At 40.7% G+C, this 56,747-nt stretch carries 64 protein-coding genes (2 of these 64 cut by a window edge); 52 read left to right on the top strand and 12 right to left on the bottom strand.

Annotated features, from left to right (window positions below; all coding sequences use genetic code 11):
* Positions 1–1,916: the 3' portion of a glycine--tRNA ligase subunit beta gene (glyS, locus tag CXM95_RS10455; RefSeq protein WP_101699147.1), read on the top strand. The gene continues 157 nt to the left of window position 1, outside the view; the window shows 1,916 of its 2,073 coding nt (coding positions 158–2,073); its start codon lies beyond the left edge, outside the window; the stop codon is at positions 1,914–1,916.
* A 329-nt stretch (positions 1,917–2,245) separates the two neighbouring features.
* Here glyS and rlmD read toward each other — a convergent pair whose 3' ends face one another.
* Positions 2,246–3,622 (bottom strand): 23S rRNA (uracil(1939)-C(5))-methyltransferase RlmD, encoded by a 1,377-nt coding sequence (gene rlmD, locus CXM95_RS10450; protein ID WP_101699146.1) that lies wholly within the window; start codon positions 3,620–3,622, stop codon positions 2,246–2,248.
* A gap of 114 nt (positions 3,623–3,736) precedes the next feature.
* On the opposite strand from rlmD, the gene recX reads away from it, so the two are divergent.
* The 4 genes from recX (at position 3,737) to CXM95_RS10430 (ending at position 7,426) form a co-directional block, all read left to right on the top strand.
* Positions 3,737–4,531 carry a recombination regulator RecX gene (gene recX / locus CXM95_RS10445; RefSeq protein ID WP_008378247.1) on the top strand — a complete coding sequence of 265 codons (795 nt, stop codon included), beginning with the start codon at positions 3,737–3,739 and terminating at the stop codon, positions 4,529–4,531.
* Positions 4,524–5,675, top strand: coding sequence for an A/G-specific adenine glycosylase (gene mutY / locus CXM95_RS10440; protein WP_101699145.1), 1,152 nt, complete (start codon positions 4,524–4,526; stop codon positions 5,673–5,675). The genes recX and mutY overlap by 8 nt, the downstream gene beginning before the upstream one ends.
* A 93-nt stretch (positions 5,676–5,768) precedes the next feature.
* Positions 5,769–6,302, top strand: coding sequence for a nucleoside tri-diphosphate phosphatase (gene ntdP, locus CXM95_RS10435; protein WP_005225863.1), 534 nt, complete (start codon positions 5,769–5,771; stop codon positions 6,300–6,302).
* A gap of 161 nt (positions 6,303–6,463) precedes the next feature.
* Positions 6,464–7,426 carry an N-acetylmuramoyl-L-alanine amidase family protein gene (locus CXM95_RS10430; RefSeq protein WP_101699144.1) on the top strand — a complete coding sequence of 321 codons (963 nt, stop codon included), beginning with the start codon at positions 6,464–6,466 and terminating at the stop codon, positions 7,424–7,426.
* Positions 7,427–7,483: 57 nt separating this feature from the next.
* Here CXM95_RS10430 and CXM95_RS10425 read toward each other — a convergent pair whose 3' ends face one another.
* A complete protein-coding gene (locus tag CXM95_RS10425; protein WP_101699143.1) occupies positions 7,484–7,927 on the bottom strand; it encodes a GNAT family N-acetyltransferase in 444 nt (147 codons plus the stop codon).
* Between the two features lie 142 nt (positions 7,928–8,069).
* Between CXM95_RS10425 and CXM95_RS10420 the strand changes: the two genes are divergently transcribed.
* The 8 genes from CXM95_RS10420 (at position 8,070) to CXM95_RS10385 (ending at position 17,245) form a co-directional block, all read left to right on the top strand.
* The gene (locus CXM95_RS10420) at positions 8,070–9,185 is read left to right on the top strand and encodes an AI-2E family transporter (protein WP_008378242.1); all 1,116 of its coding nucleotides are present in this window, start codon (positions 8,070–8,072) and stop codon (positions 9,183–9,185) included.
* A gap of 112 nt (positions 9,186–9,297) precedes the next feature.
* Positions 9,298–10,674, top strand: coding sequence for a hemolysin family protein (locus tag CXM95_RS10415; protein WP_005235523.1), 1,377 nt, complete (start codon positions 9,298–9,300; stop codon positions 10,672–10,674).
* A 238-nt stretch (positions 10,675–10,912) separates the two neighbouring features.
* On the top strand, positions 10,913–11,929 hold the full coding sequence (locus CXM95_RS10410) for a lipoate--protein ligase (RefSeq protein ID WP_005235525.1): 1,017 nt from the start codon (positions 10,913–10,915) through the stop codon (positions 11,927–11,929).
* 10 nt (positions 11,930–11,939) lie between these two features.
* Positions 11,940–12,665 carry a methionine ABC transporter ATP-binding protein gene (locus CXM95_RS10405; protein ID WP_101699142.1) on the top strand — a complete coding sequence of 242 codons (726 nt, stop codon included), beginning with the start codon at positions 11,940–11,942 and terminating at the stop codon, positions 12,663–12,665.
* Positions 12,652–13,320: a methionine ABC transporter permease gene (locus tag CXM95_RS10400; protein WP_086332439.1), complete on the top strand. Its 669-nt coding sequence runs from the start codon at positions 12,652–12,654 to the stop codon at positions 13,318–13,320. The genes CXM95_RS10405 and CXM95_RS10400 overlap by 14 nt, the downstream gene beginning before the upstream one ends.
* Positions 13,321–13,325: 5 nt before the next feature.
* The gene (locus CXM95_RS10395; protein WP_101699141.1) at positions 13,326–14,141 is read left to right on the top strand and encodes a MetQ/NlpA family ABC transporter substrate-binding protein; all 816 of its coding nucleotides are present in this window, start codon (positions 13,326–13,328) and stop codon (positions 14,139–14,141) included.
* A gap of 192 nt (positions 14,142–14,333) precedes the next feature.
* On the top strand, positions 14,334–15,914 hold the full coding sequence (locus tag CXM95_RS10390; RefSeq protein WP_008378231.1) for a peptide chain release factor 3: 1,581 nt from the start codon (positions 14,334–14,336) through the stop codon (positions 15,912–15,914).
* A 665-nt stretch (positions 15,915–16,579) separates the two neighbouring features.
* Positions 16,580–17,245 (top strand): hypothetical protein, encoded by a 666-nt coding sequence (locus tag CXM95_RS10385; RefSeq protein ID WP_233499041.1) that lies wholly within the window; start codon positions 16,580–16,582, stop codon positions 17,243–17,245.
* A 244-nt stretch (positions 17,246–17,489) separates the two neighbouring features.
* Here the strand turns inward: CXM95_RS10385 and CXM95_RS10380 are convergent, their stop codons facing one another.
* Both CXM95_RS10380 and CXM95_RS10375 read right to left on the bottom strand, forming a co-directional pair.
* Positions 17,490–18,548, bottom strand: coding sequence for a WxL protein peptidoglycan domain-containing protein (locus CXM95_RS10380; protein WP_101699140.1), 1,059 nt, complete (start codon positions 18,546–18,548; stop codon positions 17,490–17,492).
* Between the two features lie 19 nt (positions 18,549–18,567).
* Complete coding sequence (locus CXM95_RS10375) at positions 18,568–19,050, bottom strand: hypothetical protein (RefSeq protein ID WP_005235554.1); 483 nt, start codon at positions 19,048–19,050, stop codon at positions 18,568–18,570.
* A 1,031-nt stretch (positions 19,051–20,081) separates the two neighbouring features.
* Between CXM95_RS10375 and CXM95_RS10370 the strand changes: the two genes are divergently transcribed.
* Positions 20,082–20,549, top strand: coding sequence for a hypothetical protein (locus tag CXM95_RS10370; RefSeq protein ID WP_101699139.1), 468 nt, complete (start codon positions 20,082–20,084; stop codon positions 20,547–20,549).
* 473 nt (positions 20,550–21,022) lie between these two features.
* Positions 21,023–22,342, top strand: coding sequence for a helix-turn-helix domain-containing protein (locus CXM95_RS10365; RefSeq protein ID WP_223347168.1), 1,320 nt, complete (start codon positions 21,023–21,025; stop codon positions 22,340–22,342).
* A 161-nt stretch (positions 22,343–22,503) separates the two neighbouring features.
* Here the strand turns inward: CXM95_RS10365 and CXM95_RS10360 are convergent, their stop codons facing one another.
* Both CXM95_RS10360 and CXM95_RS10355 read right to left on the bottom strand, forming a co-directional pair.
* Complete coding sequence (locus tag CXM95_RS10360; protein WP_008378223.1) at positions 22,504–22,815, bottom strand: DUF1827 family protein; 312 nt, start codon at positions 22,813–22,815, stop codon at positions 22,504–22,506.
* A gap of 151 nt (positions 22,816–22,966) precedes the next feature.
* Complete coding sequence (locus tag CXM95_RS10355; protein WP_034878864.1) at positions 22,967–25,228, bottom strand: ATP-dependent Clp protease ATP-binding subunit; 2,262 nt, start codon at positions 25,226–25,228, stop codon at positions 22,967–22,969.
* A 271-nt stretch (positions 25,229–25,499) separates the two neighbouring features.
* On the opposite strand from CXM95_RS10355, the gene CXM95_RS10350 reads away from it, so the two are divergent.
* The 7 genes from CXM95_RS10350 to CXM95_RS10315 all read left to right on the top strand — a co-directional run bounded on the left by CXM95_RS10350 (position 25,500) and on the right by CXM95_RS10315 (position 31,648).
* On the top strand, positions 25,500–25,691 hold the full coding sequence (locus CXM95_RS10350) for a hypothetical protein (RefSeq protein WP_005235564.1): 192 nt from the start codon (positions 25,500–25,502) through the stop codon (positions 25,689–25,691).
* Positions 25,692–25,851: 160 nt separating this feature from the next.
* The gene (locus CXM95_RS10340; RefSeq protein WP_003126335.1) at positions 25,852–26,118 is read left to right on the top strand and encodes a phosphocarrier protein HPr; all 267 of its coding nucleotides are present in this window, start codon (positions 25,852–25,854) and stop codon (positions 26,116–26,118) included.
* Positions 26,118–27,845, top strand: a complete 1,728-nt coding sequence (ptsP, locus tag CXM95_RS10335) for a phosphoenolpyruvate--protein phosphotransferase (RefSeq protein ID WP_008378209.1) — start codon at positions 26,118–26,120, stop codon at positions 27,843–27,845. The genes CXM95_RS10340 and ptsP overlap by 1 nt, the downstream gene beginning before the upstream one ends.
* A gap of 265 nt (positions 27,846–28,110) precedes the next feature.
* Positions 28,111–29,121, top strand: coding sequence for a glycosyltransferase (locus CXM95_RS10330; RefSeq protein WP_005235568.1), 1,011 nt, complete (start codon positions 28,111–28,113; stop codon positions 29,119–29,121).
* A gap of 31 nt (positions 29,122–29,152) precedes the next feature.
* Entirely contained in the window at positions 29,153–30,385 is a 1,233-nt protein-coding gene (locus CXM95_RS10325) for a glycosyltransferase family 4 protein (RefSeq protein ID WP_005235570.1), read from the top strand.
* Between the two features lie 73 nt (positions 30,386–30,458).
* On the top strand, positions 30,459–31,334 hold the full coding sequence (locus CXM95_RS10320) for an NAD(P)-dependent oxidoreductase (protein WP_101699138.1): 876 nt from the start codon (positions 30,459–30,461) through the stop codon (positions 31,332–31,334).
* A gap of 83 nt (positions 31,335–31,417) precedes the next feature.
* Entirely contained in the window at positions 31,418–31,648 is a 231-nt protein-coding gene (locus CXM95_RS10315) for a YkuJ family protein (RefSeq protein ID WP_005225886.1), read from the top strand.
* 68 nt (positions 31,649–31,716) lie between these two features.
* Here the strand turns inward: CXM95_RS10315 and CXM95_RS18995 are convergent, their stop codons facing one another.
* Positions 31,717–32,151: a hypothetical protein gene (locus CXM95_RS18995; RefSeq protein ID WP_233499040.1), complete on the bottom strand. Its 435-nt coding sequence runs from the start codon at positions 32,149–32,151 to the stop codon at positions 31,717–31,719.
* A 47-nt stretch (positions 32,152–32,198) separates the two neighbouring features.
* Complete coding sequence (locus CXM95_RS18990) at positions 32,199–32,657, bottom strand: GIY-YIG nuclease family protein (RefSeq protein WP_233499039.1); 459 nt, start codon at positions 32,655–32,657, stop codon at positions 32,199–32,201.
* 320 nt (positions 32,658–32,977) lie between these two features.
* Here CXM95_RS18990 and fabT point away from each other — a divergent pair, with 320 nt between their 5' ends.
* The 23 genes from fabT to CXM95_RS10190 all read left to right on the top strand — a co-directional run bounded on the left by fabT (position 32,978) and on the right by CXM95_RS10190 (position 50,796).
* Positions 32,978–33,418 (top strand): fatty acid biosynthesis transcriptional regulator FabT, encoded by a 441-nt coding sequence (gene fabT / locus CXM95_RS10305; RefSeq protein WP_008378199.1) that lies wholly within the window; start codon positions 32,978–32,980, stop codon positions 33,416–33,418.
* Between the two features lie 9 nt (positions 33,419–33,427).
* Entirely contained in the window at positions 33,428–34,390 is a 963-nt protein-coding gene (locus CXM95_RS10300) for a beta-ketoacyl-ACP synthase III (RefSeq protein ID WP_101699137.1), read from the top strand.
* Between the two features lie 52 nt (positions 34,391–34,442).
* Positions 34,443–34,667, top strand: a complete 225-nt coding sequence (locus CXM95_RS10295; RefSeq protein ID WP_005225890.1) for an acyl carrier protein — start codon at positions 34,443–34,445, stop codon at positions 34,665–34,667.
* Positions 34,668–34,790: 123 nt separating this feature from the next.
* A complete protein-coding gene (gene fabD, locus CXM95_RS10290; RefSeq protein ID WP_101699136.1) occupies positions 34,791–35,714 on the top strand; it encodes an ACP S-malonyltransferase in 924 nt (307 codons plus the stop codon).
* Positions 35,715–35,723: 9 nt separating this feature from the next.
* Positions 35,724–36,461, top strand: coding sequence for a 3-oxoacyl-[acyl-carrier-protein] reductase (fabG, locus tag CXM95_RS10285; RefSeq protein ID WP_016620362.1), 738 nt, complete (start codon positions 35,724–35,726; stop codon positions 36,459–36,461).
* 12 nt (positions 36,462–36,473) lie between these two features.
* A complete protein-coding gene (fabF, locus tag CXM95_RS10280; protein WP_016610185.1) occupies positions 36,474–37,712 on the top strand; it encodes a beta-ketoacyl-ACP synthase II in 1,239 nt (412 codons plus the stop codon).
* Positions 37,713–38,195, top strand: coding sequence for an acetyl-CoA carboxylase biotin carboxyl carrier protein (gene accB, locus CXM95_RS10275; protein WP_101699135.1), 483 nt, complete (start codon positions 37,713–37,715; stop codon positions 38,193–38,195).
* Between the two features lie 4 nt (positions 38,196–38,199).
* On the top strand, positions 38,200–38,628 hold the full coding sequence (gene fabZ, locus CXM95_RS10270; protein ID WP_005225895.1) for a 3-hydroxyacyl-ACP dehydratase FabZ: 429 nt from the start codon (positions 38,200–38,202) through the stop codon (positions 38,626–38,628).
* Positions 38,629–38,635: 7 nt separating this feature from the next.
* Positions 38,636–40,000: an acetyl-CoA carboxylase biotin carboxylase subunit gene (locus tag CXM95_RS10265; RefSeq protein ID WP_005235585.1), complete on the top strand. Its 1,365-nt coding sequence runs from the start codon at positions 38,636–38,638 to the stop codon at positions 39,998–40,000.
* 12 nt (positions 40,001–40,012) lie between these two features.
* Complete coding sequence (gene accD / locus CXM95_RS10260; RefSeq protein ID WP_005235586.1) at positions 40,013–40,882, top strand: acetyl-CoA carboxylase, carboxyltransferase subunit beta; 870 nt, start codon at positions 40,013–40,015, stop codon at positions 40,880–40,882.
* Positions 40,875–41,660: an acetyl-CoA carboxylase carboxyl transferase subunit alpha gene (locus CXM95_RS10255; RefSeq protein ID WP_005235587.1), complete on the top strand. Its 786-nt coding sequence runs from the start codon at positions 40,875–40,877 to the stop codon at positions 41,658–41,660. The genes accD and CXM95_RS10255 overlap by 8 nt, the downstream gene beginning before the upstream one ends.
* 190 nt (positions 41,661–41,850) lie before the next feature.
* Complete coding sequence (locus tag CXM95_RS10250) at positions 41,851–42,696, top strand: transporter substrate-binding domain-containing protein (protein WP_005235588.1); 846 nt, start codon at positions 41,851–41,853, stop codon at positions 42,694–42,696.
* 22 nt (positions 42,697–42,718) lie between these two features.
* Entirely contained in the window at positions 42,719–43,408 is a 690-nt protein-coding gene (locus CXM95_RS10245; RefSeq protein ID WP_005225900.1) for an amino acid ABC transporter permease, read from the top strand.
* Positions 43,409–43,424: 16 nt separating this feature from the next.
* A complete protein-coding gene (locus CXM95_RS10240; RefSeq protein ID WP_005235590.1) occupies positions 43,425–44,150 on the top strand; it encodes an amino acid ABC transporter ATP-binding protein in 726 nt (241 codons plus the stop codon).
* A 360-nt stretch (positions 44,151–44,510) separates the two neighbouring features.
* Positions 44,511–45,035 (top strand): YqeG family HAD IIIA-type phosphatase, encoded by a 525-nt coding sequence (locus CXM95_RS10230; RefSeq protein ID WP_008378174.1) that lies wholly within the window; start codon positions 44,511–44,513, stop codon positions 45,033–45,035.
* Between the two features lies 1 nt (position 45,036).
* Positions 45,037–46,155, top strand: a complete 1,119-nt coding sequence (gene yqeH / locus CXM95_RS10225; protein ID WP_008378172.1) for a ribosome biogenesis GTPase YqeH — start codon at positions 45,037–45,039, stop codon at positions 46,153–46,155.
* Positions 46,156–46,170: 15 nt separating this feature from the next.
* Positions 46,171–46,482 carry a ribosome assembly RNA-binding protein YhbY gene (gene yhbY / locus CXM95_RS10220; protein ID WP_101699134.1) on the top strand — a complete coding sequence of 104 codons (312 nt, stop codon included), beginning with the start codon at positions 46,171–46,173 and terminating at the stop codon, positions 46,480–46,482.
* Positions 46,483–46,494: 12 nt separating this feature from the next.
* On the top strand, positions 46,495–47,136 hold the full coding sequence (locus CXM95_RS10215) for a nicotinate-nucleotide adenylyltransferase (RefSeq protein ID WP_101699133.1): 642 nt from the start codon (positions 46,495–46,497) through the stop codon (positions 47,134–47,136).
* A complete protein-coding gene (gene yqeK / locus CXM95_RS10210) occupies positions 47,126–47,725 on the top strand; it encodes a bis(5'-nucleosyl)-tetraphosphatase (symmetrical) YqeK (RefSeq protein WP_008378167.1) in 600 nt (199 codons plus the stop codon). Before CXM95_RS10215 ends, yqeK begins: the two co-directional genes overlap by 11 nt.
* 11 nt (positions 47,726–47,736) lie before the next feature.
* Positions 47,737–48,078, top strand: a complete 342-nt coding sequence (gene rsfS / locus CXM95_RS10205; RefSeq protein WP_101699132.1) for a ribosome silencing factor — start codon at positions 47,737–47,739, stop codon at positions 48,076–48,078.
* A complete protein-coding gene (locus tag CXM95_RS10200) occupies positions 48,078–48,806 on the top strand; it encodes a class I SAM-dependent DNA methyltransferase (RefSeq protein WP_016612181.1) in 729 nt (242 codons plus the stop codon). Before rsfS ends, CXM95_RS10200 begins: the two co-directional genes overlap by 1 nt.
* Before the next feature lie 27 nt (positions 48,807–48,833).
* Positions 48,834–50,000: a nucleotidyltransferase gene (locus CXM95_RS10195; RefSeq protein ID WP_101699131.1), complete on the top strand. Its 1,167-nt coding sequence runs from the start codon at positions 48,834–48,836 to the stop codon at positions 49,998–50,000.
* A gap of 79 nt (positions 50,001–50,079) precedes the next feature.
* Positions 50,080–50,796, top strand: a complete 717-nt coding sequence (locus tag CXM95_RS10190; protein ID WP_087664014.1) for a YebC/PmpR family DNA-binding transcriptional regulator — start codon at positions 50,080–50,082, stop codon at positions 50,794–50,796.
* A gap of 75 nt (positions 50,797–50,871) precedes the next feature.
* Here the strand turns inward: CXM95_RS10190 and CXM95_RS10185 are convergent, their stop codons facing one another.
* The 4 genes from CXM95_RS10185 to CXM95_RS10170 all read right to left on the bottom strand — a co-directional run bounded on the left by CXM95_RS10185 (position 50,872) and on the right by CXM95_RS10170 (position 53,584).
* On the bottom strand, positions 50,872–52,053 hold the full coding sequence (locus CXM95_RS10185; RefSeq protein WP_158297430.1) for a tyrosine-type recombinase/integrase: 1,182 nt from the start codon (positions 52,051–52,053) through the stop codon (positions 50,872–50,874).
* Positions 52,054–52,153: 100 nt separating this feature from the next.
* Positions 52,154–52,609 (bottom strand): hypothetical protein, encoded by a 456-nt coding sequence (locus CXM95_RS10180; RefSeq protein WP_101699129.1) that lies wholly within the window; start codon positions 52,607–52,609, stop codon positions 52,154–52,156.
* A 186-nt stretch (positions 52,610–52,795) separates the two neighbouring features.
* Positions 52,796–53,221, bottom strand: a complete 426-nt coding sequence (locus CXM95_RS10175; RefSeq protein WP_101699128.1) for an ImmA/IrrE family metallo-endopeptidase — start codon at positions 53,219–53,221, stop codon at positions 52,796–52,798.
* A gap of 9 nt (positions 53,222–53,230) precedes the next feature.
* Positions 53,231–53,584: a helix-turn-helix domain-containing protein gene (locus tag CXM95_RS10170; protein WP_101699127.1), complete on the bottom strand. Its 354-nt coding sequence runs from the start codon at positions 53,582–53,584 to the stop codon at positions 53,231–53,233.
* Positions 53,585–53,863: 279 nt separating this feature from the next.
* Between CXM95_RS10170 and CXM95_RS10165 the strand changes: the two genes are divergently transcribed.
* The 7 genes from CXM95_RS10165 to CXM95_RS10135 all read left to right on the top strand — a co-directional run.
* Entirely contained in the window at positions 53,864–54,055 is a 192-nt protein-coding gene (locus CXM95_RS10165) for a hypothetical protein (RefSeq protein WP_101699126.1), read from the top strand.
* Positions 54,056–54,080: 25 nt separating this feature from the next.
* On the top strand, positions 54,081–54,335 hold the full coding sequence (locus CXM95_RS10160; protein ID WP_101699125.1) for a hypothetical protein: 255 nt from the start codon (positions 54,081–54,083) through the stop codon (positions 54,333–54,335).
* A gap of 10 nt (positions 54,336–54,345) precedes the next feature.
* Positions 54,346–54,528, top strand: coding sequence for a hypothetical protein (locus tag CXM95_RS10155; protein WP_101699124.1), 183 nt, complete (start codon positions 54,346–54,348; stop codon positions 54,526–54,528).
* Between the two features lie 110 nt (positions 54,529–54,638).
* On the top strand, positions 54,639–55,433 hold the full coding sequence (locus CXM95_RS10150) for a helix-turn-helix domain containing protein (protein WP_101699123.1): 795 nt from the start codon (positions 54,639–54,641) through the stop codon (positions 55,431–55,433).
* Complete coding sequence (locus tag CXM95_RS10145; protein WP_101699122.1) at positions 55,434–55,700, top strand: hypothetical protein; 267 nt, start codon at positions 55,434–55,436, stop codon at positions 55,698–55,700.
* A gap of 27 nt (positions 55,701–55,727) precedes the next feature.
* The gene (locus tag CXM95_RS10140; protein ID WP_101699121.1) at positions 55,728–56,078 is read left to right on the top strand and encodes a hypothetical protein; all 351 of its coding nucleotides are present in this window, start codon (positions 55,728–55,730) and stop codon (positions 56,076–56,078) included.
* On the top strand, positions 56,053–56,747 hold the 5' portion of the coding sequence (locus CXM95_RS10135) for an AAA family ATPase (protein ID WP_101699120.1). It continues 643 nt past the right edge of the window; 695 of the gene's 1,338 nt are visible here — the first part of the coding sequence; the start codon lies at positions 56,053–56,055; its stop codon lies off the right edge, out of view. Before CXM95_RS10140 ends, CXM95_RS10135 begins: the two co-directional genes overlap by 26 nt.

Genomic DNA, 56,747 nt, shown 5'->3' with positions numbered 1-56,747 from the left:
TGGCAGTCTATGTCACCGGTCTTCCTGAAAAACAAGCGGATACGCAAGAAGAGGTCAAAGGACCAGCGAAAAAAATCGCGTTAGATGAAGCAGGCAATTGGTCGAAAGCAGCTCAAGGATTTGTTCGGGGACAAGGATTGACAACCGATGACATCACCTTCCGTGAATTAAAAGGTGTTGAGTATGTCTATGTAACGAAACATACCCAAGGTCAACCAACCGTTGAGGTATTGAAAGGATTGCAGGAAGTAATCACGAGTTTGACGTTCCCAGTAACGATGCACTGGGCAGACTACGATTTTGAATATATCCGACCAATTCATTGGATCATCGCACTCTTTGGTGAGCAAGTCATTCCTTTCCAAATCCTTGATATTGTTACCGGACGCGAGTCAAAAGGTCATCGTTTCTTAGGTGAGGCAGTCACGTTTGATCATGCGGACGACTATTTGGAGAAAATGAAGCATCAGTTTGTCATTGCTGATCCAAGCGAACGTCAACAAATGATCACCTCACAAATCAATGCGATCGCTCAAGAAAACAACTGGCGGATCGATTTAGATGAAGACCTACTCGAAGAAGTGACAAATCTGGTTGAATACCCAACAGCTTTTGTAGGGGACTTTGAAGAAAAATATCTTTCTGTACCTGAAGAAGTGTTAGTTACTTCTATGAAAGAACATCAACGCTACTTCGATGTCCGCACCCTTGATGGAGAATTGCTGCCGCATTTCATCTCTGCCCGCAACGGGGATGCCGTGAAAATTGATAATGTCATCAAAGGAAACCAAAAAGTACTGACCGCCCGTCTAGAAGATGCTGAGTTTTTCTATAATGAGGACAAAAAATTGACCATCGACCATTGCGTGGAAAAGCTTAAGCAAGTCACCTTCCACGAAAAAATTGGCAGTTTGTATGAAAAAATGCAGCGTGTTGGATTAGCTGCACAAATCATCGGGAATACTGTTGGTTTAACACAAGAAGAACTGACTGATCTCCAACGGGCAGCTCAAATCTATAAATTTGATTTAGTGACAAATATGGTGGGAGAATTCCCTGAATTGCAAGGAATCATGGGGGAAAAGTATGCCTTGATCCAAGGAGAAAAACCAACAGTTGCCCAAGCGATTCGTGAACACTACATGCCAATCTCAGCAGAAGGTGAACTGCCGCAATCGAAAATCGGGGCTGTTTTAGCCATTGCGGATAAATTGGACAGCTTGCTTGCGTTCTTCGCTGTCGATATGGTTCCGAGTGGTTCAAACGATCCTTACGCACTCCGCCGGCAAACTTACGGAATTATCCGCATCCTAGCTGAAAAACGCTGGTATTTCCCATTTGCTCAGTTACAAGAAGAGATTCGTGAAGCTATTAATGCCCAACCGGAAATTTTTGGTATTCAACTTGCCGCAGGTCAAGAACAAGTGACTGATTTTGTGAAAGGCCGTCTGCGTCAATTCTTACTCAGCAAAAATACGCGTCATGATGTCATTGAAGCTGTTTTAGGCGCACGCCAAGCAGATATCAGTACGCTATTTGAAACGGCTCAGATGTTAAGAGAACATCTGCAAGACACCGACTTTAAACCATCGATGGAAGCCTTGACCCGAGTAATCAATTTAGCGAAAAAAGCCGAATTGGAACAAGCAGCAATTGATCCTGCCTTGTTTGAAAACGACTCTGAAACTGCCTTGTATGAAGCGGTCTTAACAGTAGAGAACAAGTTCCCACATCAAACGATGGAAGAAAACTACCAAAGCTTAGTGGCACTGCGCCCATTGATTGAAGCTTATTTTGATCAAACAATGGTCATGGTGGAAGATGAACAGATTCGCCGCAACCGTTTTGCCTTGTTGGATAAAATCGCGAAGATGAGTCTGGCAGTGGCTAGTTTAGATGCTTTGATTACAAAATAGAAGAAGCTTGCAGTTGCACATTTCTAAATAAAAAAGCTGGAACTGAAAGAATCAGTTCTGGCTTTTTTTCTATGTTTCTCGATTTTTTTTGTACTTAGAATTGCTTTCTTGCAGTGTTAAATATTATATAATAAAAAACATTTTGACCCATTACTTTTCAAGGGATCGAACGATTCTTCGGCTTTAATGATTGGGGATTTGATGATGCTTATAATGATACAAAGATTCTCATCATACAGACCGATTCATTTTTCCATTGAAAATACGCTGAAACGATAGGTGCAATAAAATAGCCTGACAGATCACAAAATGATTTGTCAGGCGAATGTTTATTTGCGGGTCAATTTTACCACCACTTCGCAGCGTGCGGTTTGTGGAAACATATCTACTGATTGCAGATATTCTACGTGAAACACTTTGGCTAATTGGACTAAGTCTCTTGCTAAAGTAGAAACATTACAAGATATATAGACCATCTTCTTCGGTGGTTGTTTCAGCAAAGCTTGCAATAATCGTTCATCCAAGCCTGTCCTTGGCGGATCAACAATGATGCTATCAGGTTTGAAGCCTTCATTGAACCATTTTGGTAAGAGCTCCTCAGCAGTTCCCGTTTCATAATGGGTATTTTGGGCACCAATACGGTGGGCATTTTCTTGGGCATTTTCGATCGCTTGAGGAATAATGTCCATGCCGCGGACTTCTTTGGCATAAGGTGCCACACTCAACCCAATCGTCCCCACACCACAGTAAGCATCAACAACTGTTTCATTTTTGCTCAAGTCAAGGGCTTTTAACCCTTCTTGATACAAGACGCTGGTTTGCTGTGGATTCAGCTGGAAGAATGCGCGGGCGGACAAATCGAATGTCAGTTCATTCAACCGTTCTTCGATTGCTTCTTTGCCCCAAAGATGAATCGTTTCCTCTCCCATGACGACGGACGTTTTTTTGTTTTGCACATTTTGCATGATGGAAACGACTTGCGGCAAGCGCTGATTGATCTCGCGAATCAGCGCATTTTTTTGCGGCAGTTTGACAGAATTGGTAATGAAAACAACTTGGACTTCGCCAGTGGCGATCCCGATGCGAACCATCAATGTTCGTAAAATCCCGCTATTTTTTCGTTCATCGTAAATCGGGATCTGGTATTTGTTCAACAATTGGACGATGCCGTTGATCACTTTTTGCGTATCTTGTTCTTGTACGAGGCAATCATCAATGGCGACTAAGCGATGAGACTCCATTTCGTATAAACCCGCTTCGATTCGTTTGGTTTGACTGTTGTAACGCAATTGAAATTGTGCTTTGTTGCGGTAATGCCAAGGAACATCCATGCCTAAAGTATCCCTTAGTTCAAACTGTTGGTAACCTTTTGGCTTAAATTTTTCAAGTGCTTGTTTCAATAGGTCTTTTTTGAAGTCTAATTGTTTGTCGTAGACTAAGTGCTGCAATTGGCAGCCGCCGCACCGGTCGTAAAACTTGCACGGTGGTTGGATGCGATCGCTGCTTGGCTTGATGATTTTGGTCATCTTGGCTTCAGCAAAGCGGGGAGAGGCTTTCGTGACTTCGGCAATGATCTGTTCCCCTGGCAGAACACGGGGAACAAAGATGATCAGCTTTTTGTAATACCCGATGCCTTCTCCGTTGATCCCCAAGCGTTTGATCGTTAGTTGTAGTTTTTGTCCAAGCTGGACTTGTATATTTGCCATGTGAACTCCTTAAATAAAATAGTCAGTTCATTTTACCACATTTTTTCAGCTTGATTAGAAGGAATTTCATCGTAGTTGTGGTAAAATAGAATGTACGTTCGCGAGGTGAAGAAGATGAATACAATTATTCGTATCAATAAAGGAAAAGGACCATTTTATGAAGTGGCGACATCAGAAGGTGAAACACTGCGGGTCTCAGAAGATCTTTTGGTCCGTTTTCGGCTATTAAAAGGCAAGGAACTGAGTGAAGAAGAATTAAAAGAAATCAAAAAAAGTGCGGGGTTTGATTTAGGCTTGCAGCAAGCCATGAACTATATCAGCTATCAGCTGCGTTCTGAAATGGAAGTCCGTACCTATTTGAAAGACAAAGAAATCGAAAAACAAGACCGAGACTTAGTCGTTGAACGGCTGAAAGAGCTGAATCTGATCGATGACAAAAACTACGGAGAGAGCTACATTCGCACCCAAGTCCGCATGAGCGATAAAGGACCCGTGGTAATCAGTCAGCAATTGAGAAAAAAAGGCTTGAAAGATCCTGTGATTCAAGAAGTATTGCCTTTGTATACCGAGGAAATGCAGTTTGAAGTCGGTTATCATACGGCTGAGAAAGCGATGCGTCGTTTTCACAACAAAAGTCATAAAGAAATGATCCAAAAGATAAAAATGCATTTGATGCAAAAAGGTTTTCATCAAGGAGTCATTCAGATGATTTTGGATGAATTACCAATGGAAAAAGATGAGGACCAAGAAAATGAAGCGCTCCAAAGAGAAGGTGCCCGACTTATGCGGCGGCATCAGCGATTGCCCTTGATGAAACGAAAAATGAAGATCAAGCAAGGCCTTTATCAAAAAGGGTTTGCCATCGATGATATACAACGATTCTTAGATGAGGAAGTAATGGATGAGTAAGCAATGGGAAACTTGGGATGAAGAAAAAATCAAGACGTTCCAAGAAACATTTTTAACTTGGTATCATAAAGAAAAACGCAATCTGCCTTGGCGGGCGACCAACGATCCGTATGCAATCTGGATCTCAGAGATCATGCTTCAACAAACACGAGTGGAAACAGTGATTGGCTATTTCTATCGTTTTATGGAACAATTCCCGACGATCCAAGACTTGGCGGTAGCCGAAGAACAAAAGCTTTTAAAGGTTTGGGAAGGTTTAGGTTATTACTCTCGTGCCCGTAACCTTAAGGCTGCTGCACAGCAAATCGTTGCCGAATTCGACGGAGAAATGCCCCAATCAATTGAAGAGATTTGCTCATTAAAAGGAATTGGTCCCTACACAGCTGGTGCCATTGGCAGCATTGCTTTTGGTTTGCCAGAACCGGCAATCGACGGTAATGTCATGCGGGTCGTTAGCCGCTTGTTTTGTATCGAAGCAGATATTGCCAAAGCCAGCAGCCGAGCTCCCTTTGACGAGGCCATGAGAACAATCATTTCCCCCGATGAACCTGGTGAGTTTAATCAAGCCTTGATGGATCTTGGCTCACGAATCTGTACACCCACTACACCGAAATGTGAAGAGTGTCCCATCAGTCAGTATTGTCTTGCTTATGCGGAGAATCGACAAACAGACTTTCCAGTGAAATCGAAAAAAGCAAAGCCAAAAGATGTCTATTACATCGCAGGCGCCATCGAAGATCAAGGCTCGTTTTTACTCGTGCAGCGACCTGAAACAGGCTTATTAGCTTCTATGTGGCATTTTCCTTTGGTAGAAGTGACGAAAGAACAGTACGAGGCTCTGCAGCAAACATGGGCAAAAGAGGAGCAGCTGCAGTTGGATTTGATTGCCGAAGATGATGCGCTCGAAATTTTTCCTGATCTGCCTGTAGTTTGGCAAAAACGACATTTTGGCGAGATCACCCATATCTTTAGTCATTTGAAATGGCACGTCCTTTTATTTTACGGCAGAAAACGTGGAGAGCTCACGTTACAAGACAGCGAATGGGCAGCAAAAGAATCCTTTCAAAACTATGTTTTCCCAAAACCCCAGCAGAAATTGGTGGATCAATTAAAGAAATATCAGAAACTCGATAAAGATTTCTAGGCAAAGCTTTCTTTTATTGCTATAATATTAACGATGTCGGTGTAATGAACACCCAAACAAAACGCAAGTTTTCTTGCTGAGGGAAGGGTTGCTATGCGAGTTCCAAAAGAAGGAGAGTTTGTCAGCATTCAAAGCTACAAACATGACGGCAATTTGCATCGAACGTGGCGGGATACGATGGTCTTAAAGACCAGTGAATTCTCAGTGATAGGGGTCAACGATCATACATTAGTGACCGAATCAGATGGAAGACGCTGGGTTACCCGTGAACCAGCAATTGTATATTTTCATAAAAAATACTGGTTTAATGTTATTGCAATGATTCGAGAAAAGGGGGTTTCCTATTATTGTAATCTTGCTTCACCGTATTTACTTGATGAAGAGGCATTGAAATATATCGATTATGACCTTGATATCAAAGTATTTCCTGATGGCGAGAAACGTTTACTAGATGTGGATGAGTATGAATTGCACAGTAAGATTATGCAATATCCGCAAGACATTGATTTTATCTTGAAAGAAAATGTCAAAATTTTAGTAGATTGGATCAATAATGGCAAAGGACCCTTTTCGCAAGGGTATGTGGACATTTGGTATGATCGCTACAAGCAGTTGTCTCAAAAATAAGTAAAATGGGTCGAATCGCTCATTTTCCCTAAGAAACTTCAACCAAGTTGGTTGGAGTTTTTTTGTGTTTCTAATGGATTGCTTCAATCAGCAGGTTTTAAGTTCTGTTTAAGCTGACAGTCCCATGATAGAGAGACCAAGAAAATTAGTGGGGGAAGCACATGAAGAAAAAAGGGAAGCTTGTCATCGGGACCACCATGATTCTGCTTTTTGCAGCGGGGTTTGCTGTGTTGAGAAACGACCAATCCGCTCGTGAGGAGAGTCAAGAAAGTACTTCTCAAACTGAGCTTAACGCTCAAACAGAAGAGACCGCTCAGACTGTCAGTATTGTCCAAATTTATGTAGATCCCTCAGAATACGATGCAGCGGTTGAAAGTGAGAACGATTATGTATCGATCTATCAGACAACAAGTCAAGAGACAGTCATTGGGAAAATCCATCGGGGAAGTTGGGCAATCTTCATCAGTCAAACAGAAGAGATGGTTGAAATTCAAACAGATGATGGGGTAACAGGTTACATTGAAAAGCAATCAGCATCGATTCAAGAAGTCGCGCTTTCGGCAATACCAAAAGATTTATCGAACTTCAAAGTCGTCCTTGATGCAGGTCACGGTGGCGAAGATTCTGGGGCACTTTCGACAGATCAAACGATCATGGAAAAAGACTTGACGCTAGCAACGGTCCAAACGATCGGCGAAGTGTTGACAGAAGCAGGTATTCAAGTCAGTTACACTCGCACTGAAGATCGTTATCTCTCGCTGTCTGATATCACCGCTGCTTCGCTTTCAGAAGAACCAGATTTATTTATCAGTATTCATTACGATAATTCAGAAATACCAAACAGTAATCAAGGACTGACAACTTACTATTACTATACTGGGGCAAAAGAGATGGCAGAAACGATCACTGCCAATTTGAGTTCTTCGGTGGCATTGAGTTCCAACGGCACTCGTTTTGGTAACTATTATGTGTTGCGAGAACAATATCTTCCAGCAGTTTTGTTGGAGTTAGGCTATTTGAACAGTGACACTGATCTGGCAGTGATTACAAGTGAAGGGTATGATCAAAGGGTGGCGCAAACACTGCTGGCAGCGATTGAAGAGATCGTTGAAGCAAAGGAATAAAAAACGGCGACTACAAAACAGAGGAAGGATCTGTTTTGTGGTCGCTGTTTTAAGGAATCACTTCTCGTTAAAGGTTTTGCTCATTTTGATATGGGGCATATCCGCGTCTAAAAAAACATCGCCTTCAGGCTGATAGCCTAACTTCAAGTAAAACTCTTTGGCGGTTATTTGTGCCCCTAAAGTGACTTTTTTGATTCCTTGTTTTTGAATGAAGGCTTCCGCACCTTCGATCAGTTGACTGCCATAACCTGAACCTCGATAAGCAGCGGGGACCGCCATTCGCTGCAACTTCACTTCATGAGCAGAGATAGGTAAGAAACGCAAGGTTGCGACTGCTTCATTATCGTCGTCATATAAGACAAAGTGGACTGCCAATGCTTCATTTTCATCTACTTCCAATGCTAATGGAACACCTTGCTCTTTCACGAATACTTGATTTCGTATTTTCAATGACGCCAAATAAATGTCACTCAGCGTATCTTTTGTTTGTGCAATATGCATAAAAAATTCACCTCAGCTAAGATTTCTCCGTTATTTTTAATAGTATACCACTTTTTTTACAAATTTTTTTTGTTTGCGGCTAAAGTCGCAAGCTTTTTTTTTCAAAATCATCTATAATGTTATAAAAAAGGGAGGGAATCTTTTGTTCGACAAATTCAAACAATCAAAACTGTTCTTTTGGTCATTGGAAGCATTGGTTTTAGTGACACTCGTGTTTGTGTTAAGTAAAGTCAATTTTCTATTTGCACCGATTGGCACGTTTTTTTCTACTTTATTTGCACCAGTATTGATTGCTGGCTTTCTGTATTACCTGCTAAATCCAATCGTCTTATTTTTGATGAAAACCACAAAAATAAAACGACTGTTTGCTGTCATATTGGTTCTGTTGTTATTAGTAGCAGCAATCATCTTGATTTTCGTCAGCGTTATTCCTAATCTAGTGAGTCAGATTACTTCATTGGCGGAAAATATTCCAACATTTGCCAAAAATATGGAAAGCTGGATCTCAAGAATCGCAGATGATCCATTTTTCAAACAAATCGATATCGCGCAGCAGTTAGAAAACCTAAATCTTTCTTATGGTTCTTTGCTGCAGCAGTTTCTTAGTGGGTTATCCACTAGCTTAGGATCGATCGTCAGTACGATTGCTTCCGCGACGATGATCATCGTTACAGTACCATTCATCCTTTTTTACATGTTGAAGGATGGAGAAAAGCTAGTTCCTAATCTGAAAACTGTCTTTCCAGAAAGAAGACGAGATCAGATTGTTGGGTTGCTAGGTGACTTAAACAAGACATTATCCAATTACATTAGTGGGCAAGCGATCGAATGTATTTTTGTCGCTACCTTCACGTTTATTGGTTACTGGATGATCGGCGTTAACTATGCCTTTCTTTTTGGGGTAATTGCAGGCGTCACAAACTTGATCCCTTATTTAGGCCCATATCTTGGTTTGATTCCGGCGGTGTTAGTGACGGTCTTTGATGAACCATTTCGCGCATTATTATGCTGTATCGTGGTTCTGGTCGTCCAACAATTAGACGGAAATGTTATTTACCCGAATGTAATCGGAAAATCATTGGCGATCCATCCGTTAACGATCATTTTGGTCTTATTAGTTGCTGGAAATCTAGCTGGCTTGCTGGGGATTTTCCTAGGTGTGCCATTTTATGCGATTTGCCGAACGATCGTCGTCTTTATTGTTCGCCTGATCAAAGACGACAAAATCAAGAAAAATCAGGAACGGTTGATCGAATAATCAATGACTGGTGTTTTTTATTGCAAAGAAAAAAACTTTGTGATAGGATTTTATCGTGGGCTAAGCCCACGATTTTTTTTAGAAAATGAAAAAATAAGGAGAGAATGCTATTATGAATGCTGACCCCGAGAGTCAGTCGCTTCTAGCGCAAATTTTATTATTGATCGTTTTGACATTGATCAACGCTTTTCTAGCGGCCTCTGAGATCGCAGTTGTCTCAGTTAACAAAAACCGTGTGGAGCAAAAAGCGGAAGAAGGAAATGTCAAATCACAAAAATTATTGAAAATCATTGATAATCCAACAAATTTCTTGTCAACGATCCAAGTTGGGATTACCTTGGTGAATATTTTATCTGGGGCATCTCTGGCAGATACCTTGTCGACCCGTTTGGCACCTTTATTAGGTGGAGGGACGGCGGCTAAAAGCTTAGCGAACATTATTGTTTTAGCGATCTTGACGTATGTGTCGATCGTTTTCGGTGAGTTGTATCCAAAACGGATCGCCATGAACAAATCAGAAGAAGTTGCCCAGTTCACTTCTGGTGTTATTCGAACGATCGGGATTATTGCAAAACCTTTCGTCTGGTTCTTATCTGCTTCGACAAGTTTATTGGCGCGCATCACTCCAATGGAATTTGACGATGAAGACACGAAGATGACCCGTGATGAAATGCGGTATATGTTGGAAACAGAAGGGGTCTTTGAAGAAGATGAATTAGAGATGCTGCAAGGGATCTTTTCATTAGACACGAAAGTCGCCCGGGAAGTCATGGTTCCTAGAACCTCAGCCTTTATGGTGGACATCAATGACTCAGTAGAAGAAATTTTGACTGAAATTTTAGCAGAAAATTATTCTCGTATTCCTGTATATAATGAAGATAAAGACAAAGTCGTAGGGATTCTACATACCAAAAATCTTTTGAAATGTGCGTACAAATACGGCTTTGATACGATGGACATCAAACAAATCCTGCAGGAACCATTGTTTGTGCCAGAAACGGTCTTTATCGATGATTTGCTTTATGAATTAAAGAAAACCCAAAACCAAATGGCGATTTTGCTTGATGAATATGGCGGCGTCGTTGGGTTGGTTACACTAGAAGACTTGCTAGAAGAAATCGTCGGCGAGATCGATGATGAATCAGATGAAGTCGAAGAGCTTTATGAAAAAATCTCTGATAAAGAATATGTCATCCAAGGACGCATGTTGATCGATGATTTTAATGAAGCCTTCAACATGAGCTTGCATATGAGTGATGTGGATACGATGGCAGGATATTTGATCACTGCTTTAGGATTAATCCCCGATGAAGGAGAAAAACTATCCTTCGAAGTGGACAATGTGAAGCTGATCTCTGAAGAAATGGAAGGATCACGCGTCTTGAAGATCCGGGTGATTTTCCACGACCCAGAAGAAGGGGAAGTGGAACCAGAGGAAGAGCGGCGCTATTTCCGTAAAGATTTTGAGGAAGATGAGCCTCGCCGTTAAAGTTCCGTATAAATGAAATGAGAAAGACCAAGGCAGTTGCTTTGGTCTTTTTTGTCCGTTTTTTTACGTATTCCCCTTGATTTGTATGGAAGAAACGGTTACGATAAATTTATTGAATAATACAGTTTAAAAACAGATAAAAAAACACGTGTATCTTATCGTTAAGCAGTTTGATTGCAATTTTCCGTAAGAAAAGCGAGAATATCCATAGAAATATAATGAGAATGAGGGGCTTGAAATGAAATTTTACCGTATGCTTAGTGAAGATATCCGTTACAATTTGGCGACTGAAGAGTATTTGATGAATAACGTAGATGTTTCGGAGCCTTGTCTTCTGTTATACATACAAAAACCATGTGTTATAATCGGCAGAAATCAAAATGCGTATCAAGAGATTGATTTTGACTATCTAAGAAGCCGTAAGATCGTTTTGACTCGCAGAACGTCTGGTGGTGGAGCGGTTTATGACGATCTAGGCAATATGAGTTTTAGTTTTGTCACCAAAAAAGATGCCACGAGCTTTGGTGACTATCAAAGTGCAACACAACCTATCATGAAAGGCTTAGCGGCAATGGGAGCCAAGGATGTTGAAGTACATGGCCGTAATGATCTGTTCATTGATGGGAAAAAGTTTTCTGGCAATGCGATGTATACAAAAAAAGGCCGGACGTATTCCCATGGCACATTGATGTATGATGTGGATCTAGAAGAATTGACGAAAGTTCTACATGTTGCCCAAGAAAAAATTGCTTCTAAAGCCACGAAATCAGTTCGGAAAAGTGTGACGAATATCAAGCCCTTTTTGGCAGAGCAATACCAATCAATGGATACCAAGGAATTTCGAGATACACTCCTTTGCCGAATCTATGAAGTAGAATCGATTGATGAAATCAGTGAGCAAGAGATCGTCTTAACGGAAACCGATCGACAAGCGATCCAAACACTGTTTGAAGAACGATATGCCAATAATGAGTGGATTTTTAATGAAGCGCCTGCTTTCGAATGGCAAAAAAGAAAGCGGTTTGAGCAGGTTGGGATTGTTGAAGTCGATTTTACTGTCAACAAAGGCAAGATTGCAGCGATTCAAATTACCGGTGATTTTTTTGGACAAAAAGAGATCAGTGAACTTGAAGCGATGTTGCAAGGTATTGATTTTGAAAAAAGCACCATTAGCCGCTTGCTAGAGGGAATCGCCATCGATCAGTTTATCCATCAGATGACCGCTTCTGAATTTTTAGCATTGCTGTTTGATTAGGAGGAAAAAGATGTTAGAAGCGATCAATCTCACAAAGCGTTACGATCGAAAGGTTCTCGATGGTTTGTCTTTTTCTGTTCAGGCAGGAGAAATCGTTGGGGTCGTCGGCAAAAGCGGCTCAGGAAAATCGACGTTGTTGCGGCTTTTAAACTTGATTGAAACCCCAGACAGCGGGGAATTACTTTTTGATGGCAAAAAAATCGATACATCGAATAAAAAGCATCTGCTACGTGCACAACAAGAAATCGGCATGATTTTTCAAAATTACAATCTGTTACACAATCGAACCGTTTTCGAAAATGTCTATTTGCCCTTGAAGTTAATGGGAAAGTCAGCAGATATGGTACTTGAGATGCTTTCGTTTGTTGGCATGGAAGATAAGGCCCACATCTATCCGGCCAAGTTAAGCGGCGGAGAGAAACAACGAGTGGCTATTGCACGGGCTTTGATCCGTGAGCCCAAAATCTTGCTGTGTGACGAGCCCACTAGTGCGCTGGACGAAGATACGAAAGCCGATGTTCTTGCTTTGCTGCAAAAAGTTCAACAGACGTTTCAACCAGCTGTCGTCTTTGTCAGTCATGAGCTATCGGCCGTCCGACAAATTTGTCAACGTGTGTTTGTATTGGAGGATGCCGTCTTTGAGGCGGAGTTTGCCAATCAGCCACAACCAATCGTCCGCATTGAAAGCTCTTATGTGAACAAAGTGGAGAGGAGTCTGCTGCATGACGATCAGTGAGAGTATTTTGTATTATCTGCCTGAATTGCTGCAATCTTTGAAAGAAACAGCGATCATGATGGGCATTTCGATGCTCGCAGCCATTGTCTTAGGTCTACCGTTAGGTGTCTGGCTTTTTCTCAGTCGCAGCCGAGGGAAAAAAATCTCATTTCTTTATGAGTGTTTGAATCTCGTCGTGACGATCATCCGCTCGTTTCCTTTTTTATTATTTGTTGTAGCGTTGATCCCGTTGACGCGGATGCTTTTAGGCAGCTCATTTGGACCGATTCCCGCCAGTTTTCCTTTGAGCATCGTTGCTATGAGTATTTTTGCTCGTTTGACGGAGCAAGTGCTGTTGGATGTTCCAGAAGAAGTTTCTTATTTGGCGAAATCTCTTGGTGTCAGTCAATGGCAGTATGTTTGGTCGTTTTTACTAGTGGAAGCTAGAAGCGGCTTGATTTTATCTTTAACGACGACAGCAGTCAGCATGGTTTCTTATTCGACGGTGATGGGGATCGTTGGTGGCGGCGGTATCGGCGATTTTGCGATCCGTTATGGGTACCAGCGTTATGAGTATGGCGTGATGTATTTTGCAATTATCATCATGATTCTTTTGGTCTTTATCCTGCAAGGGATTGGCAATCAAGCAGCAAGAAAACTTGATAAACGAAAATAGGAGGAATGAAAGTGAAAAAAGGATTTGTTTTAGGATTGAGTGTATTGGCATTAGGTGTATTGGGGGCTTGCGGTACAGGTTCTGATGAAGCGAGCGAAGAGAAAATCATCAAGGTCGCTTCGCAAACGACGCCAATGACCGATGTCGTAAAGGTTGCAGCTGAAGTAGTGGAAGATGGCTGGGAAATCCAATTGGTCCAAGTCAATGACAATATCCAGTACAATGAGTTGCTGAATAATGACGAGGTTGATGCTAACTTTGCGCAACATGAACCATATATGCAAATGTATAATGAAGAAAAAGATGCAAACCTAGTGGCACTAGATAAAATCTACAACGCAAAAGTCGGTTTTTATTCCAAAGAGTATAAGGATATCAATGATATTCCAGAAGGAACGAAAGTCGCATTGCCAAATGATATGTCCAATGAAGGTCGAGCGTTAGCGATTTTAGCAGAAGAAGGATTGATTACCCTTAAAGAAGGCGTTGGTGTCAATGGGACATTAAAAGACATTACCGAAAATCCGAAAAATTTTGAGTGGTTATCTGTCGATTTACTGAATCTTGCGGAAGCCTATGATGAACCAAACGTATCTTTGGTATATAATTACCCAACCTATATCGCGAAAATCGGTTTGAAACCAGCAGATGCCCTTTTCTTAGAAAAAACCATCGATGATCGCTTTGCTATCTCATTAGTTGCTCGAGAAGACAATCAAGATTCTGAAAAAATCGCTGTATTGCGCCGTGCCATGACTAGCGATAAAGTTCGTGAGTTTTTAGAAAACGAGCATAGCGATACCTTATTGCCAGCATTTTAATTTATTTCTATCAAAATGGAAGGAGCGCCCTTTGCCTAACTCTCTAAAAGAGAGTAGTCAAAGGGGTTTCTTGTCTTTTTTTGCTTTTTTATCACCCTTATCCATGATATACTGATTTGGTCAGAAAACTAGCGACAGTCTAAAATAGACACTGTTCGCATTGTAAATACAAGAAATGGAGCAATAGAATCAATGGATAATCCAAAATTAAAACAACAAGTCGATAGTCGCCGTACCTTTGCGATTATTTCCCATCCGGATGCGGGGAAAACAACCATTACAGAACAATTATTATTATTCGGTGGCGCGATTCGCCAAGCTGGTACGGTCAAAGGGAAAAAGACTGGTAATTTCGCAAAGTCCGACTGGATGGAAATCGAAAAACAACGGGGGATCTCCGTTACCAGTTCCGTTATGCAGTTTGATTACCAAGGCAAACGGGTCAATATTTTAGATACCCCTGGACATGAGGACTTTTCTGAAGATACCTACCGTACCTTGATGGCGGTGGATAGTGCTGTCATGGTGATCGATAGCGCAAAAGGGATCGAAGCACAAACGAAAAAACTCTTCCAGGTCGTTAAAAAACGTGGTATTCCGATTTTTACTTTTATCAATAAACTCGACCGTGATGGCCGCGAACCATTAGAATTATTAGAAGAATTAGAAGATCTTTTAGAGATCGAATCATTTCCAATGAATTGGCCGATCGGCATGGGGAAAGGCTTGGAAGGACTGTATGATATCCACAACCAACGGGTCGAATTTTACCGTCCTGACAATCACGGTGGGGAACGTTTAGTTGCCCTAGATGAAAATGGTCAATTCCCAGCAGATCATCCATTTGCCGAAGATGGGCTGTTCCAACAAGTTTTAGAAGAAGTGGAATTGCTGCAAGAAGCTGGCGACGCCTTTGATACAGAAAAAATCGCTCGGGGCGATCAAACCCCTGTATTCTTTGGTTCTGCTCTCACAAATTTTGGCGTACAGACCTTTTTAGAAACCTTCTTGACTTTTGCACCAGCACCTTACGGACATAAAACACTAGCTGGTGAGGAAGTCAGTCCTTATGAACCAGAAATGTCTGGGTTTGTATTCAAGATCCAAGCAAACATGAATCCTGCCCATCGTGACCGGATCGCCTTTGTCCGCATTTGTTCAGGAACCTTTGAACGAGGCATGGACGTTACTTTAGAACGTACTGGCAAAAAAATGAAACTCAGCAATGTGACTCAATTTATGGCTGATACCCGTGAAAATATTGAAGAAGCTGTCGCCGGAGATATCATTGGTGTCTATGACACGGGGAATTATCAAATCGGTGACACGATTTATGAAGGAAAACTAAAAGTTGCTTACGAAGAGCTGCCATCGTTTACTCCGGAACTCTTTATGAAAGTTACTGCGAAAAATGTGATGAAGCAAAAATCTTTCCATAAAGGAATCTATCAGTTGGTCCAAGAAGGGGCTATCCAGTTGTACAAGACGTATCTTAGTGATGAGTATATCATCGGTGCTGTCGGGCAACTGCAATTTGAAGTTTTCCAATATCGCATGATGAATGAGTACAATGCGGAAGTCATCATGACCCCAATGGGCCACAAGATCGCCCGTTGGATCGATCCGAAAGACTTGGATGAGCGTATGAGCTCCAGTCGTAACATTTTAGCGAAAGACCGTTTCGACCAGCCATTGTTCTTGTTTGAGAATCAATTTGCGATGCGTTGGTTCGCAGATAAGTACCCAGATGTCGAATTGAAGAGTTTGATGTAAGAGCCGTTTCCCGCGAGCCTGTCTAGGTATGCGCAACTCTGTACGTAAGGCTGATCTTTTTGAATTGAACGATCGTAGAAAGTCCTTTCTTATCAAAATGGATAAGAAGGGGCTTTTTTTTGCTGAAAACGTGCTTTTGATACAGAAAGAAGGCTGTGTGATTGGGGCAATGGTCCAATGATCAGACAATTATCCTAATTTATAAACATTCTTTTAAAAGAAGATAAAAAGAGTTGGAAAAAGAGCGTAGTATTAAAGATGACCGCAAGGAAGTGCACTTGAAATGAATAGAAAAATATCATAGGCACATTTGGTGATTCAGGAAATTTTCACTTGTTTGAAAGTAGAGGGAAAGCAGAGAATAGATTGCCAGTGATAGAGGTCATTTAATCATTTGATCGAGGGACAAGTTCTTTTTGTCAGATGCTACTAGTGAAGACTAAACTTTCTTTATCTGAGCATGATTCGGTTATAGCCCTTAAAACTTCATTTGAAGCACTTCTAACAGATGGCTTAAGTTTTCAGTTGGTGAACCATGGCTTCATAACTCCAAAATGAATTAGTCTCATTGCTAGTCTACTAGTTATCTATAGATCGATTTTGCTAAAGCGAATGATTATTTGTTAAATAAAAGTGATTTCTGAAAGAAGAAAGGGGACCATGTAGTGCTAAAAAGTTTGTTATTTATATTTTCGGCGATATTTTTCTTTCCAACAGTAGAGGCTGCGGCTGATGAGGTTTCCGAAACGTTGATTTTTGATTTGAACACGATTGATTTTAAGGACGAACACTATTATTTGTTGAAAACCAAACAAGATCTTCAGCTGACCGTCGATAGCAACGGCAGTGAAGGTGCTTTTGGCGTAGAGATCACAGCTGTCGGGAAGGCATTTTCAGCAGAACTAAACAGCGTGAACGGTTCGGAAGAGAAAATCATTCAGATTGAGGATATTGATGAAGCATCAATGATTCTTAACGTAGCTGCAACATTGAACATAAAGGAATATCTTGATTCCAACTCTGAGTACTACCTATCAGTCACTTTTACAGCAATTGATGATTCAGAGACCTTTACGAAAGATATAAAAATGAATCAGACGGATGAGGAAAAAGAAGAGATATCGGATGAGAATTTAATGACTGAAGACCAAGACGATGAAAAGCAAGAAGACAATGGCATCGAAGATGATTCTGAGAGCCAAAAGGAAGAAGCAGAATCTATTTACGACGAGCAAGCAAACTTGGAAGAAGACTCGCTTGATAAGGATTCTACCAAACTAGAAGATTCAATCAGTGATGTTGAGGATGAGGCTGGTACTGAGTTTTTTTAGGGAAGAAAAGCCAATGTGAGACAGCAACATTTTTTTCAAAAGAAATGATCATTGAAAAAAATATGTTTAGATTTATATTAGGAAAAACCGCTTATTTGATATGAGCAGTTTTTCTTGTCTCACTTCTTCTATTTCTTCCTAAAGAGGAAACCATGGAGAGAAGATACGCAACATTTCTTTAAAAAGGAATCTCTCAATAATTGATGACCAATGGAATAAGTAGAAGCAGAACAAAAGAGAGGAACTAGCCCTCTCTTTTTCTTTTTGATTTTAAAATGTAGATGACTGCAGTTGCTAGCGCTGCAATGAGAACAAAGATGATCCAGATAAGGATTTGATTATTTGTCTGAACGTTGGCAGCGTTCGTTGGACGGTTCTCTTTTTTGAAGTTATCCAAGTCCTCTTTCTCATAAGAAAAAGTAGTGGTGATCGCTTTTCTAGTTGTTTCTATTGTTAAACGGTATTCGCCTTCAATAAGCTCACTATCGTCTATTAAAGGAATCTGCATTCTTGATTTGGTTAACGGCGTTAAAAGAACGGAATCTGCTAACTCTCCAGAGGCAATTGTTTCTCCATTTGGGTTTATTAGTTCGTAGAGCGCATTGTTTAAGTTGCCTAAAATAGGATTATAGTTGAGGGCATAAAATTGTAGGTTTATCGTGTCCTGAAGAGCAACAAATGAGAAATCTTGATAAATAATATCTTGAATATCCTCATATTTGCTAAAAATTAAGTTGATAAAAATGATAGACTCGTAGGCAGACGCAATACTAATAGAATCTTCAGCTGTTTGAACACCTAATATTTGCTTAAAATTAATTCCACCCTTTACAGTACCTTCAAGCTCTATGTCGTCTGGAACATTTATGGTAATGCTGACACCAACAGATTCATTAGGAGCAATTTCTATTTGATTCTCTTCGTCTATAGCTTCTGAAGCGATAGTAACATAATTTGAAAAGTCGTATTTATCATCGAGAAGGTTCTCTGTATTCGAAGTGTACAAAATAGAGGATTCTCTTGAAATAGCAGTTGAAGCAAAGGGAGTGACCACTATTGATGAATCACCAGCTCCGATGTTTTCCAATTTAATTTCAAATGTATACTTTTTATCAACATCAGAAGGAAGAGTAATAGTATTTCTTGATGTCTCATATTCGGTATCGCTAAGCGATAGTTTTAAAGTATTCGTTGTCTCATTCGCTGTTGCAATACTTATATTTATATTTGCGATTATTGTCAATATGAGGAAGAACACAGAAACTCTTAGAAAGGAGTCTCTGTGTTTTGATATTTTATCCATATGTTATCCTTTTTAAGAATTAAAGGTCTTGGCCATTGTCTAAGTCAGTAGTATCTGATGCAGTAACTGTGATAGTGGGTGTGCCATCTAGCAAAGCAGTTTGACGATTGAATGTGAAAGTTGTATCTACGCTGGTAGCTACTGATTGGGAAATAGCTTCTGCTTCAACGGCAACATCACCATTTTCGGTGATAACGATTCCTTCAGAATCAGAAGAAACTGTAATTGTAACTTTATTAACTGAACGAGTTAAGTTTGTTAATGTTCCGCCAACGTTTTCAATAGTTCCTGTCATTGTTCCGTTGACAAATAATGCTGGACTTATTTCGAACGTTTCGTTTAAATTCATATCATTAAATGCAAAACTAGATGTTCCTTCTGTTATAGTAACAGCAAATGGAACAGAGGGAACCTCTGGCATAGCAACATCTGCTGACGCAGTGATTCCTCCTACTAGTAGTAAAGATGTTGCCAATGTAGTACCCAAAATAACTTTTTTCATAATAAAACCTCACTTTAATTTTTGCAGATGATTTACTGCTTAAATAAAGTATACAATGATGATGTATTAAGTTATTATCCGTTTTTGCGCTATTTTTAATGAAAAAGTAGAAAGTATTTTATTAATCTGATTTTTTATAAAATAATTTAATCAAATTTTCTAGTAGTCAAGTGATGTTGATTATCAAGTCCACATATTTTTCTGTGTAGCAATTGTCCGTGCGGTAATGATTTATATGAAAATAATTTTGTTGCAATGTTACAATTTGGCTAATATTTTAAGTCAAGATCTTCTCAGAGTTGAAAGAATTGTCGTTCCAACTAGGATTCGACCTAGCAAAGTAATTATATTGTTATTCGTAGTCTCTGAGAATTTGCTCTGAATCAGTCGCTGTCAGGGGAATCAGTTCTGAAGATTCATATCTGTTATTTCTTTCGTGAACATCTGCAATTCAGTAGAATACAATCTTCTATCATTTTTAAGATACTATTTATAGAAGTAGTTTTACGAGTATGAACTATTGCATAGGTGGGGATTGAACGTATTGTTCTATTTATGCATTTCTATTGAATGGGCAATCAAAGTCATAGATTTGAAAATTATCAATTAATGTTTTTATTCAATTTGTAATCTGTACCTATAAATCTTCTACCTTAACGGGACAGAGATATTAAAGGTTGCTTCAAGCTTAAAATTATAAATCCGTACTTGTTTCATTTTAAAAATATCTCAAAAAAATTAGCTGTTTAGAATTACTATCTCATTAATACTAGATTTTAGTAGGATTCATAATATTAGGAGAATATACAATAAGACTCTTTGAAGAAACCTTAGAGTTTTTTTGTCTCTTTTATTTTTATGAAGTTGCTACTCGTTTCTAATTAACAGGTCTTTTAGTCAGTAGAAAGAAAAATGAGGAACAATGATTATTTTATTTGTAGTTTTTTTGAAAAAAAGACGATAAAAATCGGCTGGTTCTTACTATATCCTTAATAGCAGAGGATCAAAGTTCTTTTAAGGAGTGAATCAAAATGCTGCAAACCAGAATAAATTTCAGTCGACAAAAGAATGCTACCATGTTGACTGTGCGCTTTTTCAGCAACAAGACGAATACGATTTTAGAGAGAAATTTAATTGTGGATCAAGAAGATGATCGCCAATCGGTTCTTGACTACTTAGCACAATCACTAGGGGAAATCAACATCTTGCAATACTCTTCGAAAAACGTTTTGTGTATCGCTGAACGTTCAAGGTTAGAAAAAGCAGGCGGCAGTCATCGATTGGAACATTTTTGGGGAGATGTGATCAGCTATATCGTTGAGTGCGTGGATAAATCTGGTGTTCATTATGATTTGCATGTCATTGGCAATGTTGATTCGGATGATGAAGAAATCATGCGGTCAATCAATCAAATGAGTGATGAATTGTCGATCATCAACATTTATGAATACAAAGATTGCTGGCTAAAAAGAGAAGATATTTTATTACAAGCTCTTTGAAATGAACTTGATTCCTCAAAGAAGTTTGTCCAGCTAGAAAATGATTTTACTCTCCAAGTCACTTACCAATCAATGAAAGAATACGAATTTTTTCTAAGTTTATGGAAACAGCTAATTCACAGGTTCTTTTTCATGGTTTCCAACACTTTTATGTTACAAAAAATAAGAATCGTTTCACAAGTTTTTCTCACCCGTACTGTTTTAAAGAAGAGGGGATTTTTCTGAAGTTTTTATTAAAATTGTCCGTTTAATGAAAAAAGAGGCTTGAATTTAAGTTTATTTTACTATAATTGGATACTGGGATACTTTTTAAATAAGGCGGGTAAAAAATTTTGGAGTATATAGAAAAATTGTATAGGTTTTATTTAACCAAAAAACAGGTAGATAAATTAACTGTTGTTAGAAATATCATTTTGGAGAAGCAGCTGTCTCTCGATAAAATATGTGAAACGACAAACAAATCTTTGTATCAGGTGAAAATATTGATCAATGAAATCGCCGAAGATATGAGAGAGTTTACGACTTTTGACGAGTCAATTTTTTTGCTGAAAAAGAGAACTGTTTATTTGTCACGAGAATTAAATGAAGAACAAAGCCTGCATATTTTTGTGAATCTAAAGAAAAAATATTTCTTAGAATCTCCTTATTATCGTCTATTATCCTATTTGTTAAGAAAAAGAAAGACCCGTATGGTGGACATCTCGGAAGAATTGATTTTTAGTATTTCTTATTGTTATAAATTGATCAGCTATCTTAAGAAAATGCTGGTTATCCAAAATGTTCCGATTACTATCAATAACAATACAGATTCCATTGATTTGACAGGGGCAGAGCCGTGTGTGAGGATGTACCATTATTTAGTTGAGATCATGGCTTGTAATGTATACATCAATCAGCGAACCCGTGCCAGCGTTGAATTAGCAGCTAAAGAATATGAGCCGTTAAAAACCACAAAAGTGAAGCACGACATTATGTTTTCAATCATTGAAAATGCGGTGTTGAGAGGCTATATTGTCAATGAGTTAGACGATGCTTCCATCACTATTTATGAGCAAATCAAGCAACTAGATGGGGAAAAGCAAGTGATCAAGCTGCTGCCGATCAGAAGTCAGCAAGATATTGAGAAAGAACAGATTTTTTATCATTTCTGGGTTTTTCTTTTCATACCTGAAACGATCTCGGATCAAGAAAAACTACTTTTGGGCCAAAAGCTGAGAAATCTTTTAGGAAATCCGCTGGTCGAATTTTCTGCCGATGTTGTAGCTGTCTTGTCGCAAAAGTATAATCTTTCTAAAGAGATCGAAGAATTCATTACCTATGAATTAGTGATGAATACATGGGGCTGTCTTCATCTCTTTTTGGATAGTTTTGTGTCTACTGAAGATTTGTCCTCTACGAACGAACGAGTATTAGAGGTGGAAGAGCTGATTGCAGCTGCCTTGCAGCGCCATTCGTTTGTAATAGAAAAAGAAGCCCTCTTCTTAAGGAAAATCGCTCAGATCACAGCGTCTTATTTACCTATCCAGGAAGAGGAACCGATTCGCATTGGTATTTCTCTTTTGAACCATCCAGAATATATTCCGGTCATTAAAAACAAACTGTTGAAAATTTACAATGAAAATGTGATTCACTTTAGTTCGAATTTAGGAGACTCAGATATATTGGTTTCTGATGGCGTGCTAATCCATAATGAGTCGCAGAAATTCACATTTTTTGGCAATGTTCATAGTACCAAGGATTGGCACAATCTAAATGTGATGATCCAGTCGATGATTTCTAATAAATATACTTGAAAAGAGAGCGTATGGCTCTCTTTTTTTACTTGAACATCAGGTATCGTTGGTCGAAGTACTAACCAATAGAAGGAAGAGAGAAGACAAAAAAAGATATCTATAAAAGAGGGCTGCGACAGTCACCTTTTATAGATATTTTTTAAACCCGTGATCAGGCAAAGCTAACGTGATGAGGATAACGTTTTTTTGATGGAGATTTCCACCACTTCGGGCATTTGGATCACAGAGATCGTTGCAGGATCATAAGAGCCATCAGGTAATTTTTTCAAGAAGTAATTTTTGATTTCTTCAACTTCCGTCGGGCGAATAGTTCTTTTTTTATTGATCAGCAAAATTTCATTGTGGTTCGGCGCTGAGGTAAAGATCACGGTTGTATCTCCGGCTGTGTAAACCTTTACAAGTTCCGCGTCGGTATTTTCAAGTTGATTCAATACTAGTCGAGAATGGCTGTTCGTAACATTGATTAATTTCACCAGACTCACCTCACATTCTATGTATTTATTAATAACATTATAGGGCGTTTTTTTTCAAAAGAAAAGCCAGACAACTCGGAATTACCCAATTTTTTGGCAAAACATGGTTGTCTGGCAAAGGAAACGTTTCGTTACACGTTTTGGCAGCTTGTTACTCGTTTGTTTCCGATGCTTCTTCTTCAGAAGCCGGATTGGCTTCTTCAAGAGGTGCAGGGGACTCAGCGGAGGTCACAATGATTTTATCTGCATCTTCTAATTGTGCTTTTAGTTGATGTACTTGTGGATGCTCAAGATAAAATTCTGCAATGCCGTCTTCGATTTGATCTTGGATGGTTCTACGCAATGGGCGAGCCCCCATCGTTGCACTGTAACCAAGATCCACCAATTTTTCTTGCACGTCTTGTGGAACGTCGATATGCAGTTTTTGTTGGCTAAGGGTTTGATTGACTTCATGCAGCATGAGAGACACGATCGATAACAAGTTTTCCTTGCTTAAAGCTTTAAATTCGATGATGCCGTCAAAGCGGTTGAGAAACTCTGGTGTAAAGTAATTATTCAATTGATTCAAAACGGAACGAGTGATACCTTCACGCGCCGCACCGAAGCCAACGTTAGCTTCAACTTTGCCGGTTCCGGCATTACTTGTCATGATGATCAAGGTGTCCTTAAAGCTGACGGTACGTCCTTGAGCATCGGTCAAGCGACCATCATCGAGAATTTGCAAGAACATATGCAATACATCAGGATGGGCTTTTTCTACTTCATCTAATAGAATCAAGCTGTAAGGATTCCGACGAACTTTTTCAGTCAATTGACCTGCTTCTTCATAGCCAACATAGCCTGGAGGAGAACCAATCAATTTGGATACACTGTGTTTCTCCATGTATTCTGACATGTCGAAACGAATCATTGATTCTTCAGAACCAAACATTTCATAAGCTAATTGTTTTGCTAATTCGGTTTTCCCGACACCGGTTGGACCGACGAATAGGAAAGAGCCGATCGGACGGTTTTGTTTGCCTAAACCGACCCGATTTCTGCGGATCGCTTTTGCAACTTTGTCGATTGCTTCGTCTTGACCAATAACTTTAGCTTTCAAGTCATCCGCAAGATTCCTCAACTGGGTTTGTTCTTTTTCTTTTAATTCCCCAACAGGGATATTTGTCCGTTCTTCAACGATTTGTTCCATGTCTTTTTCGGTGATGACAGGCGTTTCTTCTTCGCTGATTTGACGTTCTTTCATTTTTTGAAGCTTGTTGATTTGATCGCGATAGTAAGCAGCTTTTTCAAAATCTTCTTCTCGAGAGGCAGCTTGTTTTTGTTCTTCCGCTTCTTGTAATTTCTTTTCGATCGTTTTTGGATCAACGATTTGGATCGTCAAGTTTTTCTTCGAACCTGTTTCATCTAGCAGATCGATCGCTTTATCAGGCAAGAATCGATCTTGAATGTAACGGTTAGAAAGGGTAGCGGCAGCTGCGATCGCTTCATCCGTATATTTCACATGATGGTAATCTTCATAACGCGGTTGTAGGCCTTTTAAAATACGAATGGTTTCTTCCACAGAAGGTTCATCCACACGTACTGGTTGCAAACGCCGTTCTAAAGCGGCGTCTTTTTCGATAATGCGGTATTCATTTAACGTCGTTGCTCCGACCATTTGTAGTTCTCCACGGGCAAGAGCTGGTTTTAAGATGTTTCCAGCATCCATATTTCCGTCGCCGGCTGCACCAGCGCCAACGATTTCATGGACTTCATCGATAAACAAGATCACATTTTCCGCTTGCTTGATTTCTTCGATCAATTTTTGGATGCGTTCTTCAAATTGGCCACGAATACCTGTGCCTTGAACAAGCGACGCAACGTCCAAACGAATAACTTCTTTTTCCATCAATTTTTGTGGCACATCACCATCAACGATTTTTTGGGCTAACCCTTCAACAACGGCAGTTTTCCCAACCCCAGGTTCACCAATCAATACAGGATTATTCTTGGTTCGGCGATTAAGGATCTCGATCACGCGTTTGATTTCTGAATCACGACCGACCACTGGATCGACTTCACCATCACGAGCCATTTGAGTGATATTGATGCCATATTCTCCCAGCAGACCCGCAGGCGCTTGGTTATTGCGTGGTGGTTGCCCGCCAACAAAACCGTTACCGCCAGTTTGTGTCGGTGGGGTTTGTTCATAAGGGGGATTTCCTTGCTGCATTTGACGAGACATTTGACGGAATAAATCATCAAGATTGCCAAATCCAAAAGGATCTTGTGCCATTGCAGCTGCAGCATTCCCAGATTGTGCTTTTATTTTTTGGTAACAACTTTGACAATAATCGAGTTGTTTTCTTTGACCATTGACATTGGCATATAAATGAATTGAAGCTTCATTTTTGCCGCAATTTTGACAAAGCATAGATTCACGACCTTTCATATTTGTTCCAACAACCCTATTTTACGGCGCATTTGATTGCTTGTAAAAGAAAAGGGGCTGTGGGCAAAGTAACGGTCACCTTCAAGGTAATGTGTTATTGACCTTTACTGACCATAATTCTATTATACTAACTTTTTGTCAGACTGCAAGAATTTTACCTTTAAAAATTTTCCCTTCGATTTCACTTATAGAAGCGGTCTTTTAAATAAAAAGTAATTCCTATATAATAGAAAGAAAGAGGTGAGAATAGACGTTGGAGAACAGAGATTTTGCTGCAGAAGTAGTACGTTTACGTAATGGAGAGATCCAAGAATTGATTGTCCAACAGCCGGAATTTCTGGCGTTTAGAGATGTCTGGCTCCAGTTGGAAGACCGGTCTTCTTTTGTCGGAGAAGCGGGGTTAAATGGGAAGATCATCTACCGTTACGTGCAAGAAAATAAATAGGACATTTATTTCAATCGTTTATTTAAGAGAAAACGGTTGTCTATCGAGGAAAAAAATGGTAATCTTAACAGTTGAAAGGGCGATTTTTTTCGGGTATCATTGCATGCATGGAAATTTTGCCTTCACACAAAAAAACGTATCATAAAGGAGATTGATCAATATGGAAAAGAAAGATTTTCACGTAGTTGCTGAGACAGGGATTCACGCACGTCCAGCTACATTATTGGTTCAAACAGCAAGCAAATTCAACTCTGATATCAACTTAGAGTACAAAGGTAAATCAGTAAACCTTAAATCAATCATGGGCGTAATGTCATTAGGTGTTGGCCAAGGTTCTGATGTAACTATCACTGCTGAAGGTGCTGACGAAGCAGATGCAATCGCTGCAATCGTAGAAACAATGAAAAAAGAAGGTTTGTCTGAATAATGGTTGAGATGCTAAAAGGAATTGCTGCTAGTGATGGTGTAGCCGTTGCGAAAGCCTACCTGTTAGTACAACCTGATTTATCTTTTTCAAAAGTATCAGTTGAAGATACTGCAGCAGAGGAAGCACGCTTAGATGATGCGTTAGCGAAGTCAACAGCGGAATTACAACAAATCCGCGACAAAGCAGCGCAAACTTTAGGTGAAGCAGAAGCACAAGTATTTGATGCTCATTTAATGGTTCTTTCAGATCCTGAGATGATCGGTCAAATCAAACAAAACGTGACAGATAACAAAGTCAATGCAGAAGCTGCATTGAAAGAAGTTACTGACATGTATATTGGTATGTTTGAAGCAATGGATGACAATGCTTACATGCAAGAACGGGCAGCTGACATCAAAGATGTTGCTAAACGTATCTTGGCGCATTTGTTGAATGTGACTTTGCCTAATCCTTCAATGATCAACGAAGAAGTAGTCGTTGTTGCGCATGACTTGACACCAAGTGATACCGCACAATTAGACCGCAACTTTGTTAAAGCTTTTGTAACAGATATCGGTGGACGTACTTCTCATTCCGCAATCATGGCACGTTCTCTTGAAATCCCAGCAATCGTTGGAACGATGGAGATCACTGCAAAAGTGAAAGCGGGCGACATCTTAGCTGTTAACGGCATTATCGGTGACGTTATCGTCAACCCGACAGATGACCAAGCGGCTGAATTTGTTGAAGCTGGGAAAGCCTACGCAGATCAAAAAGCAGAGTGGGAAAAATTAAAAGATGCTGAAACAGTTACGGCTGATGGTAAGCACTTTGAATTAGCTGCGAACATTGGTACACCAAAAGATTTAGAAGGTGTCCACAACAATGGTGCAGAAGCAGTCGGTTTATACCGGACTGAATTCTTGTACATGGATTCTCCTGATTTCCCAACAGAAGAAGACCAATATAAAGCGTATAAAGCAGTTCTAGAAGGAATGGCTGGAAAACCAGTGGTTGTCCGCACAATGGATATCGGTGGCGATAAAGAACTTCCTTACTTAAAATTGCCTCATGAAATGAATCCTTTCTTAGGCTATCGTGCATTGCGTATCAGCTTGTCTGAACTTGGGGACGACATGTTCCGTACCCAACTTCGTGCGTTGTTACGTGCTTCTGCTCATGGTAACTTACGTATTATGTTCCCAATGGTGGCAACATTGAAAGAGTTCCGTACAGCGAAGAAAATGTATGAAGAAGAGCGTCAAAAATTGATTGACGAAGGCGTTGAGATTTCTAACGAGATCCAAGTCGGAATCATGATCGAAATTCCAGCAGCAGCTGTCTTAGCAGACAAGTTTGCGAAGGAAGTTGACTTCTTCAGTATTGGTACCAATGACTTGATCCAATACACAATGGCTGCAGACCGCATGAATGAACGCGTGTCTTACTTGTACCAACCATACAACCCATCCATCTTACGCTTGATCAAAAACGTGATCGATTCAGCGCATGCTGAAGGCAAATGGGCTGGTATGTGTGGAGAAATGGCCGGCGATCAAACTGCTGTGCCACTTCTTGTAGGTATGGGCTTAGATGAGTTCTCAATGAGTGCAACATCTGTTCTGAAAACACGTAGCTTAATGAAACGTTTGTCAACCACTGACATGCAAGAATTAGCAAAACGTGCTTTAGAAGATTGCGATACAATGGAAGAAGTTGTAGAGTTAATCGAACAGTATGTAAAATAATCATTTCTAGGCAACAAGCAATTTTTGCTTGTTGCCTTTTTTTGTTTTAAGAAGACATTTTGTTTGATTTGACTTGCAACAACTTACTACTTTTTTCAGAAAACGAACAGTTTTGTCATATCTTGGAATTAAGCTATGATTCCCTGAGTTTTTCCCGTATCATGGTTAAATGGGGAACAAAATCTAGGACCATGGTAGGAGTATCTCTGCGATCGCCTATGGTATACTAATATCAGATATAAGCATTTCCAAGGAGGAATCATCTTTGAAAGTACTTCTTTATTTTGAAGGAGAAAAATTATTAGCTAAATCAGGTATCGGTCGCGCATTGGCCCATCAGCAACGAGCGCTGACATCTGTCGGGATTCCTTTTACTCTTGATAAAAATGATGAGGATTATGACATTCTTCACATCAACACGTATGGAATCAATAGTATGCATATGGTCAATAAAGCCAAAAGACAAGGAAAAAAAGTGATTTACCATGCCCATTCTACAGAAGAGGATTTTCGGAATTCATTTATCGGTTCAAATCAGCTTTCGCCATTATATAAAAAATATTTGATCAATCTTTATTCCAGAGCCGATCAATTGATCACCCCGACCCCTTATTCGAAAGAACTTTTGGAAGGGTATGGTATCCAAGTGCCGATCGAAGCGATCTCAAACGGGATCGATCTTGACAAATATCAGCCGGATCATGAGAAAGAAAAAGCCTTTCGTGAGTATTTTCAGCTTTTACCTGATCAAAAAGTCATTATATCGGTCGGCTTGTTTTTTGAACGAAAAGGCATTCTTGATTTTGTAGAGATAGCTAGACAATTGCCTGAATATACGTTTATCTGGTTTGGTCATACACCAATGATGACGATTCCTAAGCAGATTCGCGACCTTGTCAATGAAGACCATCCAGAAAATGTGCTGTTTCCCGGCTATATCAAAGGAGACATCATCGAAGGGGCATATTCAGCGGCTGATCTGTTCTTCTTTCCTTCCTATGAAGAAACAGAAGGGATCGTGGTCCTTGAGGCGTTAGCCAGCCACCAAAATGTGCTTGTTCGGGATATTCCAGTATATAAAGGGTGGCTAAGCAATGGGCACAATGCATACATGGAGAAAACCAATCAAGGGTTTATCGAGAAAATCAAAGGAATCGTAGATGGCACGTTGCCACAGTTAAGTGAAGCGGGTTATGAAACGGCCAAGCAAAAGAGTATTGATGAAATCGGATATGAGCTAAAAGAAGTTTATACAAAAGTGATGAATACGGAATAAAGAAACTAATGTAAAGTTTGGAGGTACCGTTTTGAAAATCGGATTTTTTACAGACACCTACTTCCCCCAGGTAAGTGGTGTGGCGACATCGATCAAGACATTGAAAGAAGAGCTTGAGAAAAAAGGCCATAAAGTGTATATCTTTACTACGACCGATCCCAATGCTGATCTAGACGAAGAAGATATCATTCGCATGCCAAGTGTCCCGTTTGTGTCCTTCAAAGATCGGCGAATCGTAGTGCGCGGCATGTTGTATGCCTATTTGATCGCCAAAGAGTTAGAGTTGGAATTGATCCATACCCATACCGAGTTTGGCTCTGGGATGTTAGGGAAAATGGTGGGGCGCAAATTGCAAATTCCTGTGATCCATACCTACCATACGATGTATGAAGACTACTTGCACTACATCGCCAATGGGAAGGTCTTACGGCCGTCTCACGTGAAATATCTTTCGCGGCTATTTGCCAACCACTCGACAGGTGTTGTTTGTCCAAGTGAACGAGTCATCGATACGCTGAGGGGGTATGGTGTGGTTTCACCGATGCGGATCATCCCCACAGGGATCGAAGTCGAGAAGTTTCGTCGACCGGACATTACATCTGAAATGAAAAAAGAATTGCGGGAGAAATTAGGCATCACTGAGGATCAACCCATGCTGCTTTCTCTCAGTCGTATTTCTTATGAAAAGAATATCCAAGCGATCATCGATGGAATGCCGGAAATTCTAACCAAGATTCCTGATGCGCAATTAGTGATCGTTGGGAAAGGTCCGCATAAAGAAAAATTAGAAGAAAAAGTGGTGGATATGGCGCTAACTGACCATGTTCAATTTGTCGGCGAAGTGGCGAATGATAAAGTGGCGATCTATTACCACGCTGCCGATTACTTCGTCAGTGCCTCCACTTCAGAAACACAAGGACTGACATACACGGAAGCAATGGCTGCTGGGACCCCATTAGTCGTTGAAGGCAATGATTACTTAAACACCTTGATCGATGATCCATCGTTAGGCGTCACCTTTGAGAGTGATCGGGATTTCGCAAAAGCATTTATTGATTATTATGAACAAAAGATTCCTGCTGATCCCGAAGTTCTTTCTAGGAAGATGTACGAGATCTCGGCATTACGCTTTGGTGAGTCGATGCTGTCTTTCTACCATGATATGGTTGCCTATTATGAAACCGAACGCATCGAGAAAGAAACCGAGCAGACGTTAGAAAAATTCAAAGTCAAATTAAAGGCTTTTCGCCGAACGATCGATTAAACAGAAAATTTTCGCAAGTTCATGTTTTAGCGTATACTAAAGACATGAACTTTTTTATTTTGGAGGGATCTGCATGAAATTAGGATTTATCGGTACTGGTGTCATGGGTCAAGCGATGGTTGGTCATCTCTTAGCTGCAGGACATACAGTGAATGTTTACAATCGGACGAAAGCAAAAACAGATGAACTCGTTGCGAATGGAGCAATTTGGTGTGACACCCCAACAGAAGTTGCATCAGAAAGTGAAATCATCTTTACAATGGTTGGGTATCCATCCGACGTTGAAGAAGTTTACTATGGGCCTCAAGGGATTTTTCAAACGGCTGTGACGGGCATAACATTGGTGGATTTTACCACCAGTACACCTGATTTGGCAGAACGAATCTATCAGACAGCGAAGGAAAAAGGTGCTGCGAGTATCGATGCGCCAGTTTCTGGTGGTGACCTTGGTGCCAAAAATGCCACGCTAACGATTATGGTTGGTGGCGATGAAGAAGCTTACCAACAAGTAAAACCACTTTTTGAAGTATTAGGAAAGACGTTTCAACTTCAAGGAGGGGCAGGAAAGGGTCAGCATACGAAAATGGCCAATCAGATCATGATTGCCGGAACCATGACGGGGATGACAGAAATGCTGGTCTATGCGAACCAAGCGGGTCTAGATTTACCACGAGTGATTGACACCCTTTCTGGCGGTGGTGCTGCCAATTGGTCCATGACGAATTACAGTCCACGTATCCTAAAAGAGGATTATTCACCAGGTTTTTTTGTCAAACATTTCATCAAAGATCTGGGGATCGCTCTGGATGAAGCCAAGAAGATGGGATTGGATTTGCCAAGCACCACTTTAGCTAAAAAATTGTATGATCAGTTGGCTGAAAAAGGCTATGAAAATGACGGAACGCAGGCGCTGATTAAACTTTGGTGGCAAGATGGAAAAAAATCTTAAAATGACAAAAAAAATACGAAAAATCAATGCAAGATAGAGGATGTTTTGATACAATATAACGGACAGAAAAAGGAGGCTTACGAATGAAAAGTTCGCAATTAGTCGCTATCATCAAACGTTTAGAAGCGATGGTCGAAGCGCAAGACAATGAAGTTCAAGTACGTCGTTTTGAAAAAGAAGGCGTCGAAAAATGTACCGTTACTTATGACAATTCGACAGAAACGTTTGAATTAACGGAAGCAGAATCAAGTCAATCTTATCAATTTGATAATGTTGATATTGTAGCCATGGAAATCTATGATTTGATCCAATAAGAATGAGTGGGACGTTCGTCGTCGCTTTCTCATTTCTATACAGCAAGCCTACTTGGGCTTGCTGTTTTTTATTTATCTGCTGCTTTTTCTTGGCGGTACAGGTGATTAAGGATGATCCCTAATGGATCGAGATCTTCCGGGGCTAAAGGCAGCGCAGCGCTTGATGGCGGAAGTGGCTGGAATGTTTCTTCGGGAGAAAGAATGTTTGTTTGGATCAACTTACCAAAGCTGACTTGATAGTATTTGAGTTGAGTCGTCTGTGATACTGGCTCCTCTAAGTCAAGGGGAATCGAAAAAATCACTTCCGGTTCTTGAATGAACTGATTGACCCTCACGATTTCTTGGTAAAAGCTTTCTGCTAAATGGATCTCTCGCTGCAGTACACTAGCTTGTTCAAACAATAAGTGATCAATCAGGTATGCCAAGCGTTTTTTAAGGAGTGAAAAACAGTCTGTCTTCTTTCCTGCAAAAAAACAGCCGATCTCTCGCCACTTCTCTTCCAAGGGATACGCCTCCATTTGAGGGAGTTGTTTACGTAAGGTTAATAGCGTCAGTTCGTTGACAGTCGGCAATTGAAACGTTTCTGACAATAATTGAAACAACACAGGCAATTTTTTGTTTGCCGAAAGGGGCCATAACTGCCAATTTGTGGTGTTTGAGTGATCGTGAAGCTATGATTCGTCAAATCAACAAAGCAATAGTTCGCTGAATGGTTCATTTGGCGGTTGTAGATAGGATGAAAAGCTTGGATCAAACGACATTCAAGTAATAGTGCATCCAATTCGGTATCTGTTTCGATGGTTTCAAAATCAACGACATTATAAACAAGTCGAAGTACCTTATTCGCATGCTGCTGGTTTTTTCGGAAGTAGGAAACGACACGCTGCTTCAATGATTTGGCTTTTCCCACATACAAGACTTCGTTGTGTTGATCTTTCATTAGATAAACGCCAGGCTTTTCAGGCAGTGCATTTGCTTTGTTTTTTAGAAACTCTTTGTTCGGATTCATCGATCGTTCCTCTCCTTCCTTCAAAGAGTAGCAGATGAGAGCGGAGAGAGCAACGTTTGCTGGCCATTGACAAGAAAAAAATAGGAATAGAGTGGAGACAACGCAATGATAAACTTTGACATTCAAAGGAAATTTCTCTATAACGGAAACAGATTATTTTGTCAACTCGCAGCTTTTAGAATCTTAGAAAATCAGTTCTCAAATAAAAATGTGCTTAAAAATAAAAAAAGTTCGAAAAAATTCTTGCATTTCTCAATAACTTCCGATATAGTTTGACTATCAAATGATTTGATTATCAAAGTATTCGGATGGTGAAGGTTATGGAACCCAATTTAGAAACAGTTAATGACTACTTAGTCAGCGTCTTTAATGACATCTTAGTGATTGAAGAATCTGAATTGAAAAAATCTCAATTCAAAGACCTTTCAATTACCGAAATGCATACCATCGAAGCCATCGGGATGTACAAAAAAAAGACCACGACTGAAGTTGCCAAAGAGCTTTCGATCACTGTTGGGACTTTGACCATCGCGATCAATCGTTTGGTGAAAAAAGAATATGTAGAACGGATTCGCAGTGAAGATGATCGGCGAGTCGTCAAACTAGGTTTGACGAAAAAAGGAAAACTCCTTTATCGTGTTCATCAGCATTTTCATCGTGAGATGGTGAAAGGTGTCTTGAGTCAGATGTCTCCTGAAGAGGAACAGGCACTGTTGAAAGCACTGAAAAATCTGCATGACTTTTTACAAGATTATAAGTGAGAATAATGGATGAATATGTTTGGAAAAATTACCGCGACTGCAAGTTATGTTCCAGAAAAAATCGTAACAAATGATGATCTATCAAATTTGATGGATACTTCAGATGAATGGATTCATTCTCGCACGGGAATCAAAAAAAGAAGAGTCGCTGTTGGCGAAAACACTTCTGACCTTTGTATTCGCGTCGCTCAAACGCTCTTGCAAGATGCTCAGCTTTCAGCAGAAAGTCTGGATTTTATCTTGGTAGCGACGATCACACCGGATTTCAATACACCGGCGGTTGCTTGCCAAGTCCAAGGGGCGATTGGGGCAGTCAATGCCTTTGCTTTTGATATCAGTGCAGCATGTGCTGGTTTCGTTTATGCATTGTCTATGGCTGAAAAACTGATTCGAACAGGCGCTAAAAAAGGATTGGTCATCGGTGGAGAAGTACTTTCAAAGGTCTTGGATTGGAACGACCGTTCGACGGCTGTTTTATTCGGAGATGGTGCCGGTGGTCTATTGCTGGAAGCATCTTCAGAGCAGCATTTGCTCAAAGAGTCTTTAAAAGCAGATGGGACGCGAGGCATGTCCTTAACATCTGGTTTTCGGACGAATGAGAATCCTTTTTCACAAAACGTTCCGGCGTATAGTGCTTGTATGCAAATGATTGGACGAGAAATCTTTGATTTTGCGACGCGTGATGTGGTCGCCTCGATCAATGATCTGATACAAGATGAAGCAATTGATTATTTTTTGCTTCACCAAGCAAATTCACGCATTTTAGACAAAGTTGCTCGCAAGCTGAAGCAACCCCGTGAGAAATTTTTGCAAAATATGCAAGATTATGGCAATACTTCGGCAGCCTCGATTCCGTTATTGCTAGATGAAGAAATCAAACGAGGTACACTGTCTCTTGGCAGTGGTCAAAAAGTGGTGTTCTCAGGTTTTGGCGGCGGATTGACATGGGGAACTATGTTAGCCACCTTATAACTTGTTCACGAAACAAAATTACTATTGAAAAACACATTGGAGGAATATACACATGGTATTCGAAAAAATTCAAGAAATCGTAGCAGAAGAATTAGGAAAAGAAAAAGAAGAAATCAAATTGAACACGAACATCCAAGAAGATTTAGAAGCAGACAGCTTAGATCTTTTCCAAATCATTAACGAGATCGAAGATGAATTCGATGTGAAGATCGAAACAGAAGATGGTATCACAACCGTTGAAGATCTAGTTAAATATGTAGAAAAACAACAAGCATAAAACAAAGGCTAGGCAGACAGCCTAGCCTTTCCTTTTTAAGAACGTGTTTTTGCTGATTCATAGACGAACTGCAAGAAGCCATGTTCTCCAACAACAACGAACAAAGTAATGAAGGAGTGCAAGATGAAGACAGCCTTTTTATTTAGCGGTCAAGGTGCACAGTACCCCAAAATGGGGGAAGAGCTCTATCACCAAGAAGCCATCGTTCGTGAGACGTTTGAACAATCCAGCACTATTCTAGGATATGATATGGCCGAGTTATGCTTTACTGAAAACGAACGTTTAAACCAGACGGAATATACACAGCCTGCCATTTTAACAGTAAGCACGGCTTTTTGGCGACTTTTGGATGCGCAAGGAATCGAAGCAGATGCTGTTGCTGGCTTAAGTTTAGGTGAATATACAGCCTTAGTCGCTAGTGGTGCGCTTGATTTCCAGACCGCAGTCGCATTGGTGCAAAAGCGCGGTCGGTATATGGCAAGTGCGGCGCCTGCAGGTGTTGGGAAAATGGTCGCTGTGATGAACACACCCGCTGAAACGATTGAAGAAATCTGTAAAGAAGCAAGTCAAGTCGGGATCGTGACACCAGCGAATTACAATACGCCGCAGCAGATCGTTATTGGCGGTGAAGCGCCGGCAGTGGATAAAGCGGTGGAATTGTTACAAGCTGCTGGAACCAAACGGGTGATTCCTTTAAATGTCAGCGGTCCTTTCCATACTGCTTTGTTGGAACCGGCATCGCAGCAATTAGCACAGGAATTAGCTCAAATTACCTTTGATGAGTTGCAAGTACCTGTCATCAGCAATACGACCGCGCAGCCGATGCAGCAAGACCAAATCAAGGAACTGTTGACGTTGCAAGTGAAATCGCCAGTGCGTTTTTACGAAAGCATTGCGACACTGAAGGAACTTGGCATCCAACAAGTCATCGAGATCGGACCAGGAAAAGTATTGAGCGGTTTTATGAAGAAAATAGACAAAGAAATCCAGACTGCGCGTGTAGAAGATAGCCAAACGTTGGCAGATACACTAGCCCGATTCAACTAGGAGGAATTTATGGATCTGCAAAATAAAAACGTCTTTGTAACTGGTAGCTCGCGAGGGATCGGTTTTACTATCGCGGAAGCCTTTGCCAAAGAAGGAGCGAATATCGTTTTAAATGGACGAAAAGAAATTCCCCAGTCACTGATCGATCGCATCACCAGCTACGGCGTGAAATGTGTAGCAATCAATGGGGACATTTCTGATTTTGATCAAGCGGCAGCCATGCTTTCGGAAGCAGAAGCGGCAGTCGGACCGATCCACATTTTGGTCAATAATGCCGGGATCACGAATGACAAATTATTGTTGAGAATGAAACCGGAAGATTTTGATTCCGTGATCAAAATCAATTTGACTGGTACCTTCAATATGACGCAGCACGCGCTGAAAAAAATGATGAAGCTGCGAGAAGGCCGCATCATCAATTTGACGAGTGTGGTCGGCTTGACGGGAAATATCGGGCAAGCCAACTACGCGGCAAGTAAAGCCGGCGTGATCGGTTTTACGAAATCTGCCGCTCGTGAAGGTGCTGCTCGGGGGATTACCTGCAATGCGATCGCCCCAGGATTTATCGAAACAGAGATGACTGAGGTGCTGTCGGATAAAGTCAAAGAACAATCATTGGCAACTATTCCATTACAGCGTTTTGGTTCAACACAGGATGTTGCGCAAACAGCAGTCTTTTTAGCAAAAAGCCCCTACATCACTGGTCAGGTGATCAGTGTAGACGGCGGGATGGCAATGCAAGGGTAGGAGGAAGAATAGATGAATCGAGTAGTAGTTACAGGATACGGCGTCACTTCTCCAATCGGAAATGACCCAGAAACATTTTTAGCAAGTTTACAAAACGGGACCAACGGCATCGGCCCGATTACAAAATTTGATGCAGAAGCAACAGGGATCTCAGTTGCTGCTGAAGTCAAAGATTTTCCGTTAGAAAAGTACTTCGTTAAAAAAGATACGAAGCGGATGGATCTTTTTTCCATTTATGGAATTTATGCGGCCTTAGAAGCGATGGAAATGGCGAAGTTAGATACAGAAACCATTGATGTGGATCGTTTTGGCGTGATGGTTGGTTCGGGGATCGGCGGCTTGCCAACGATTCAAGACCAAGTGATTCGAATGCATGACAAAGGAGCAAATCGGGTATCACCAATGTTCGTACCGATGTCGATCGTAAATATGGTTGCCGGCAACATTGCGTTACGGGTAGGTGCGAAAGGCATTTGTACGACGACTGTTTCCGCCTGTGCTTCTGGTACCCATTCAATCGGTGAAGCTTTCCGAAACATCAAGCATGGCTATGCAGATGTCATGATCGCTGGTGGTTCAGAAGCGACGATCTGTGAAATCGGTATTGCTGGTTTTGCTTCTCTGACGGCGTTAACCACTGAATCAGACCCTGACAAAGCTTCCGTTCCGTTTGATAAAAATCGTAGTGGATTTGTCATGGGTGAAGGCGCTGGCGTCTTTATTTTAGAATCATTGGCGCATGCACAAAAACGTGGGGCAACGATTTTAGGTGAAGTCGTAGGATACGGTGCGAACTGTGATGCCTACCATATGACTGCGCCAAACCCTGATGGATCAGGTGCTGGAAAAGCAATGAAATTAGCGATGCAAGAAGCGGCGATTACCCCAGCTGAAGTTGGTTACATCAATGCCCACGGTACAAGCACGCCCGCCAATGACAGTGCAGAAGCGACATCGATCCAATACGGATTGGGCGAAGACTATAAAAAACCATATGTCAGCAGTACAAAGTCAATGACTGGTCATTTGCTTGGGGCGGCTGGTGGAATCGAAGCCATTGCTTCACTATTAGCATTACAACATCAATTTATTCCACCAACCATCAACGTGACAGAACAAGATCCTGAGATCGACTTGAACGTTGTTATCAATCAAAGCCAACCAGCAGAATTGACCTATGCCATGAGTAATTCACTTGGGTTTGGCGGTCATAATGCAGTGATCTTGCTGAAACGTTGGGAGGAAGCGTAATTGGAAACACATGAGATAAAAGAGCTGCTCAGCCAATTCGATCAATCGACGTTAACTGAGCTTCAATTAAAAAAAGAGACGTTTGAACTTTATTTTAATAAAAATACGACAAGTGGGCTACAAAATGCACAATCTACACCTGCGTCTGCTCCTGCAGCGAATGCTGCGCCAACTCCTGTTGTACCAACGCCTGCTGTCTCAGCGACACCTGACACAGTAGAAGCGGCGAAACCTGTCTTAGAGGGCAAAGAAGTTGTCTCGCCATTAGTGGGTGTCGTTTATTTGAAACCAAGTCCTGACAAAGATAACTTTAAGCAAATCGGCGATCACGTGAAAAAAGGCGATATTCTTTGTATCGTTGAAGCGATGAAAGTCATGAATGAAATCGTCAGCGACGTCGATGGCGAATTGGTTGAAGTCTTGGTTGAAAGCGAACAAATCGTTGAATTCAATCAACCATTATTCCGTGTGAAAGAAGGGTAAAGCAATGAGCGCATTAACGATTCAAGAAATCAAAGAAATCATCCCTCATCGTTATCCGATGCTTTTAGTGGATCGCGTTGAGGAGTTAGAAGAAGGCAAACGGGTCGTTGCGAAGAAAAACGTTACCATTAATGAGCCGTTTTTCCAAGGCCATTTTCCCCATGAACCAGTGATGCCTGGAGTATTGATCGTGGAAGCAATGGCGCAAGCAGGTGCTGTGGCATTATTGTCATTGGAAGACTTTCGTGGGAAAACTGCCTACTTTGGCGGTTTAGACAAAGCAAAATTCAGAAAAAAAGTAACACCAGGCGATACCTTGATCTTAGAAGTAGAAATAATCAAAGTAAAATCTGCAGCCGGCATCGGCAAAGGAATTGCCTATGTTGATGGGAAAAAAGTGGCGGAAGCAGAATTGACTTTCATGATTGGATAGGTGAGACATGTTTTCTAAAGTATTGATCGCAAACCGTGGCGAAATCGCCGTACGTATCATTCGCGCTTGTCGCGAATTAGGTATTCAAACGGTCGCCGTTTATTCAGAAGCAGATAAAGAAGCGTTGCACACAGAGCTTGCCGATGAAGCGATTTGTATCGGACCTGCCAAAGCAGCTGACTCTTATTTGAATGTACAGCAGATCCTAAGCGCTGCGATCGTCACAAAGGCTGAGGCGATCCATCCCGGCTTTGGCTTTCTTTCAGAGAATAGCCGCTTTGCTGCGATGTGCGAGGAATGCAATATCGTCTTTATTGGGCCAAAGAGTGAGACTATCGATGCAATGGGAAACAAAATCAATGCAAGACGCTTGATGATCGAAGCAGAAGTACCGGTCATTCCCGGAAGCAAAGGCGCGATTTCTGATGTGGAAGAAGCTTTAACGATCGCTGAAGAGATTGGTTACCCGGTCATGCTCAAAGCAGCAGCCGGCGGTGGCGGTAAAGGGATACGGAAAGTCGCCGATAAAGAAGCGTTACCACATCATTTTGCTTCGGCACAGCAAGAGGCGAAAGCGGCATTTGGCAACGATGAAATGTACATTGAAAAAATCATTTATCCTGCTCGACACATAGAAGTGCAAGTGTTAGGTGATTCTTTTGGTAATATTATCCACCTTGGTGAACGCGATTGCTCGCTGCAACGCAACAACCAAAAAGTGTTGGAAGAATCTCCTTCTGTGGTGATTTCTGAAAGCAAACGAGCAGAGCTAGGAGAAGCAGCGGTACGTGCCGCACAAGCGGTAGGGTATCGCAATGCCGGCACGATCGAGTTTTTAATGGCAGACACTGGGGCGTTTTATTTCATGGAAATGAACACTCGAATCCAAGTGGAACACCCCATCACTGAAATGGTGACTAACATTGATCTAGTCAAAAAACAACTCGAAGTTGCTAGTGGTGAACCGCTAGGCTTGACACAAGCAGACATCAAGATGACAGGTGCGGCAATCGAATGTCGGATCAATGCAGAAAATCCAGCCTTCAATTTTGCACCGTCACCAGGCAAGATCAACAATTTATTTCTGCCTGGTGGAGGCTTGGGTGTACGGGTAGACAGTGCCATGTATTCCGGCTATACGATCCCGCCTTATTATGATTCCATGATCGCTAAAGTGATCGTTCACGGCGAGAACCGTTTTGAAGCATTGATGAAAATGCAGCGGGCGTTAGCTGAATTAGTGACCGATGGTGTCATTACGAATGCAGAATTCCAAATGGACTTGATCAGTCACCCGAAAGTGATTGCGGGAGACTATACAACCGCCTTTTTACAAGAGGAATTTTTGCCAAATTGGACACCTGAACAATAGGAGGGAAGTTGAGTGGCTTTATTTAAGAAAAAAAACTACATTCGCATCAATCCTAATCGAGGTCAGCTGCCAACGAACGAACCAGTCGTCCCAGATAATCTTTGGGCGAAATGTCCTAGTTGCAAACGAACGCTTTATACGAAGGAGATGGGGGCAGAAAAAGTCTGTCCCCACTGCGGGTATAATTTCCGGATCAGCGCCTGGGAACGGATCGCTATCACGATTGATGAAAAAAGTTTTGAAGAATGGGACACAGATGTTACCACAAAAGATCCCCTTGATTTCCCAGGGTACCTGGATAAAGTCGCACAAATGCAAGAAAAAACTGGTTTGCATGAGGCTGTTCTAACGGGAGAAGCCAAAGTTCGAGGATTGCCGTTAGCAATCGGTGTCATGGATGCGAATTTCATCATGGGCAGTATGGGAACGGTCGTGGGGGAGAAAATCACCCGTTTGTTTGAACGTGCGATCGAAAAACAGCTACCAGTTGTTCTTTTTACCGCTTCGGGTGGGGCTCGGATGCAAGAAGGGATTTTGTCACTGATGCAAATGGCGAAGATCTCCGCGGCAGTAAAACGCCACAGTAAAGCTGGCTTGTTTTATCTAACGGTTTTAACGGACCCGACCACCGGTGGCGTTACCGCTAGTTTTGCGATGGAAGGGGATATCATCCTGGCAGAACCGCAAGCATTGATCGGTTTTGCTGGACGACGTGTGATTGAACAAACCATTCGTCAGGAACTACCTGAAGATTTTCAAAAGGCAGAGTTCCTGTTAGATCATGGCTTTGTCGATCAAATCGTTCCACGGACGAACTTGCGGGAGAAAATCTACCATTTGATTTCTTTGCATACGCGGAAAGGATGGAATCGCAATGACTAGAGCAGCCCACGAAATCGTTGAACTCGCTCGCAGCAAAGACCGCTTGACGGCACTGGATTACTTTGAAGGCATTTTTTCTGAGTTTGAAGAGTTTCATGGAGACCGTCTGTTTGGCGAAGATGAAGCCGTTGTTGGCGGGATAGCTTGTTTAGATGGCAAGCCAGTGACCGTGATCGGTATTCAAAAAGGCCGTAATCTACCTGAAAATTTACGCAGAAACTTTGGCTCACCACATCCTGAAGGCTATCGAAAAGCGTTACGCCTAATGAAGCAAGCAGAAAAATTTCAGCGACCTGTGGTCACATTGATCAATACAGCAGGGGCGTTTTGTGGTATTGGCGCGGAAGAACGGGGAGAAGGTGAAGCGATTGCCCGTAACTTGATGGAAATGTCCGATTTAACGGTGCCGATCTTGGCAATCATCATTGGTGAAGGCGGCAGCGGCGGTGCCTTAGCACTGGCATTAGGCGATGAGGTTTGGATGATGGAACATTCGATCTATGCCATTTTATCTCCCGAAGGCTTTGCTTCGATCCTATGGAAAGATGGTAGCCGGGCCAAAGAAGCTGCTGGTTTAATGAAGATCACTGCCCAAGAACTATTTGAATTAGGCGTTATTGAAAAAGTGATTGCTGAAACCCATGAAGAGGCCTTTTTACCGAAAGAGCAATTGATGGAACAGATGAAAGCGGCAATTTCAACGAAACTCGCTGAACTTTCTACGTTGCAAACAGAAGAATTGCTTGAGGCAAGGTATCAGCGTTTTCGCCGATTTTAACAACTAGGATATCCACTCTGATTAGAGAGAGGGTATCCTAGTATTTTTTTATTAAAAGTGTTATTGAATAAATCGTGCAAATGACGAAGTCTTTAGTTTAAAATTTAATTATTCTGTGCTATTATGTATATATTCTGAATATAAGAAGATTATATTGCATAAATATTTGTTTTGAAGAGGAGCGTTTTTAATGAAAAAATTATTTGGAGCACTTGTTGTATTGACGGGGATTTTGGTTTTAGGAGCTTGTGGAAATGGCGGCTCATCGAGTACTGGCAGTTCTAGTGCCAGCGGTTCGGCGGATAACCAATTGGAAGCCATCAAAGCAGCCGGTGTGTTGAATGTGGCAACTTCTGCTGACTTTGCCCCCTTTGAATTTCATGCCTTGATTGATGGCAAAGATACGATCGTGGGCGCAGATATCGATATGGTCAATGAGATCGCTGATCGTCTTGGTGTCGAAGTGAATATTTTGGACCTTGATTTCAATGCTGTCTTGACTGCTTTGCAACAAGGAAAAGCCGATATCGCTGTTTCAGGCATCTCAGCAACTGACGAACGTAAACAGACTTTTGATTTCACCGATAACTATTTTACACCAGAACAAAAAGTAGTTGTTAATAAAAACAATGAGTCGGCATTTGATTCAATCGAAAGCTTGTCTGGCAAAAAGGTGGGCGCTCAAAAAGGCTCGATCCAAGAAATGATCGTTCAAGACCAATTAGCGGATTCGCAATTGGTTTCCATCGCCAAAGTTCCGAATCTAGTCAATGAATTGAAACAAGGATCGATCGATGGTTTGGTGCTTGAAAGTGCGGTGGCTGAATCGTATGTTGCACAAAATGATGACCTCGTGATCACTGATGTAGCATTAGAAGCGTCTGAAGGCGATTCTTATGCAATTGCTTTACCTAAAGGGAGTACCGAACTACAAGAAGAGCTAAACAGTATTTTGAAAGAATTGATTGAAGATGGTACAATCGATGAGTATGTACAAAAGAACACAGATCTAGCCAACGAAAATGCGGCGCAATAGATAGAACGGAGTAGACACAATTATGGATTTATCCTTTTTAGCGATATATTACCCTTATTTTCTTTCTGGTGTGGTGATCACCATCGTGATCTCTATCATCACCGTGATCTTTGGAACGATTCTAGGGGTGATTTTTGCCCTAATGAAATTATCAAAAGTGACGCCTTTGCGCTGGTTTGCTAATGCGTATATTGAAGTCATCCGCGGCACACCAATGTTGGTGCAGATATTGATCGCTTTTGGTCTTTTGCAAGGCATGTTTGCCTTGCCGACAGTCTCGATCGGTGTGTTGAGTCTTGATTTTGGGCGGTTATTTCCTGGGATCATTGCGCTCTCGCTTAATTCTGGGGCATATGTTGCTGAGATCGTCCGAGGGGGAATCAATGCCGTTGATTACGGTCAAACAGAAGCGGCTGGTTCTTTAGGGCTGCGGCCTTTTCAAACGATGCGTTATGTCGTATTGCCACAAGCACTACGCAACATCTTGCCGCCACTAGGCAATGAATTTATCGTTTTGATCAAGGATTCCTCTTTGCTTTCAACGATCGGCATCTACGAGCTGATGAATAGTGCGCAGATCGTTGTCACCAGTTCTTTCCAACCATTAACGCCTTTCTATGTGGCGGCGGTCATTTATTTCATCTTGACGTTTACGACTTCGCGACTATTGAGTTTATGGGAAAAGAAACTAGGAAAAGGCTATCGTCGTTAAAAGGAGAAGACAAGCTATGATGTTAGATATTCAAGAGTTACACAAAACCTTTGGCAGCAATCAAGTGCTAAAAGGGATCACAACGACGATCGAGCAAGGAGAAGTCGTTGTGGTGATTGGACCATCTGGTTCAGGAAAAAGCACGTTCTTACGCTGTTTAAACTTACTAGAAGTACCGACAAGCGGAAAAATCTTTTTTGAAGGAACCGATATTACCGATCCAAAGAATGATTTGTATAAGATGCGGGAAAAAATGGGCATGGTTTTTCAAAATTTCAATCTTTTTCCGAATATGACGGTTTTAGAAAACATTACTTTGTCCCCGACGAAAGTCAAAAAGATAGCAAAACCAGCTGCTGAAACACTAGCAAAGCAACTATTGAATGATGTAGGTCTGCCTGATAAGGCAAACTCCTATCCACAAAGTCTATCTGGTGGACAAATGCAACGGATCGCTATTGCACGTGCCTTGGCGATGGAACCGGATGTGATGCTCTTTGATGAACCGACTTCTGCGTTAGACCCTGAAATGGTTGGCGAAGTATTGTCCGTTATGCAGCGTTTGGCTCAGCAAGGAATGACGATGGTCATCGTCACTCATGAAATGGGCTTTGCGAAGGAAGTCGCGGATCGGATTTTATTTATGGATCAGGGAATCATTATGGAGGAAGGAACGCCAGAACAGCTCTTTGATCATCCGAAAAACCCGAGAACCATTGATTTTTTAAGTAAAGTATTGTAAAATGCGAGAAGCTCGCAGTTGCAAATGACAATTTTGGACTTTTTCTAAGCATCCTTTCAGTAAAAGGATGCTTTTTTGACGGAAAAAAAGAATACTTTAAAGAAGTGATGGAACAAACTGTTGTTTCGACACCTTCGTTTTTCAGTTCTTTTACAAGAAACCTGCAGAAACTAGCGCACTTGCTAGTATTCAAAAAGATTCTATTGTATAATTACAGGTTGAAGAGGTCTGATCCTTTTAGAAACTGCCTGCTTGCTTGTCAACAGCTAGTACGGTTTCTTTTTAAAGATCGACTATGTGGATCGATGACTAGTCGCCGACTTTTAACATGCGAAGAAATCAGATAGTAAAGGAGATTCTATGTTTTCAAATTATAAACCGACTTGGATGGTCGATGCGATTTATAAAATCACCCCTAGCCAACTAAAGGCACAGGGGATCAAAGGGATTTTGACCGATCTTGATAATACCTTGATTGCTTGGAATAATCCTGATGGAACTGAAGAATTAAAAAACTGGTTATTGGAAATGAAAAACGCTGGCATACCGGTGATTGTCGTTTCTAACAACAATAGTGAACGCGTGGCACGGGCTGTTGCGCCTTTTGGTTTAAAGTACGTACACCGCGCATTAAAACCTTTTTCAAGAGGGATCAAACAAGGGTATCAGCAATTAGGCTTGAAAAAAGAAGAGGTTGTCATGATCGGCGATCAGATTATGACGGATGTACGAGGTGCCAATCGTGCTGGTGTTCGCAGCATTCTAGTGAAACCAGTGATACCAACGGATTCTTGGAAAACCCAGTTTAATCGAGCAGCAGAAAGAAAAATCATGAACTATTTATTGAAACACAACCCAGAGTTAAAATGGCGTGGAGGAATTTAATATGACAGAAGGAATCGAAGAAATTCACTGTATCGGCTGCGGGGCATTGATTCAAACAACAAATCCTAACGAATTGGGGTACACCCCGCAATCTGCATTAGAAAAAGGACTTGAATCAGGAGAAGTCTATTGTCAACGCTGCTTCCGCTTGCGCCATTACAATGAGATCCAAGATGTCGCGCTGACAGACGATGATTTCCTACGTTTGCTGAATGAAATCGGGGAAAAAGACGCCTTGATCGTTAATGTCGTCGATATTTTTGACTTTAATGGTTCATTGATCCCAGGACTGCACCGCTTTGTTGGTGATAATCCTGTTTTATTAGTGGGCAACAAGGTGGATATTTTACCGAAATCTTTGAAAAAATCGAAAATGACCCAATGGATGAAGGAACGGGCTTACGAAGTCGGTTTAAGACCCGTCGATGTATTGTTGACGAGTGCCAAGAAACCGGGTGAAACCCAAGCGTTGCTACAAGCGATCGAAACGTATCGTGAAGGTCGTGATGTGTATGTGGTTGGTGTGACGAATGTTGGAAAATCAACATTGATCAATCAAATCATCAAACAAACAGCAGGGATCAACGAGCTGATCACCACTTCGCGATTCCCTGGAACTACATTGGATAAAATTGAGATTCCATTGGACGACGGGCACTTTTTGATCGACACACCAGGAATCATTCATCGTCATCAAATGGCACACTATTTAGGTAAAAAAGATCTGAAAATCGTGGCACCAGCCAAAGAAATTAAACCGAAAGTGTATCAATTGAACCCTGAACAAACCTTGTTCTTAGGGGGACTTGCCCGTTTTGATTTCATACAAGGAGAACGAAGTTCGTTTGTTGCCTATGTAGCGAATGATGTAGCGATCCATCGGACCAAATTAAGTAAAGCCGATGAATTTTATGAGAAACATGTTGGTGGGCTGCTGCAGCCGCCACGAGCAGATGAAGTGGCGGATTTTCCTGAACTCGTCCGTTTCGAATTTTCAATCAAAGAAAAAACCGATATCGTTTTTGCTGGACTTGGCTGGATCACGATCACCAAACCATGTGTCATCGCCGGGTGGGCGCCAAAAGGTGTCGATGTGCTTAGACGTAAAGCATTAGTATAAGGAAGAAGGAAGATTATGGACTTACGAGGAAAACAAAAAAGATTTTTACGAAGTGAAGCGCACCATCTAAACCCGATTTTTCAAATCGGCAAATGCGGCTTGAATGACGCGATGGTGTCGCAAATTGAAGAAGCACTAGAAAAACGGGAATTGATCAAAGTCTCATTACTCCAAAATACCGATGAGGTTGCTGACGAAGCAGCTGAAACGATCCGTGAGAAAGTTGGCTGTGAAGTGGTTCAGATCATCGGACGAGTGATCGTTTTATTCAAACCGTCTAGTAAAGAAAAATACCAAACAATTTCAAGCAAAGTTCGTTCAATTTAGGAGGGAGAAGGCATGCAAGGACAAACATTTGGAAAGGTACAAACGGTTTTAGAGACACAAACACAAGAACTTGTACCGAAAAAGCAAGTGGGCATTCTTGGTGGAAATTTTAATCCAGTACACTACGCACATCTGGTCATGGGTGAGCAAGTAGGGCAAGCATTGGGGCTGGATAAAGTTTATTTCATGCCTGAGTATTTACCGCCTCATGTTGATGAGAAAAAGACAATCCCCGCTGAGCATCGTTTAGCGATGTTGAAGTTGGCGGTCGCCGATAATCCGCGATTTGCTGTAGAGACCATTGAGTTGGAACGAAAAGGTAAGAGTTATACGGTTGATACGATGCGGGAATTGACAGCTAAGAATCCAGATACTAATTATTATTTTATCATTGGCGGGGATATGGTGAACTATTTACCAAAATGGCATCAAATCGATGAGCTGATGGAATTGGTAACTTTTGTGGGGGTTCGCCGCCCGGAAGTGCCGATCGATAGCCCATACCCGATTATTTGGATCGATATTCCTCTAATGGATGTCAGCTCAACAACAATTCGTAAAAAAGTGCAACAAAGTTGTTCGGTTCGCTACTTATTGCCAGATAATGTGTTACACTATATTCAAGAAAAGGGGTTGTACTTGGATGAAGAGTGAACACTACACACAAGCAGAACGGGAACTTTTGATGCAAAAGGTCCAAATGCAGATGAGTCAAAAGCGCTTTGAGCATGTGTTGGGTGTCGAAAAAACGGCCGTTGCCCTTGCGGAAAAATATGGTGCTTCACCGGTCAAAGCCAGCATCGCTGCTTTGACGCATGATTATGCGAAGGAACGCAGCGATGAAGAATTTCAATTAGTCATTCGTAGAGACGGATTTGAATTGGATCTCTTGAACTGGAACAATGCTATCTGGCATGGACTCGTCGGTGCTGATTTCGTTCAACGAGAATTAGAAATCGATGACGAAGAAATCTTACAAGCGATCCGTTTGCACACAACCGGAGCTGCCAAGATGAGCCTACTAGATAAAATCATCTATGTAGCAGATTATATCGAACCCGGGCGTACGTTTCCTGGAGTCGTTGAGGCTAGGGAAATCGCAATGATCGACTTAGATGCCGCTGTTGCTTACGAAACGAAACATACCTTGCTTCATTTGATCGAAACAGAAGCAGTTATCTACCCAAAAACGATCGAAACCTACAATTTTTGGGTAGCCAAATATAGGAGGGAATTACCATAGATAGTCAGAAAATATTAGAAATTGCTGTAAAAGCCGCCGATTCAAAAAATGCCGAAGATATTATGGCATTAGATGTGCGGGAAATCTCTTTGCTAGCAGATTACTTTGTGATCTGTTCAGGAAATAGTGAACGTCAAATCAATGCGATCATTGATGAAGTCATCGATAAAGAAGAAGAAAGTCAAGTATCTGTTCGCCGTGTCGAAGGAAAAGATGGTGGAAAATGGGTCTTGATCGACTTAGGTGACGTAATCGTTCACGTATTCAGTGCCTCAGAACGTGCTTTTTACAACCTAGAAAAATTATGGTCTGATGCGCCGCTTGTGGATCTTAATGAATGGGTCGTGGCGTAATGGCTTACGAAACCTTCGCATTTGTCTATGACGAAGTAATGGATTCCAGTCTCTATAAAAAGTGGCTGGATTTTTCTTGTCGTCATTTAGGAAAAAGAAAACAGCTGTTAGAATTGGCTTGTGGAACCGGTGCGTTAGCCGTTGAATTTGCCAAGGCTGGGTTTGATGTGACTGGGTTAGATCTTTCAGAAGAGATGCTGATGATCGCTAGTCAACGGGCTGAAAAAGAAGAGGCGGCTGTGCAATTTGTTGCGGGTGACATGCTGGATCTCGTAGATATTGGCACCTATCAAGCTATTACTTGCTATTCTGACTCCCTTTGCTACATGGAAGACGAGCAGAGTGTGCAGCAAGTTTTTGATGGTGTTTACAGTTGTTTAGAAGAAGATGGCGTCTTTTTATTTGATGTGCATTCCTTATATCAAATCAATGAAGTGTTTCCTGATTATAGCTACCATTACCAGACGGATGAATTTGCCTTTCTTTGGGAAAGCTATCAAGGAGAAAAAGACCATAGCATTGAACATTTCTTGACCTTTTTTGTTGCACAAGAGAATGGGTTGTTTGAACGCTTAGATGAGCTTCATCAAGAAAGAACCTATCCTCTCGAAAGCTATTTAAGAATGTTAGAAAATGCTGGTTTTGCTAATGTTGAATGCTACGCTGATTTTATCGATACAAAACCAAATGAAAAAAGCCGTCGCTGGTTTTTTGTCTGCCATAAGTAACCGTTATGTAAAACAGGAGGGATGTCGATGAAGGCTTGCGGACTAGTCGTAGAATATAACCCTTTTCACCATGGCCACCAATACCATGTGGACAAAGCCAGGCAAGAAACCAACGCTGATGTCATTGTAGCCGTGATGAGTGGGAATTTTTTACAGCGTGGCGAACCAGCAATCATCGATAAATGGCAACGAGCCCAAGCGGCATTGCAAAATGGCGTCGATTTGGTCGTTGAACTGCCATCCGCTTGGGCCGTCCAGTCTGCTGATTTTTTTGCAGCGGGAGCGATTAGGATCTTACAAAATCTGCAATGTGATTCTTTGTGTTTTGGTACAGATGCGAAACAACCCTTTGACTATGCAAAGTTCGCTCAGTTTGAAAAAGAAAATCAGCGGATGATCGATGACGCATTTCAACGCATAGCTAGGCAAAATGCTACCTATAGTCAAAAAATGAGTATGGTCCTCAGTGAGCTTTATCCTGAGTACCATGCAGAAAGAGACCAGCCGAATCATCTGTTGGGTATGGCGTATGCACGGGAAGTGTTGTGTTATGAAAAACCAATGAGGCTTGTTCCCATTCAACGAATTGCGGCCTCTTATCATTCAGAACAATTTAAGCATCCAACGATCGCTAGTGCCACAGCCATTCGTCAAGGACTCAAACAAGGTGAAGCTGTTGTGGATTTTGTTCCTGAAGCAACACAAAAATTTCTTTCGCAAAAAACAGTCGACTGGGAAGCCTTTTGGCCGTATCTTCAATACCAGATCATTTCTGCCCCCCTCGAAAAATTAGCTGCTATTTACCAGATGGAAGAAGGACTAGAATATCGACTAAAACAATATGTGACTGCGGCGGATTCGTTTGCAGATTTTATCAAGTTGTTAAAGACAAAACGCTATACCCAAACGAGACTGCAGCGTCTTGCTTGTTATGTATTGTTCCAAGTGACAAAAGCTGAAATGAGGGAAGCCCAAGCACATCCTTTTATTCGAGTCTTAGGCTATACAAAGCAAGGGCAGCAATATTTAAAAGAAGTCAAAAAAGAGCTGACCCTGCCGCTGATCGCTAAATTCGGTAAGAAAGAAGCACAGCGCTACGGCTTGTCATTGCGGATCGACCAGATTTATCAGCAAGGGAATGCTCAAATCTCAGAACAAAATTTTCGAAGAATTCCGCTTTTTATTGATAAATAAGTGAAAATTGCTTCACAGAACGCCATTTGACAAGTATAATGAATAAGGATTTTTAAAAACAAGAAAGCGAAGTGAAATCATGGGTCGTAAATGGGCAAATATCGTAGCGAAAAAAACTGCTAAAGATGCAAACAATAGCCGAGTTTATGCAAAATTTGGAATCGAAATCTACGCAGCAGCAAAATCGGGTGATCCTGATCCTCACGCGAACCAAAAATTACGCTTTGTTATCGAACGTGCGAAAACCTACAATGTGCCAAAACACATTATTGACCGTGCGATTGAAAAAGCCAAAGGTTCTGGCGATGAACAATACTCAGAACTTCGATATGAAGGATTTGGACCAAATGGATCAATGGTGATCGTCGATACTTTGACAAACAACGTCAACCGTACCGCAGCCGATGTTCGGGCCGCTTTTGGTAAAAACGGCGGGAATATGGGTGTTTCTGGGGCAGTTGCTTATATGTTTGATAACACAGCATTATTTGGCTTTGCTGGTGACGATGCCGATGAGATCTTAGAATACTTGATGGACAAAGAGATCGATGTTCGTGATGTTGTTGAAGAAGATGGACAAATTATCGTTCACGGTGAACCAAGTGACTTCCATGCCATTCAGGAAGCCTTGAAAGAAAAAGGAATCACCGAATTTTCAATTGCTGAAATGCAAATGATTCCTCAAAATGAAGTAACCTTAACTGGCGATGATCTAGAAAAATTCGAAAAAATGATCGATGTATTAGAAGATCTTGAAGATGTTCAAAATGTCTATCACAATGTTGATATCGAGTAGCATCATTGATTTAACAACTCTATTGGAAGGTTCATCGTATCGATTCTTCAAGCAGGGGGCAATGGAGGGGCAAGGTTATCCTTGCTCTTTTTCTTTTGCATTCAGCTTGTCTATTAAATCTTGCTCCACTTTTTTAGTAACATGGGTATATATCTTCAAGGTAGTCAAAGGGTTAACCTGACCTACTCGAGACATAATTGCTTTCTGATTTATTCCCATCTCTGCTAATAAAGAAATATGGGTATGGCGAAAAATATGTGTTGATAATCGTTTATTTAATTTACCTTGTTCTTTTAACTTTGCAGTTAGATTTCGCAAAACTCTGTTCATGCTAAAAGGAGGTACCGAATCTCCATTTGGTGCTGCTAGAATGAAACCCATGTCATTATATTTAGAATTTATTGCTTTGTTTAATTCATTTTGACTGATCCATTTATCAATAATCACTTTTGTTTCATTACTTATCGGAATTTTTCTGTTTGAAAAGACATTTTTCGGACTTGTTGTCAATCCGTCTTGTGCTTTTGAGTAGTTATAGAATAGCGTTTTGTTAACATCAAGTGTAGTACCGTCATAATCTTCAATTTTGAGAGCAGCAAGCTCGCCGTATCGTAAACCTGTTTTAGATAGAACCTCTGCGATTTCAGCATATTGCGAAGCGCACGAACTATGTTTTAAATTTCTTAATTCACCTATTACTAATTCAAGTTCGTCTGGTTCTAAATATTTTTGAGTTACTTTTTCGTGTTCTTCAATAGTGGTTTTTTTACGTTCTATTTTTACATCCTTAACTATATTATGTTCTACTAAGCCAACTTGTTTAGCATATTCGAACATATTTCTAAAAAGGGACCTAATAGCATCGGTGTAAGAATGAGAGTAGTTTTCCTTATAATAGAATTCATTTAAAAACTTTTGTATATAGCTTGAAGTAAGGTTGTTAATCAGAACAGATGTATCCATTCTTAATTCAACTGCTTTGTATAAGCTAACGCTTGTCAAATAAGTTTGTTCTTTGACCTTCTGTTTATAAATTTCAATCCATTCTTCATACAAATTTGCTAAGGTCACTTTGTGTTCGTTTGGGTTACTGATCTTAGCATTTATTTTTTCTTGTAATTCCATCATCGCTTGTTTTTTAGCTTGATTGGATTTTGATGTCAGTGTAACAGATACACGTTTAAGTTTTTCCGTGTAGGGGTCCTTGTACCTTTCAAAGTATTTGTATTTTCCATTTGGTAATTCTTCCATCCACATGACTTTCACTCCCATTTCGTGATAAAATAGGCATAACAAATAAGCCTATAGTTTATTTTGTTTGAGCACGCTCTCGCTTTGGTTGGTGGGGCGTGTTTTTTTATTTTGTTTCGAACGTTGTATGACAATTAGTACAAAGCCATTCGTTCTTTCCTTTTTTACCTGCAAAACCTGCCAACGTACCAATCCCACCTGTTAATGCGGCACCGCCGACCGCCTTACCAACTGAGAATCCTTTTTTATTATTTTGCATGAACTGTACATCTCTAGAGTGGCAAGTAGGGCACTTTATAACTTTTTTATTTTCTTTTTTTGCTGCTGATTGGGCGCTCAACTTATTGTATTCTTCGCGTCCGCTCTCACTCCATTTTTCCCATCTTTCATGAAAGTCTTCACTCCGAGTTGCTAAAAACAAAGAACCTGCTGAAAGTGCTAATATAAATAGCATCTCAATATCAGCAAAGGCATCCCAAAGGTAACCAAAATACAGATAAGCTCCTAACATGACGATCGATAATACCAAAAATCTTCTTTTGTTCTTTTTTGCTCTGTTCATCTTTCTAATTCCTCCTGATAAGTTTTTTCGTTAAAAATTATTTAGTTCTATTAAATCACCACTTTAAATACATAATCATTATTTTAAAATAAAACATATATTTAATTAAATGTTTTATGAAATTTAAATAATTAAAGCGTTTAAAATTATACGTTTAAAAAAATACGAACATATGTTCTTTGTTGGTTAAAAAAATAAATAGCCCTTTTGTTCATCGTCGATATGCTGGGCCATAAAATTTTTTACTATTGGTTCATATTTAAAATCTAAATCATAGCTTTCTAAAAAATTTATGCTGTTGAACGCTTCAGGTGAAAAATCAGGATCATAAAGACGAGTTTCAATCATTTGTTCGATCATAAATTCTTCAGCCTCTTGTTCCATTTTTGATCGTAAAGAAAAGGTTAAATTATATAATTCATAATTCCTCATATGTTTAGCTGCATGTCCTAGTTCATGTAAGAGAGTAACTTTTTCTTTTCTTTCTGACAAAGATGAATCAAGGACTATGGTGTTGATGGCCGCGATGTAATGACCATCAGCATCCATTTTCTCCTTCTGAACAACAGAAACATTTAATTGTGAAATGATATCATTGATTTTTGCATCCATATAACACACCTACTTAGCATCATTTTTATTTTTAATATATGCCTCGATAATTCCAGTTAAAATTTGCCTGTCGTTATCGGTAAGAGGTTTACCATCGCTGCTCATGACTGAAGCCAAGGCTTCTTCAACTGTGAGATTTTTAGGTGCTTCTGTTTTGTATTCTGGACTGTCTGTTCGACCCAAAAGATAGTCCACAGACACATTGAAATAGTCAGCTATTTCTTGTAGTTTGTCCGCGGAAGGTTGTTTGCCACTTTTTAATGAATAAAAATAATTTTCGCTATAACCCAAGTCATTTGTCACTTGTTTAATTGTTTTGGATCGATTTTTTGTAAGATTTTTTATTCTTTCAAAGACTGTCATATCAATGATTCTCCTTGTTTCTTACAATAAAACAATAAAAAAGTGTAGTTTTTCGTTTACAAAATAAACACTATAGTGTAGTATTGTTCTTGTAAGTTAGTTCGATAGAAAAAAGCAAACTAAAAACAGACCTTTAAAGCATAAGTTTGGCGACCCATTGCGATTATTAGGCGTTTTGTAGGCTTATTTAACTATAATTATATACTACACTATAGTATAGTTGCCAGTCAATGACTTTTCGAACTAACTTACGAATATTTCTGAAAGGAGATGTTTGGTTTGCCAGATACAGCAGTAAGCCGCCAAAAGATTCGTGATTACTTTGAGTCAAAGGGGATTTCGCTCATTAGCGTGGCAACGTATTTCAACATCCACAAGCAAGACTTAAATGATTATCTATCTGGAAAGAATCAGAGTAAAAAAGCTCACGATACACTGACGGCGATTATTGAGTATTACAAGATCAGATAAGAGGGAAGGGAGATAGGTGAGTAGCATGCAGATCACAGTTGCTAAGACGATTGAAGTTCCTCAAGCTTGGATGGCTAAGGATGAGGCAATCATTTATTTTGGCTATCAAAAGCACAAAGCTCTATTTCAAAAGCTACTGCGAGAGTTCAAAGAGCATGAGGACTATAAAGAAGGTTACCGGTTACCCACGTATGGTTTGCCAATCGTTAAAGTCCAGTTGTTCGATGAGTTTCTGCTGTGGCGAGATCAGAACAAGTTTAAACGAAAAAGGCAAGTATAGGAGGAAGTATATGCGAAGAATCTACTGGCTTAGACGTACAGCGTTTTTGCTTACTGTTTTTGCGATGGGAACCTTGGTTGCAGGAGAAATCCCCACGTGGGTAAAAATCCTATATCCCACAGCCGTGATGATTTGGTTGATTGTATATGATGATGCGATCTTTGAGCATCGCTCTCGGAGGTGGAAAGAATAATGACTAAATCAGAAATTTTAGATTTACTTTATCGGACAATTGATTGGAAGGAATGTTATTACGAAGCTCAAGCATTGATTGAAGGTAGAACAAAATAAGGAGGGGGAAAATTGAAAGCTTGGACCACAAAGGAATTGGCGTATGTCCGAAAGAACGCATTACTAGCCGAAACAAATGAAGTTATAAATTCCGAACAACTTGCAAAGAAACTAGGCCGAACAGTTTCAGCAATTATGAAAAAAATTTCTCAAATGAGAAAAGATGGACAGTTACCACCAGTAAAAAGAGAACTGGCTTTTGAGAGTAACGGTAGACCATGGACAGCGACAGAAGAAAAGCGATTGATCGCGATGCATAAGCAAGGGGCTTCGTATGTTGAAATTGGAGAAGCGCTAGGGCGATCAAAGGGATCTTGCTCTAATAAAGTTTCAAAATTGCAAGCAGCAGGGAAGATAAAAAAGAAACGAGTTGAGCAATGGACCAGTGAACAGGTTCAAACATTATTAGATCATGTAACATTTGATCAAAACGGCTATGTATCGAATTATATGGAATTATCTAGAGTCACAGGTAAACAGTATGCTCAGGTTGTGCATAAAGTTAATAATTTGAGGAAGGAAGGAGAAATTGGCACACGACCTATTGAAGGAACGACAAGCATCAAGGCAAAAGAGTCAATGCAAAAATTCAATGATGCTCGATTTGCTCAATACGAGAGAAAGGAGGACGCGCAATTGGAACAACCAATACAAGAAAAACGCGTAAGTGCTGGATCACTCAGCATCGAATCCAAGGAAGAACGAGTAATCCATACTGTAGTGGTTTTTGCAGGCGTAGAAACTCACACTTATTTTTCAGCTGATGGAACCAAAATTGTGGAATTACAAAAAGGGAGGGATGAATAGATGCCGAAGTACAGAACGAAAGAAGGCTATACGATAGACGACAAAGGAAATAAGGTTATGTCGATCACGCCATCTATCTTCGTCGGTACAGCAGAATCAGAAGATGGGGAAAAGATTCAAGTGCTTACAACGTGGGGACAATCACCGATGGTCGAGTTTGAAGACGGATCGCAGGTTGTTTGGTCATGGAACGAATTAATCAACGAAGCGATTGAGCTAAAAACACAAGAAGAGCCTACCTCGTCTGCCAACGAAGTAAGCCAATAAAAACAAACTATTCAAGGAGATTATACCATGATAAACGAAAAAATTACACAACTGATCAATGATTTGGCAATAGAATGCAAGGAAAACGACGTTACTTTGTCACTTGGAGCTTTCGGTGAAGATGGAAAAGGACCGATGGTTCAGGTTGGGTCAAATGCGAGAATTGAGGCATCAATTGCTCATCAGCAAGAACAATGGGAAAAGAACCTCAAAGAATGCGGTTGTATCGGCTGCAGATTTCGACTTGAGAAACTGAATCATGATGAACCAGATATTGATATCGAAGACGATATTCAATCAATTCTGAGTGTCATTGCTGATCATTTAAACGAAGCAGTGGGAGGTATGGTTGATGGCAGTGAAGATAAACAAGCTTGAAATCGAAAACGTCAAACGTGTCAAAGCAGTAAAAATTGAACCCAATGCGAGCGGATTAACCATCGTGGGTGGAAACAATAACCAAGGCAAAACTAGCGTCATTGATGCTATCGCTTGGGGACTTGGCGGTAATAAATACAGACCAAGCCAAGCGCATCGTGAGGGGTCAGTCACACCACCACATCTTCATATTGTCATGAACAATGGGCTAGTCGTTGAGCGTAAGGGGAAAAATTCTGATTTGAAGGTCATTGACCCAAATGGAGAGAAAGCTGGTCAGAACTTATTAAATAGCTTTGTCGAAGAGTTGGCCATCGATCTACCGAAATTCATGGATTCGTCAAGTAAGGAAAAAGCAAATATACTCCTGCAGATTATTGGTGTGGGTGATCAACTGTTTGAATTAGAACGCAAAGAGCAAGAAATCTACAATAAACGCCATGCAATTGGTCAGATTGCTGATCAAAAGGAAAAGTTTGCGGCTGAACAACCTTACTTTCCAGATGCTCCAAAGGAACTGATCTCTGTTTCTGATTTGGTAGCCAAGCAACAAGAAATCCTCGCAAGAAACGGAGAAAATCAACAAAAACGTAATCAGGTCAATCAAATTTCTTTTCAGTTGGAGCAGTCCAAATCAAACATCCAAGCGATCAACTTGAGGATTGAAGA

Origin of the sequence: Enterococcus sp. CR-Ec1, assembly GCF_002850555.1 — a bacterium.
Taxonomy (GTDB): domain Bacteria; phylum Bacillota; class Bacilli; order Lactobacillales; family Enterococcaceae; genus Enterococcus_D; species Enterococcus_D entomosocium.
The sequence above is the reverse complement of the archived record's forward strand: the minus strand, read 5'-3'. Positions and strand labels throughout refer to the sequence as shown.

What these genes read in the sequence shown, in the direction of transcription:
- rlmD (WP_101699146.1), bottom strand. Translation starts at nt 3,622, where the DNA reads ATGGCAAATATACAAGTCCAGCTTGGACAAAAACTACAACTAACGATC.
- recX (WP_008378247.1), top strand. Translation starts at nt 3,737, where the DNA reads ATGAATACAATTATTCGTATCAATAAAGGAAAAGGACCATTTTATGAA.
- mutY (WP_101699145.1), top strand. Translation starts at nt 4,524, where the DNA reads ATGAGTAAGCAATGGGAAACTTGGGATGAAGAAAAAATCAAGACGTTC.
- ntdP (WP_005225863.1), top strand. Translation starts at nt 5,769, where the DNA reads ATGCGAGTTCCAAAAGAAGGAGAGTTTGTCAGCATTCAAAGCTACAAA.
- CXM95_RS10430 (WP_101699144.1), top strand. Translation starts at nt 6,464, where the DNA reads ATGAAGAAAAAAGGGAAGCTTGTCATCGGGACCACCATGATTCTGCTT.
- CXM95_RS10425 (WP_101699143.1), bottom strand. Translation starts at nt 7,927, where the DNA reads ATGCATATTGCACAAACAAAAGATACGCTGAGTGACATTTATTTGGCG.
- CXM95_RS10415 (WP_005235523.1), top strand. Translation starts at nt 9,298, where the DNA reads ATGAATGCTGACCCCGAGAGTCAGTCGCTTCTAGCGCAAATTTTATTA.
- CXM95_RS10410 (WP_005235525.1), top strand. Translation starts at nt 10,913, where the DNA reads ATGAAATTTTACCGTATGCTTAGTGAAGATATCCGTTACAATTTGGCG.
- CXM95_RS10405 (WP_101699142.1), top strand. Translation starts at nt 11,940, where the DNA reads ATGTTAGAAGCGATCAATCTCACAAAGCGTTACGATCGAAAGGTTCTC.
- CXM95_RS10400 (WP_086332439.1), top strand. Translation starts at nt 12,652, where the DNA reads ATGACGATCAGTGAGAGTATTTTGTATTATCTGCCTGAATTGCTGCAA.
- CXM95_RS10395 (WP_101699141.1), top strand. Translation starts at nt 13,326, where the DNA reads ATGAAAGTGAAAAAAGGATTTGTTTTAGGATTGAGTGTATTGGCATTA.
- CXM95_RS10390 (WP_008378231.1), top strand. Translation starts at nt 14,334, where the DNA reads ATGGATAATCCAAAATTAAAACAACAAGTCGATAGTCGCCGTACCTTT.
- CXM95_RS10380 (WP_101699140.1), bottom strand. Translation starts at nt 18,548, where the DNA reads ATGGATAAAATATCAAAACACAGAGACTCCTTTCTAAGAGTTTCTGTG.
- CXM95_RS10375 (WP_005235554.1), bottom strand. Translation starts at nt 19,050, where the DNA reads ATGAAAAAAGTTATTTTGGGTACTACATTGGCAACATCTTTACTACTA.
- CXM95_RS10370 (WP_101699139.1), top strand. Translation starts at nt 20,082, where the DNA reads ATGCTGCAAACCAGAATAAATTTCAGTCGACAAAAGAATGCTACCATG.
- CXM95_RS10355 (WP_034878864.1), bottom strand. Translation starts at nt 25,228, where the DNA reads ATGCTTTGTCAAAATTGCGGCAAAAATGAAGCTTCAATTCATTTATAT.
- CXM95_RS10340 (WP_003126335.1), top strand. Translation starts at nt 25,852, where the DNA reads ATGGAAAAGAAAGATTTTCACGTAGTTGCTGAGACAGGGATTCACGCA.
- ptsP (WP_008378209.1), top strand. Translation starts at nt 26,118, where the DNA reads ATGGTTGAGATGCTAAAAGGAATTGCTGCTAGTGATGGTGTAGCCGTT.
- CXM95_RS10320 (WP_101699138.1), top strand. Translation starts at nt 30,459, where the DNA reads ATGAAATTAGGATTTATCGGTACTGGTGTCATGGGTCAAGCGATGGTT.
- CXM95_RS10315 (WP_005225886.1), top strand. Translation starts at nt 31,418, where the DNA reads ATGAAAAGTTCGCAATTAGTCGCTATCATCAAACGTTTAGAAGCGATG.
- CXM95_RS18990 (WP_233499039.1), bottom strand. Translation starts at nt 32,657, where the DNA reads ATGAATCCGAACAAAGAGTTTCTAAAAAACAAAGCAAATGCACTGCCT.
- fabT (WP_008378199.1), top strand. Translation starts at nt 32,978, where the DNA reads ATGGAACCCAATTTAGAAACAGTTAATGACTACTTAGTCAGCGTCTTT.
- CXM95_RS10300 (WP_101699137.1), top strand. Translation starts at nt 33,428, where the DNA reads ATGAATATGTTTGGAAAAATTACCGCGACTGCAAGTTATGTTCCAGAA.
- CXM95_RS10295 (WP_005225890.1), top strand. Translation starts at nt 34,443, where the DNA reads ATGGTATTCGAAAAAATTCAAGAAATCGTAGCAGAAGAATTAGGAAAA.
- fabD (WP_101699136.1), top strand. Translation starts at nt 34,791, where the DNA reads ATGAAGACAGCCTTTTTATTTAGCGGTCAAGGTGCACAGTACCCCAAA.
- fabG (WP_016620362.1), top strand. Translation starts at nt 35,724, where the DNA reads ATGGATCTGCAAAATAAAAACGTCTTTGTAACTGGTAGCTCGCGAGGG.
- fabF (WP_016610185.1), top strand. Translation starts at nt 36,474, where the DNA reads ATGAATCGAGTAGTAGTTACAGGATACGGCGTCACTTCTCCAATCGGA.
- fabZ (WP_005225895.1), top strand. Translation starts at nt 38,200, where the DNA reads ATGAGCGCATTAACGATTCAAGAAATCAAAGAAATCATCCCTCATCGT.
- CXM95_RS10265 (WP_005235585.1), top strand. Translation starts at nt 38,636, where the DNA reads ATGTTTTCTAAAGTATTGATCGCAAACCGTGGCGAAATCGCCGTACGT.
- CXM95_RS10255 (WP_005235587.1), top strand. Translation starts at nt 40,875, where the DNA reads ATGACTAGAGCAGCCCACGAAATCGTTGAACTCGCTCGCAGCAAAGAC.
- CXM95_RS10250 (WP_005235588.1), top strand. Translation starts at nt 41,851, where the DNA reads ATGAAAAAATTATTTGGAGCACTTGTTGTATTGACGGGGATTTTGGTT.
- CXM95_RS10245 (WP_005225900.1), top strand. Translation starts at nt 42,719, where the DNA reads ATGGATTTATCCTTTTTAGCGATATATTACCCTTATTTTCTTTCTGGT.
- CXM95_RS10240 (WP_005235590.1), top strand. Translation starts at nt 43,425, where the DNA reads ATGATGTTAGATATTCAAGAGTTACACAAAACCTTTGGCAGCAATCAA.
- CXM95_RS10230 (WP_008378174.1), top strand. Translation starts at nt 44,511, where the DNA reads ATGTTTTCAAATTATAAACCGACTTGGATGGTCGATGCGATTTATAAA.
- yqeH (WP_008378172.1), top strand. Translation starts at nt 45,037, where the DNA reads ATGACAGAAGGAATCGAAGAAATTCACTGTATCGGCTGCGGGGCATTG.
- yhbY (WP_101699134.1), top strand. Translation starts at nt 46,171, where the DNA reads ATGGACTTACGAGGAAAACAAAAAAGATTTTTACGAAGTGAAGCGCAC.
- CXM95_RS10215 (WP_101699133.1), top strand. Translation starts at nt 46,495, where the DNA reads ATGCAAGGACAAACATTTGGAAAGGTACAAACGGTTTTAGAGACACAA.
- yqeK (WP_008378167.1), top strand. Translation starts at nt 47,126, where the DNA reads ATGAAGAGTGAACACTACACACAAGCAGAACGGGAACTTTTGATGCAA.
- CXM95_RS10200 (WP_016612181.1), top strand. Translation starts at nt 48,078, where the DNA reads ATGGCTTACGAAACCTTCGCATTTGTCTATGACGAAGTAATGGATTCC.
- CXM95_RS10195 (WP_101699131.1), top strand. Translation starts at nt 48,834, where the DNA reads ATGAAGGCTTGCGGACTAGTCGTAGAATATAACCCTTTTCACCATGGC.
- CXM95_RS10190 (WP_087664014.1), top strand. Translation starts at nt 50,080, where the DNA reads ATGGGTCGTAAATGGGCAAATATCGTAGCGAAAAAAACTGCTAAAGAT.
- CXM95_RS10185 (WP_158297430.1), bottom strand. Translation starts at nt 52,053, where the DNA reads ATGTGGATGGAAGAATTACCAAATGGAAAATACAAATACTTTGAAAGG.
- CXM95_RS10180 (WP_101699129.1), bottom strand. Translation starts at nt 52,609, where the DNA reads ATGAACAGAGCAAAAAAGAACAAAAGAAGATTTTTGGTATTATCGATC.
- CXM95_RS10175 (WP_101699128.1), bottom strand. Translation starts at nt 53,221, where the DNA reads ATGGATGCAAAAATCAATGATATCATTTCACAATTAAATGTTTCTGTT.
- CXM95_RS10170 (WP_101699127.1), bottom strand. Translation starts at nt 53,584, where the DNA reads ATGACAGTCTTTGAAAGAATAAAAAATCTTACAAAAAATCGATCCAAA.
- CXM95_RS10160 (WP_101699125.1), top strand. Translation starts at nt 54,081, where the DNA reads ATGCAGATCACAGTTGCTAAGACGATTGAAGTTCCTCAAGCTTGGATG.
- CXM95_RS10155 (WP_101699124.1), top strand. Translation starts at nt 54,346, where the DNA reads ATGCGAAGAATCTACTGGCTTAGACGTACAGCGTTTTTGCTTACTGTT.
- CXM95_RS10145 (WP_101699122.1), top strand. Translation starts at nt 55,434, where the DNA reads ATGCCGAAGTACAGAACGAAAGAAGGCTATACGATAGACGACAAAGGA.
- CXM95_RS10140 (WP_101699121.1), top strand. Translation starts at nt 55,728, where the DNA reads ATGATAAACGAAAAAATTACACAACTGATCAATGATTTGGCAATAGAA.